The following is a 49,344-nucleotide window of genomic DNA, read 5'->3' as shown; positions in this document are numbered from 1 at the left end:
GCGCCTTCTCGTGATAGGGTTCGGGCAGGTGGCCCATCCGCAGCAGGCGCGAGCCCAGGCGTTCGGCCACCCGCTTGGAGGCATGGTTCTCAGGGTCGATCGAGTGGATCACCTCGTCCCAGCCCAGGTGGTCGACGGCCCAGTCCATGGCCGCGCCAGCCGCCCCGACCGCGGCGCCCCTGCCGCGGAAGGCCGCGTGCGCCCCCGGGGCCGCGGGAGCGGCGCCCGAAGCGGCCGCGCCGGCGGCCGGGGCTTCGCCCGCGGCGGGAGCCGGAGCCGCGCCCGCCGGCTTCGGCGCCGGGATCGGCAGGCTGGAGCCCAGGCTGTGCAGGTAGGCGATGATGGCGATCCGGTCTTCCTGCTTCTTCAGGCCGACGAAGGTCATCTTGGTGCCCGAGACGTCCTTGCCCGGGGCCTTCAGGAAGGTGTCGAGCTTGTCGTAGTCCCAGACCGGGTTCTTGTTGCCGTACTCGACCATGGCCGACGAATAGGCGAAGCCGGGATGGGTGCCGGGCTTGCGGCCGACCACGCCGAACAGGCCGGGGCCGGTGTGGTTCTCGGGGGTGAAGTTGTGGCAGGAGGCGCACTTGGCGCTGACGGCCTGACCGGCGGTGACGTTGGCCGGGGTCAGGACGCTGCCCCAGTCGGGCGCGACCTCGGCGGCGGCGCCGCCTGCGCCCGCCTCTTCGGCGACGGCGATCTCGTAGCCGGGCTTTTCAAGCTCGTGCTTGGCGAAAACGATGTCCGACGCTTCCTTGAGACCGAAAATGATCAGGCCGGTCAGCAGCACGCCGCCAGCGATCTTGTTGAACGTCAGGTCGCTCATCTAAAGCCTTACCAGCCTCTTGGGGGCCGTCTGACGACAGGCCCGAAATCCGCGCCCGGAGGTTTCCCCCGCGCGCTCCATGTTGCGCTCGCGTCTCTTACACGCTACCGCCCGAGGCGCAACCGGGCAGCAACGGTTTTGACCCGCAACGGCCTTTCATGAACCCTATCGTCGTCATTCCGGCCCGCATGGCCGCCACCCGCCTCCCTGATAAGCCGCTGGCCGACATCGGCGGCCTGCCGATGATCGTGCGCGTGCTGCGCCAGGCCCAGGCGGCGGGAATCGGGCCGGTGGCGGTGGCGGCCGGCGACGTGGCGATCGTCCATGCGGTCCGGCAGGCCGGCGGCCAGGCGGTGCTGACCGACCCGGCCCTGCTCTCGGGTTCGGACCGCATCCTGGCCGCGCTCGAGGCGCTGGACCCCGGCCGCCGCCACGACGTGGTCATCAACCTGCAGGGTGACATGCCGTTCGTGCAGCCGTCGGTGCTGGGCGCCTGCGCCGACCTGCTGAGCGCCCATCCCGGCTGCGACATCGCCACCGTCGTCGCGCCGGAAGCCTCGCCGGCCGACCGGTCCAACCCCGACGTGGTCAAGGCCGTGCTGGCCATGGAGCAGGACGGCCTGTCGGGCCGGGCGCTCTATTTCACCCGCTCCACCCTCTATGGCGACGCGCCGATCTGGCGCCACATCGGCATCTACGGCTATCGCCGCGCCGCCCTGGAAGCCTTCAACGCCGCCCCGCCCTCGCCGCTCGAGAAGCGCGAGAAGCTGGAGCAGCTGCGGGCCATGGAACTGGGCCTCAACCTGCGCGCCGCCGTGGCTGCCGAGGCCCCGATCTCGGTCGACAATCCTTCAGACCTAGACGCGGCCCGCGCCTACGCGACAGGCATGGGCGCCGGAAAACCAGCATGAGCATCCTCAAGAAGATCGCCTTCCAGGGCGAGCCCGGCGCCAACAGCCACGAAGCCTGCCGCACCTATTTCCCCGACTACGAGGCCGTGCCCTGCGCCACCTTCGAGGAGGCGTTCGAGGCCATCAAGACCGGCGCCTGCCAGCTGGGCATGATCCCGATCGAGAACTCGATCGCCGGCCGGGTGGCCGACGTCCACCATCTCTTGCCCGCTTCGGGATTGCAGATCGTCGGCGAGCGCTTCAAGCCGATCCGCTTCCAGCTGATGGCCAACAAGGGCGTGACGCTGGAGACGGTGAAGATCGCCATGTCGATGCCGATCGCGCTGAGCCAGTGCCGTCACAGCCTGAGAAAACTCGGCCTGGCCCACGAAAGCGCCGGCGACACGGCCGGCGCCGCCAAGGCCCTGGCCCTGAAGCCCGATCCGACCCGCGCCGCCGTCGCCCCCGCCCTGGCCGCCGAGATCTATGGCCTGGACATCCTGGCCCAAGGCATCGAGGACGAACGCAACAACACCACGCGCTTCCTGGTGATGACGGCCGACAAGACGCCCGAGCCGCCGCCGTTCACCCATCGCTGCGTGACCAGCTTCGTGTTCAAGGTCCGCAACCTGCCGGCCGCCCTCTACAAGGCGCTGGGCGGCTTCGCGACCAACGGCGTCAACATGACCAAGCTGGAAAGCTACATGGAGGGCGGCCACTTCACGGCGACCTTCTTCTACGCCGAGGTCGACGGCCGCCCCGAGGACCGCAGCCTGGCCCTGGCCTTCGACGAGCTGAAGTTCTTCTCCGACAAGTTCGAGATCCTGGGCGTCTATCCGGCCGATCCGTTCCGGGATCGGGTGTGACAGGTCGGACTTGACTGGGGACAGGCGCATGCGCCTGTCCCCGACCGCCCCTCATCCATCGATCTTCGCGCGGCGGCGGCCCCCTGCCGCAACGGCAAGCTTCGCTATTTGACCGATCGGCGCCTAACCTGCCCCAAATGATCCTGGGGAGGACAATCATGAACACGCTGGTCGCGCCGGTGATGGCGCTGGTGGCCTGGTCGCTGGTGATCTGGGTCTGGATGTACGTTCGGCGACTTCCGGCGATGAGCCGGGCCGGGATCAAGCCGCAGGACGCGGCCTTTCCGGGCGGCCTGGACGGCCTGGACGGCCTGCCCGCCCCCGCCCGCCAGGCGGCCGACAACTACAACCACCTGATGGAGCAGCCGACGATCTTCTATGCCGCCGCCCTGGCCATCCAGGTCGCCGGCCATGGCGACGCCCTGGCGGTCGGGCTGGCCTGGGCGTTCGTGGCCTCGCGGGTGCTGCACAGTCTGATCCAGGTCAGCGTCAACATCGTGCTGATCCGCTTCCTGCTGTTCTCGGCCGGGACGCTGGTGCTGGCGTGGATGGTGGCGCGGGAGCTGGCGAAGCTCTTCGCGGGCTGATGTCCAGCAAGACCCTCCCCCTGTGGGGGAGGCGATCGCGGAGCGATCGGTGGGGGGAGTTCTGGGATCGTCGATCGTAGATCTGGCCGCCTGCCGATCACTCCCCCCTCCGTCGGCTTCGCCGACACCTCCCCCACAGGGGGAGGATCTAAGCCTCTTCCTCCGCCCAGGCCTTGATCAGCTGGTGGGCGATGGCCAGAGGCGGGGGGGCGAAGAAGCCGTCCAGCTCGCCCTTGATCAGGGCCCGCGCCTCGTCCTTGGTGAACCACTTGACCGCTTCCAGCTCGGTCTGGTCGGGGGCGGCCGTGTCGCTGTCGACGTCGGCCATCAGCCCCATCATCAGCGACGAGGGCCAGGGCCAGGGCTGGCTGGAATGGTAGCGGACGGCCGTGGCGGTCAGGCCGGCCTCTTCCTTCAGCTCACGGGCGCAGCCTTCCTCGATGGTCTCGCCGGGCTCGATGAAACCGGCCAGGGCCGAGTACATGCCGGGCGGCCATAGCGCCTGGCGGCCCAGCAGGCAGCGGCCGCCGTGCAGGGCCAGCATGATCGCCACCGGGTCGGTGCGCGGGAAGTGCTCGGCCTGGCAGGACGCGCACTGACGCTTCCAGCCGCCGTCGCTGACCGCCGTCTCCTGGCCGCAGTTGCTGCACCACTTGTGCTTGCGGCGCCACTCGAACATCGACTTGGCGGTGGCCAGGATGCCGGCGTCGGGCGGCGGCAGGGTCGCGGCGACGCCGCGCAGCTCCTCGAATCGGCCCAGGCCCTGCAGCGGCCCCTCGGCCGGGTCGGCCCCGCCCTCCAGGTCGACGGCGAACACCGCGACGTCCTTCCACAGGCCCAGGAACAGCAGCCGCTCGGGCGTGGCGGCCAGGTCCTTGGCCATGTCGGCGCGGAGATAGGCGATCTGGGCGCCCGTCACTTTACCTTCGTCGCCGACGACGTCCTCGACCAGCGCCTTGCCGTTCCAGATGGCCACGGCCAGCGAATGCGGGTCGGCGGCCTTCTCGGCCAGCCAGGCCTCGTCGCCCCGGCGCTCGCTGGCGCGGTCGAGCGGATTGCCGGCGAAGGTGTTGGTGATGATCGAAAGGGCCATGGACGAATCTCTAGAGCATTTTCGAGCGAAGTGGATTCCGGTTCGCGTGAAGAAAATGCGCCCCGGCGAAGAAAGCATCCGCGACGAAGAGTCGTCACGGGCCGGCGCTTCATGTCTTGCATCCGTCACGATGAGTCGCGATATAGGCCTCGGAGATCGGCGACGGGCGGAGTCCTCGCCAATCTGGTCAGGGCCGAGAGGCAGCAGCCACAACGAGTTTCGCTCCGGGTCGTCTGCCGGTCTCCACCTTTCCCCGAAATCTGTCAGCTTCTGGACCCCGCGCGCGCCGCGAGCCTTTTGCTGCGCCCTTCCGCACACTACACTCACGCCATGGCCGACCACGACGACCTCACGACCGATTCCGCGCCGCCGTGGGACGAAGAGCCCGCCGAGCGCGACGAGAACACCGCCGACATCTTCGGCGGCGCGCCGCCGGCCGTCGCCGCGCCGGCCGCCACGCCCGCCGCCACGCCGATGACCAGCCAGGCCTCCGATCCGGACGCCGCCTACACCGTGCTGGCCCGCAAGTACCGGCCGCGCACCTTCGAGGACCTGATCGGCCAGGAGGCCATGGTCCGCACCCTGGCCAACGCCTTCTCGACGGGCCGCATCGCCCACGCCTTCATGCTGACCGGCGTGCGCGGGGTCGGCAAGACCACCACCGCCCGCCTGCTGGCCCGGGCCCTGAACTACGAGACCGATACCGTCCACCAGCCCTCGGTCGACCTGACCGTCGACGGCCGCCACTGCCGGGCGATCATCGAGGGCCGGCACATGGACGTGCTGGAGCTGGACGCCGCCAGCCGCACCAAGGTCGACGAGATGCGCGAACTGCTGGACGGGGTGCGCTACGCCCCGGTCGAGGCGCGCTACAAGGTCTACATCATCGACGAAGTGCACATGCTGTCGACGGCGGCGTTCAACGCCCTGCTGAAGACGCTGGAAGAGCCGCCGCCGCACGCCAAGTTCATCTTCGCCACCACCGAGATCCGCAAGGTGCCGGTGACGATCCTGTCGCGCACCCAGCGCTTCGACCTGCGTCGGGTCGAGCCCGACGTTCTGGTCAAGCACTTCGCCAGGATCGCCGCCAACGAGGGGGCCAAGGTCGAGGAGGACGGGCTGGCGCTGATCGCCCGGGCCGCCGAGGGCTCGGTGCGCGACGGCCTGTCGCTGCTGGACCAGGCCATCGTCCAGGGCGAGCGCGGCTCCACCGTCACCGCCGCGGTGGTGCGCGACATGCTGGGCCTGGCCGACCGCGGCCAGACCATCGCCCTGTTCGAGAACGTGATGAGCGGCAAGCCGGGCGAGTCGCTGAAGGGCTTCCGCGCCCTGTGGGGGTTCGGCGCCGATCCGGCGGTGGTCATGCTGGACCTGCTGGACCACTGCCATGCGTCTTCCGTGGCCAAGGCCCTGGGGCCGGACGCCCTGACCCTGCCCAAGGAGCAGGCCGCGCGCCTGACCTCGATCGGCGCCCAGACCTCGGCCGGGACCCTGTCGCGCCTGTGGCAGATGCTGCTGAAGGCCCATGACGAGGTGCGCCGCGCGCCCGACGCCATGGCCGCGGCCGAGATGGCCATCATCCGCCTGTGCTACGCCGCCGACCTGCCCGGTCCGGAAGAGGCGCTGAAGGCCCTGCGCGACGGTCAGCCCGTTGGTGGCGGTCCCGGCGGCGGGGGCGGCGGTTCGATGGGCGGAGGCGGAGGCGGCGGCGCCGTCAACGCCCAGGCCCGGGTGATGGCCGCGCCGGCCGCCCAGGCCGCGCCGACCCTGGCGTCCTTCGAAGATGTCGTGAAGCTGATCGCCGAGAAGCGCGACATCGGCCTGCGCCTGGACGTCGAGCAATATGTCCGCCCGATCAGCTTCCGGCCCGGGGCGATCACCTTCGAACCGGCTCCCGGCGCGCCCGGCAACCTGGCCGGCCGGCTGGTGCGGGCCCTGAAGGAATGGACCGGCCAGCCCTGGCTGGTGGCGGCCGAGGGCGGCGGCGGGGCCGAGAGCCTGTTCGAGCGCCAGAAGCGCGAGGAGCGCGAGGAACTGGCCTCCATCAAGGCCGACCCCTTCGTCGCCTCGGTGCTCAGCGCCTTCCCCGGGGCCGAGATCGTCGAGGTCCGCAGAATCCTGACGCCCGAGGCGCCGCCGATCGAGCCGGACGAGCTGGAAGAATAGAATTTCTCCCTTCCCCCTTGATGGGGGAAGGGCCGGGGATGGGGGTGATGGGCGTTTCAGGATGCGGCTCGGCCTCGCCGAAACCCGCCGGCGCTGTCACCCCCACCCCCGACCCCTCCCCCATCAAGAGGGAGGGGGGCGCGAAAATGGAGCAGAACCATGAAAGACCTCGGCGGCCTGATGAAGCAGGCCCAGGAGATGCAGCAGAAGCTGGCCGACGCCCAGGCGCGGCTCGCCGAACTGACCGTCGACGGCACGGCCGGCGGCGGCATGGTCACCGTCACCCTGCGGGGCAACGGCGAACTGGCCAAGGTGGTTCTAGACGAGAGTCTCGTCGAGCCGGGCGAGGGCGAGGTGATCGCCGACCTGATCGTCGCCGCCCACGCCGACGCCAAGAAGAAGCTCGACGCCAAACAGGCCCAGCTGATGCAGGAAGCCGCCGGCCCGATGGCCGGCATGATGGGCGGCCTGCCGGGCATGAAGTTCTAGGATGTCGGTCCGCGCCCTCCTGGCCGCCGCCGCCCTGCTGACGCCGGGCCTCGCCCTGGCCGACCCGCTGCCGGCCGACCTGGCCGCCGCCGCCCACGCCTATGACGCGGCCCAGGTGAACGGCGACCGCGCCGCGCTGGAGCGGCTGGTCGCCGACGACTACGTGCTGGTCAACGGCGCGGGCCAGGTCCAGGACAAGGCGCGGCTGATCGCCGACTACGTGGCTCCCGGCTTCAAGCTGGATCCGTTCACGATCGAAGCGCCGGTCGAGAAGGTCCTCGGCGACACCGCCCTGCTGGGCGGCCGGGTCAACATGACCGGCGTGGACGGCGGCCAGCGCTTCGCCCTGGTCGTGCGGTTCGTGGATACCTGGGCCAAGCGCGACGGCCAGTGGCGGGTGGTCTATTCGCAGGTCACCCGGGTCGCCAAGCCCTGATGGCCGCCTCCGCCGGACCCGAGATCGAGCGCCTGATCGCCCTGCTGTCCAAGCTGCCGGGCTTGGGCCCGCGTTCGGGCCGACGCGCGGCGCTGGCCCTGCTGAAGAAGCGCGACACCTTGCTGGCGCCGCTGACGGCGGCCCTGGTCGACGCCCAGGCCAAGGTGCGAACCTGCTCGGTCTGCGGCTCGCTGGACACCTCCGATCCCTGCGCCGTCTGCGCCGACGGTTCGCGCGACCCGCGCCTGATCTGCGTGGTCGAGGAGGTGGGGTCGCTGTGGGCCATGGAGCGCGGCCAGTCGTTCAAGGGCCGCTACCATGTGCTGGGCGGCCTGCTGTCGGCGCTCGACGGGATCGGTCCGGAGGCGCTGCGGGTCAATGAACTGCTGGACCGGGCCCGTGGCGGCGAAATCCAGGAGGTCATCCTGGCCCTACCGGCCACGGTCGACGGCCAGACCACCGCCCACTACCTGGCCGACCGCCTGGCGCCGACCGGCGTCTCGGTGACCATGCTGGCGCGCGGCGTGCCGGTGGGCGGTGACCTGGACTGGCTGGACGACGGCACCATCGCCCAGGCGCTGCGGGCACGGCGGCCGGCTTAAAGATCCTCCCCCCGTGGGGGAGGCGATCGCGCAGCGATCGGTGGGGGGAGTCTTAGGAACGATGATCCGGGATGCGGTCACCCGCCGAATACTCCCCCCTCCGTCGGCTTCGCCGACACCTCCCCCACAGGGGGAGGAGCAATGCTTCCCCGATCCCGCGACTCCGGCTAAGAACGGAGCATGAACTTTTCCGATCCGTTCCTGATCCTCGCCCTCGTCCTGCTGCTGGTGGCCGTCGCCGCCGCCGCGGTCGCCGTCTGGGCCATGGGTCGCGCCAGCCGGGCCGAGGCTCGGGCCTGGGAGCTGAACGCCAGGCTGGTCCAGGCCGACGAGCGCGCCCGGCTGTTGGAGGACCAGGCCGCCACCCAGGGCGAGCTGATCCGCGCCCAGGCCGCCCAGCAGGCGACCATGACCGCCAACACCGTGGCCGAGGCGCTGATCAAGCGCACCGAGGAGAACTTCAAGAGCCGGGAACTGCTCAGCCAGCAGCGGCTGGAAGCCCAGCTCAAGCCGGTGGCCGAGACCCTGGCCAAGTTCGAGGCCCAGGTCGTCGCCGTCGAAAAGGCCCGGGCCGAGGAGACCGGCGGGCTGAAGGCCCAGATCGCCGCCCTGATGGAGGCCTCGGTCGCCACCCAGTTCGAGGCCCGCAAGCTGTCGGCCGCCCTGCGGCGCGGGGCCGGCGTCCAGGGCCGCTGGGGCGAGCAGACTCTCCGTAACGTTCTCGAGGCCGCCGGCCTCAACACCCGCTTCGACTTCGAGGAGCAGTTCAGCGTCGATAGCGACGAGGGCCGTCGCCGCCCAGACGTCAAGGTCAAGATGCCCGGTGGCGGGGTGTTCGTGATCGACGCCAAGTGCTCGCTGAACGCCTTCCTCGAGGCCCAGGAGGCCACCGAGGATCACCTGAAGGAAAGCGCCCTGGCCCGCCACGCCGCCAGCGTCCGCGCCCACATGCAGGGGCTTTCGGCCAAAGCCTACTGGGACCAGTTCGCCGGCGAGGGATCGCCCGACTTCGTGGCCATGTTCGTGCCGGGCGACGGCTTCCTGGCCGCGGCGCTGGACCGCCTGCCCGACCTGATGACCGAGGCCATGGACCGCCGCGTGCTGCTGGTCACCCCCACCACCCTGTTCGCCCTCTGCAAGGCCGTCGCGTATGGCTGGCGGGCCGAGGACCAGGCCAAGAACGCCGCCGCCATCGTCGCCGTGGGCCGCGAGCTCTACAAGCGCATCGCCGTGATGGGGGCCCATGCGGGTTCGGTGGGCAAGGCGCTGGAGGCGGCGGTCGGCCGCTACAACCAGTTCGTCGGCTCGCTGGAAAGCCAGGTCCTGACCCAGGCCCGCCGCTTCGAGGACCTGTCGGTCGACCACGAGGGCAAGGAGATCGGCGAGCTGACCCCGGTCGAGAACGCCGTGCGGCCGCTGGTCAAGCTGGCGAGCGAGGCCGATGCCGAGCCAATAGCCCGGCTGCAGGCCAAGCCCTGACCCGGGGCGGGGACAGGCGCATGCGCCTGTCCCCAGCCGTGACCGCCGCCCGCGTCCCGCCCCGCGTCCCTCCGTCGCCTTGACCCCGGACGGCGCTGCGCTTACCTGAGCGATATCATGGCCATCCGTCGCATCCTCACCGTCGATAACCCCGCCGACCTGGCGATCCTCAAGCAGGTCTCCAAGGACGTGCCCGCCGTCACCGACGAACTGCGCGCCCTGATGGACGACATGCTGGAGACCATGTACGACGCCCCCGGCATCGGCCTGGCGGCTGTGCAGGTCGGCGAGTTGGTCAATGTCATCGTCATGGACCTGGCCCGCGAGGGCGAGGAGCCGGCCCCCCGCCACTTCGTCAACCCGAAGATCACCTGGGAGTCCGAGGAACTGTTCTCGTACGAGGAAGGCTGCCTGTCGGTGCCCGAGGTCTACGACGCCGTCGAGCGCCCCGCCAAGGTCAAGATCAGCTATCTGAACTACCAGGGCGAGGCAGTCGAGGAAGAGGCCGAGGAGCTGTTCGCGGTCTGCATCCAGCACGAGATGGACCACCTGAAGGGCGTGCTGTTCATCGACCACCTGTCGCGCCTGAAGCGCGACCGGGCGATCAGCAAGGTCAAGAAGGCGCGGCGGGCGGCTTAACCGCCGGGGACATGCACTTGTGCGTGTCCCCACACCGTGGCGCTGACGATAGGATTTCTTTCCGAACCGCTGTGAGCGCGATGGGGAGCACGATGGGGACACGCACAAGTGCATGTCCCCGGCCGCGTCGCGCTGTCCCCGGCTGAGCGTCCTACCGCGTCGCCTCGTGGACTTCCTTCTTGGCGTTCGAGCCGGCCTTCTTGGCGTCGGCGTTGAGGTCAGCGGCGGTTTCCTTGGTTTCCTGGCCGGCCTTGGCGCCGGCCTCCTGGGCCTTGTCGACCGCCTGGCCAGCGGCGACCTTGGCGTCGGCGGCGGCTTCCTCGGTGCTTTCCTTCAGGGCCGTGCCGGCTTGCTTGACGTCGGGGTCGTTCTTGATGTCGGTCGCCGCCTGCTTGATCTCGGAGCCGGCGGCCTTGGCGCCCTCCTTGATCTGGGTGGCGTGCTTGTCCGAGCAGGCGGCCAGCGACACGGCGGCCAGGCCGGCGACGGCGATGAGGGCGATGGAGCGCATGGCGTTTTCTCCTGGAAAGGGTCGCCCATAGAACGACGCTATACGGTCGAGGTTCCGACTCTGTCGGCGCCCCACCTTCCTAAGACCCCACCTTCCTAAGAACGACTGGGCCGTCTAAACGTCCGCCATGCGCCTCGCCTTCCTCGGAACCCCCGATTTCTCCGTCGCCTGCCTGGCCGAGCTCGTCGCCGCCGGCCACGAGATCGCCTGCGTCTATTCCCAGCCCCCCGCCCCGCGCGGCCGGGGCCACGACCTCAAGCCCTCCCCCGTCCAAGCCTTCGCCGACAGCCTGGGCCTGCCGGTGCGCACGCCGGCCTCGATGAAGACCGCCGAGGAGATCGAGGCCTTCCGCGCGCTGGACCTCGACGCCGCCGTGGTCGTGGCCTTCGGCCAGATCCTGGTGCGCGACGTGCTGGAGGCCCCGCGCCTGGGCTGCTTCAACCTGCACGCCAGCCTGCTGCCGCGCTGGCGCGGCGCCGCGCCGATCCAGCGGGCGATCATGGCCGGCGACGCTGTGACCGGTGTCCAGGTCATGCGGATGAGCGAGGGCCTGGACGAAGGCCCGGTGCTGATGGGCGAGCAGGTGCGGATCGACGCCCTGGAGACCGCCGGCACCCTGCACGACAAGCTGGCCGCCGTCGGCGCGCGGATGCTGCCCGTCGCCCTGGGCGCCATCGAGCGCGGTGCGGCCCGCGAGACGCCGCAAGCGGAAGAGGGCGTCACCTACGCCAGGAAGATCAAGGCCGCCGAGGCCCGCATCGACTGGACCCGTCCGGCCGCCGAGGTCGACCGCCACATCCGCGGTCTGTCGCCGTTCCCCGGCGCGTGGTTCGAGGCGTCGAGCGACAGGGGCCCGGTGCGCGTGAAGGCCTTGCTGTCGCGGGTCGAAGAGGGCGAGGGCGCACCCGGCGTCGCTCTGGACGACGCCCTACTGATCGCCTGCGGAGACGGCGCCGTGCGCCTGCTCAAGGCCCAGCGCGAGGGCAAGGGCGCCCAGGACGCCGAGGTCTTCGTACGCGGCTTCCCGCTGGCGGCCGGCGCGGTCCTGGCCTGATGCCCCGCTACCGCCTGACGATCGAATATGACGGCCGGCCCTATAACGGCTTCCAGGCCCAGGCCTCGCAGCCGTCGGTGCAGGGGGCGATCGAGGCGGCGGTCAAGGCCTTCACCGGCCAGCAGATCCGCATCGCGGCGGCGGGCCGCACCGACACCGGCGTCCACGCCACCGCCCAGGTGGTGCAGGTCGACCTCGAGCGCGACTGGCCGGCCCAGACGGTGATGAACGCCCTGAACGCCCACCTGATGCGCGAGGCGGTCAGCGTGCTGGACTGCGCCGTCGCGCCGGAGGGCTGGCACGCCCGGTTCTCGGCCAAGGAACGGCGCTACCTCTACCGCATCCTCAACCGTCCCGCCCCGCCGGCCCTGGACCAGGGCAAGGTCTGGCACATGAAGAAGGCCATGGACGCGGCGGCCATGCACGCGGCCGCCCAGGCCCTGGTGGGCCTGCACGACTTCACCACCTTCCGCGACATGGCCTGCCAGTCCAAATCGCCGGTCAAGACGCTGGACGTGGCGCGGGTGTCGCGGGTGGGCGACGAGGTCCACCTGGTGTTCGAGGCCCGCTCGTTCCTGCACCGCCAGGTGCGGTCGATGACCGGCACCCTGGCCGAGGTCGGGGTCGGTCGCTGGACCGCCCAGGATGTCCGCGACGCCCTGGAGGCCAAGGACCGCACCGCCTGCGGGCCTGTGGCGCCGGCCGACGGGCTGTACCTGACGGGCGTGGGGTACGAGGGGCAGGGTTAGGGTTCCGGCTTCCGTCGAGACCCACCTTGGTGTTGTCATCCCGGAAAGCGCGCAGCGCTTGTCCGGGATCCAGAGCGGCCGCACCGCATCAGCCCAGTCCCCTGGGTCCCGGACAGCCTCTACGAGGCTTCCGGGATGACAACGGATTTGGGTCATGGAGCGCCTGGAAGCTCAGGGACGCTTGGCGCGCTCGGCCCGGGCCGTCTGGATCTGGCCGATCACCAGGGCCAGCATGAAGGCGCCGAAGGCGGCGACCACGAAGCTCAGAAAGGGGGTCATGGGAGGCTCTCCGTTACTGGAACGGTGGAGCTTCGCGCGGTCGGTGAGGCCCGGCCTTGATCTGACTCAATGAACCCCAAAGCTGTCATCCCGGCTTCGCCGGGCTTGTCCGGGATGACAGCGTATGGATCGACGCTAATCCACCAACTCGGCCGGCACCTTACCGCCGTTCTCCGACAGCTTCTTGATCACCTGCTTGTGCAGCCAGATGTTCATCGTCGCGCTGTCGCCCTTGTCGCCGGTGTAGCCCAGCTCGTCGGCCAGCTCCTTGCGCTCGGAGAGGCTGCTCTCCATGCCGACCAGCTTCATCAGGTCGACGATCGAATGACGCCAGTCCAGCTTCTGCGGATTGCCGGCCGCCAGGTCGTCGAGGACGCCCGTGACGTCGATGACCTGCGGCGGCGGGGGCGCGGCCGGGGCGGCGGCGGCGGGCGCCGGGGTCGGAGCCGCCGCGGGCGGCGGGGCGGCCGGCGCGGCCTTGGGCTTGTGGTTGAAGATCTTGCCCATGATGTTGCTGAAGATACCCACGTCGCGCTCCTCTTGCTCCGGCGCGGGATTCCGGCCGGCTCGGACCCTAACGCCAGGTCAAGCTTCCAGGTTGCATGACGGTTTCGATACAGCGAATGATTTACGGCGCCGAGCGGTTGGTCGACTGGCCGGACCTGGCGGCGCGGCATCGCATCGTCGACCTGCGGATCTGGAGCGGCTCAACCTGCCGGCTCATTCGGACTGGCCGCGACGGCGGATCCGAGACCGCCGGAAAAAGGCGCTCCGACGGAAACCGCCGTTTTTATCGATTCTGTCAAAAGATTGAGCCGAACCCGGAAAACACTAAACCCGTCGCGGGGGATAATCGCGACGGGTCCAGCTATTTCTCGATCATTCGATCTAGGTGGGCGTTTCCTCCCCGAAACGCCGAAGGAAGGGAGCTCTCTTTGGGCCCGTTTCTTCCTTGCAAGGGTTAGAAACGGCAAATCCGAGATGGTGTCAACGGCAACGATCGTGAATCCGCCACGCCCGGGATTATTTTTGACACAAAACCGTTAGATTGGACCGGCGGGTCAAACTTATCGCCGATCTCTCAGCCTATTTTTGACGATTCGGTCAAAACTTACGGGATCAGCCTCTGGCGAAGCTTGTCCAGCACCGCCGACCGCGACTCGAACACATAGTCCGGGCGCGAGACGGTGACCGGCTCGACTCCGGCCGCGCCCAGGGCGGCGGCGGCCTCGAACAGGTCGGCCGTGGCCAGCAGGGCGCCGTTGGCCCGCCGCGCGCCCTGGCCGACGAACGGGGCCACGGCCGCCTGGCCCGCGGCGTCCTGTTCGGCCGGCCAGACCAGGGTGGCCAGCCGGGCCGCCCGGCCCTTGGCCTCGACCACGGACAACAGCCGCGCCAGCGAATCGACCTGGCCGTCCGTCCACGGCGTGATCAGCGAGGCGGTCAGCTGGGCCTGGCTCTTGAGGATCACCCCGTCGGACAGGATCTTCAAGCCGTTGGCCGCCAGGGTCGCGCCGGTGGTGGTGATGTCGACCACCAGCTCGGCCGCCCCGGCCGCCGGCGCCCCCTCGGTGGCCCCGCTGCTCTCGACGATCCGGTAGTCGGCCACGCCGTGGCGGGCGAAGAAGGCCCGGGTCTGGGTGACGTACTTGGTGGCCACGCGCAGGCGCCGGCCGGTCTTGGCCAGATGGGCGTGACCGACCTCGTCGACGTCGGCCATGGTGTCGACGTCCAGCCAGCTCTTGGGGGCGGTGACCACCAGGTCGGCGCGGCCGAAGCCCAGGGCCCGCAGCAGCATGACCCGGCTATCCATGTCCTCGCCGCGCTCGCGCAGCAGGTCCTCGCCGGTGACGCCCAGGTGCAGCTCGCCGCTGTCCAGGCCCGCGGCGATGTCGCCGGCCGACAGCAGCCGCACCGACACCCCCGGCAGGCCCGACAGCTCGGCCGAATAGCCGCGCGCCCCGCCCGACATCTCCAGCTTGAAGCCGCACTCGGCCAGCCAGGCCTCGACCTGGTCCTTCAGCCGGCCCTTGGACGGGATGGCGAAGATCATAGGGGCGCTCATTCGCCGCCTCCCGCATAGGCTCGCGCCGGGCGCACCATGCAGCCCACGGCGCCGGTCTTCGTCTCCGCCCCCAGCCGCGCGGGCAGGCCGTCATAGCGCCCGCCGGCCGCCACCGGCCGCTCCTCGTCCAGGGCGGCGCTGCGCACCTCGAACAGGAAGCCGTCATAATAGCCGAACGCCCGGCCGAAGGCGGCGGCCAGGACCATGCGGTCCTCGGGCGCGCCGCGCGCAACCAGGCCGGCCAGCCGCCGCCGCCAGCCGTCCAGGGCCGCGTCCAGCGCGCCCCGTTGCGGACCGCCCAGGGCCGAGATGGCGTCCAGGGCCGCGCCCGGCCGGTCGCTGACCGCCAGGAAGGCCCGCACCGCCTCGGCCTCGCCGGCCGACAGCTTGCCGGCCTGCACGGCCTGGGCGCGCTCGACCAGGCGATGGGCGATCTCGGCCGGACGCCGGCCGCCGACCGGCTCGATGCCGGCCAGGGACCACAGCTCCTGCAGCACCGCCGAGGCCTCGGCCTCGGGCAGGCCGGCCAGCAGGGCGGCGATGCGGCTTTTCTCTTCGCCCGGCGCCTCGCCACCGCCGCCGTCCAGTTCGATCTTCAGCTGCCGCGGCCGGGCGAAGGCCCGCTTCAGCCGCGCGCCCAGCGGCGGGGTCAGGCCCAGGCTGTCGACGAAGGCCCCGAACAGGCTGACATCGCCCAGCAGCAGGGTCAGGTCGTCGCGACCGCCCGCCGCCGAGGCCGCCCAGGCCAGGGCGGCGATCTCGGCGTCGGCGGCCACGGGATCGCCGGCCTCGAAGGCCTCGACCCCGACCTGCAGGAACTCCTCGGCCCTGTCGCTGCCGCGCGGCGCGACGCGGAACGCCTTGCCTTCATAGAGGTAGCGACCCTGCCCCGCCGCGCCGGACAGGTGCTGGCGGGCGATGGCGACGGTGAAGTCGGGGCGCAGGCAGGCCTCCTCGCCCGCGTCGCCGGAGACCACGAACAGTCGCGACCGCATGGCCTCGCCGGCCAGGTCCAGCAGCAGGCCCAGGGGCTGCAGCACCGGCGCGTCGGTCGGCGTCGCGCCGGCGGCCAGGAACGGGGCGCGGATGGCGTCGAGCGCCGCCGCCGGGATGGAACGCTCGAGCCTCATGCCCCTAACCCCCGATGATCTTGCGGACCGCCGCGACCAGCTCGCCGCGCGGGATCGTCTGCTGGCCAGGCCGCTCGGCCTTCCAGGCGGCGTTGTCGGCGACGCCAGCGGCGAGCTCCCGGCCAAGATCCAGGTCCTTGATGGTCACGGTCCCCGCCGCGATCTCGTCGCCGCCCAGCATGATGGCGGCCGGCGACAGGCGGCGGTCGGCGTATTTCATCTGCGGCCGCATGCCCGAGGTCCCCAGATAGACCTCAGCCGGAATGCCCGCCGCGCGCAGCTCGCCGGCCACGGCGAAATAGTCGCCCATGTGGGCCTGGTCGAAATTGATGATCACGACGGGCCCGCGCGCCGCCCCGCCCGGCTCGCGCCCCGCCGCCCGCAGGGCCGCCGCCAGGCGCGAGACGCCGAACGAGAAGCCCGTGGCCGGCGTCGACTGGCCGGTGAACCGCGCCACCAGGTCGTCATAGCGCCCGCCGCCGCCGATCGAGCCGAAGCTGACCTTGGCGCCCTTGTCGTCCGTGGTCGACAGCAGCAGCTCGGCCTCGAACACCGCGCCCGTATAATATTCCAGCCCCCGGACGATCGACGGCTCGAACAGCGCCTGGTCGTCGGCCACGCCCAGGCTCTTCAGGGCCGCGTCGATCCCGGCCAGCTCCTCCAGCCCTTCGTCGCCCTCGGCCGAGCCGCCGATGACGTTGGCGATCTTCGACAAGGTCTCCGAGCGCCCCCCCGAGCCCGCCTCGACGAAGTCCAGCACCGAGTCGATCGCCTTGCCGACCAGGCCCGCGCCCTTGGTGAAGGCGCCGCTCTCGTCCAGGCGCCCCTCGCCCAGCAGCAGCCGCACGCCCTCGACGCCCAGCCGGTCCAACTTGTCGACGGCCCGCAGCACACCCAGCTTCTGGCCCTGGGTCTCGACCCCGGCCGCGGTCAGCAGGCCGTTCAGCAGCTTGCGATTGTTGATCTTCAGCACCGCCGCCCCCCGCGGCAGGCCGGCCGCCTCCAGCCCGGCGACGGCCATGGCGATGATCTCGGCGTCGGCCTCCGGACGGGCCGAGCCGACGGTGTCGGCGTCGCACTGGATGAACTCGCGGAACCTTCCTGGCCCCGGCTTCTCGTTGCGCCACACCGGCCCGAAGGCGTAGCGGCGGAACGGCTTGGGCAGGGTCTCCCAGTTCTGGGCGGCGAAGCGGGCCAGGGGCGCGGTCAGGTCGTAGCGCAGCGCCATCCATTGGTCGTCGTCGTCCTGCAGCGCAAAGACCCCCTCGTTGGGACGGTCGCTGTCGGGCAGAAACTTGCCCAGGGCGTCGGCATATTCGAACGCCCCGGTGTCCAGCGCCTCGAAGCCGTAGCGCTCATAGACCGCCGACACCGCCTCCAGGATCGCCCGCTCGGCCCGCAGGTCGCGGGCCCGCTTGTCGGCGAAGCCGCGCGGATTGCGGGCCTCGGGGCGGAAGATATGTTGGCTCGGCGTTTCGGTCTGGTCGGTCATGCGCGCGTCGGGTCCTGGTCGTAGGTCTCGACGGATGGCGCTTGTACGAAGCCCCATCCGCCTTGGGCGGGGCTGCGGCTGGGGTTCGCCTAGAGCGAACGGACCCGGCCGATCCCGCGAGGCGAGGTCGGATGGTGGCAGCGGCCGTGATGATGCGGCAGGCGGGTCATTGCGCGGGGGTATAGAGGATGAGCGGTGCGGGGGGAAGGGGGCGTCCCTTCGACAAATCTCTACAGCTGGCCGACTATTCGAACTAGGCTCCAGCCTATGCCGTATCCCGTCGGTCAGAAAATTTATCATATCGTCCATGTCGACCGCTTGGCTTCGATCGTTAGGGATCATTCCCTTTGGAGCCACTCGGAAGCGATTCGCCGCCAGCTCGGCGGAACAATGATCGGAATGGACCAGATCAAACGCAACCGATTGAATTTTCCCGTAAAATGCTGGCCTGGAGATACAGTGGGCAGCTACGTTCCGTTCTACTTTTGTTCTAGATCTATAATGCTTTTTGTGATCCACTGCGCTAACCATCCCGGCCTCACCTATCGCGGAGGCCAAGGACCTATCGTGCATCTGGAGGCGGACTTGGCCGAAGTCATCACTGCGGCAAACGCCGCCGACCGACGATGGGCTGTCTCGCTCTCAAATGCAGGTACCGCGTATTCGGAATTCCGTACCGGCCCGGCCGCATTTGATGAGATTGATTGGGACTCCGTTCGTTCAACGCAATTTCGCGATCCGGATATCAAAGAACGCAAACAAGCCGAATTCCTGATCCAGCGTTCCTTCCCTTGGACACGGATTTCAAAGATCGGCGTTCAAAACCAACAAATTGCGCAGCAGGTGGCAAACATCTTGCATAACGTCGACCATCGACCAGCGGTGGAAATCAGGCCAGACTGGTACTACTGAGGGGCCAGTATGATCGAAGAAGGCCACGGCGACGTTCTGCGCATCGATGCGGAAGCGATCGTCAACACCGTAAACTGCGTAGGCATAATGGGCCGCGGCATCGCGCTGCAGTTCAAGAACGCCTACCCGGCCAATTTTGAGGCTTACGCGCAAGCGTGCTCGCTCGGTGAGGTCGAGCCCGGCCGCATGTTTGTGTTTGAAACCGGGTACCTGACCAACCCACGCTACATCATTAATTTTCCAACCAAGCGACACTGGAAGGGTAAGAGCCGCCTGTCCGACATCGAAGTCGGACTGCAGGATCTGCGTCGGATTATCGTAGATAAGGGCATTCGCTCTATTGCTGTCCCCCCACTAGGCGCCGGCCTTGGCGGCCTAGATTGGGCTGACGTAAAGCCCAAGATTGTCAGTGCCTTGCAAGGCCTCGCCGACGTAAGGGTGATCATATTCAACCCTGGGGGCGCACCTGACCCTAGGGTAATGGCCCGCACTCAAGAAATACCAAAGATGTCGGCCGGGCGCGCCGCACTTGTTGTCCTTATGCACCGTTACTTGGGAGGCCTTCTCGATCCTTTTGTGAGCCTACTTGAAGTACATAAGCTGATGTATTTCATGCAGGCAGCAGGCCAACCTTTGCAATTGAGATTTACCAAAGCTCAATTCGGACCATATGCCGAAAATCTTCGTCACGTTCTACGTCAAGTGGAGGGCCATCTGGTCACTGGTTATGCCGATGGCGGAGATCAGCCTCATAAGCAGCTTGAACTTGTGCCAGGCTCAGTAGTCGATGCAGAAGCTTTTCTGGCAAGCGATTCGGAAGCGCGAAATCGCTTCGATGAAGTCGCACTCCTGGTAAATGGCTTCGAGACGCCCTATGGCCTCGAACTTCTTGCCACGGTCCACTGGGTTGTTACCCAGGAAGGCGCAACCACCGTGAATGAAGCGCTCGATCTCATTCATCATTGGAACGATCGTAAAAAGACCTTCTCTAGAGAACAGGTCGAACTCGCATTCTCCACGCTAGATCGTCTCGGCTGGACAGAACGAACGGTGGCGCAACACTAATGGCTACTAGGTAGGCCTCTATCCTCGGCGAGAGGTGGGCACACACCCACCCCGCCGCCAACGAATTCAACGCCCTACGCCCGTCCACGCTGAGCACGGACCCAAACTTATCCTACACCTCCAAAACGCCCGCATAATCACTCTCGCCCCACCACCGGGGAGGCCGTCCAGCTGGCGACCTGGCGGGTGGCGGGGGCGGTCGAGCGGGGAGCGTCCGCTGGCCGGTGTCGGAGGGCCCATCGGGTCGGTCGGCGGAGCGTGGAGGTCCTGGATGGGGCCTCGGGCGGTCCGGACCGGGCGGCGGGAACACCCCCTCGGGGCCGAACGGCGAAACGCACCAGGCGCGGGCTGAAATCGCCCGCGCGGTCCGGACGGGGTACGTCGCCCCTCCGCCCGCCGGGGGCCTCCATCGGAGCGGGTTAAAAATCCGCGATCCGAAGGCTCTCATCCACCGGCCGCGCGGAGCGCTCCGGCCCAGGCCGAAACGGTACACTCCAAATCCTACACCGGGCATGGCCCGGACGCTCCGCCGCCTCCCCAAGCCCTCAGCGGGTTTCCGCGTGAGATCGAGACGTCGTGCTCGCCAGCCCTTGCCCCCACCTGACCGCTTCGCGGTCTGTCCGCCCCCATGGGGGGCGGAGCCCCGCGGTCTTCCTCTTTGAACGGAGAGCCTTCCATGGCCAGACATCGCCCCCAGACCCCGGCCGATCCGGCCGCCAGGATCGACATCGACGCCGCCCTGCGCGCGGCCCTCGCGGAACTGGAACGCCGCAAGGCCTACAAGCACCTGATCCACCTCGAGGGGCGGATCGCGGAATTCCCGCCCGTGCCCGACGATCCGCCCTATGTCGAGATCTTCCCAGATCTCGCCAAGTCTTAACGGCGCCTTCACCAGTGTTATCCACAGGCCGCGCCAGTCCAGCAACATGAACGCCGCGTAATCTGTCCGCGAAGTAATCCACCTTTCCGGCTTGTAACTTGAGATGACGGCCCCGGGTCGGCAGGTATCGCCTCACATCTGAGGGGATGACATCCATGACCAAGACCCTGCTGCTGGCGACCACCGCCGCCGCCCTGATCCTGACCGCCGCGGCAGCCGCGCAAGCCGCCGAGACCGCGCCGCAGGCCGCCCAGGCGCCGGTCCCGACCGGTCCGACCCGCCAGGCGCCGCTGGACGACGCGACCCAGAAGGGCGTGCTGGTCTTCACCCCCGACTTCTTCGCCGCCCAGCGGCCCAACACCGCCCTGGACATGGTCGACCGGGTGCCCGGCTTCACGGTCGACGACGGCACCGGGGCGCGCGGCTTCGAGGGGGCGGTCGGCAACATCCTGATCAACAACAACCGCCCGGCCTCGAAGAACGACGCCGGCTCGGACGTGCTGGAGCGCACCCCCGCCAGCCAGGTCGACCGCATCGAGCTGATCCGCGGCGGCGCCCCGGGCATCGACATGCAGGGCTATTCGGTGGTGGTGAACGTCGTCCTTAAGACCGCCGCCAGCCGCCAGTCGATCGTCACCTGGAACAACGTGCTGTTCGACGGCGGCCACGACGTCTGGGGCGGCAGCTACCAGTTCACCGCCAAGAGCGGCGAGCGCAGCTGGAGCGTGCTGCTCAGCGACGGGACCTCGACCAGCGACTCCAACGGCGTGGGCCGCAACATCCGCCGCGACGCGGCCGGGGCGGTGCTGCGCGACGAGGCCTTCGTCAACGACGGCTGGGGCGGCAGCGACACGGCGCGGGTCAACTATTCGGGCCCGCTGGCCGGCGGCAAGGTCGAGGCCACGGCCGAGTACGGGGTCCACGACTGGAAGGAATGGCAGAGGATCAGTTCGCCCGGCGTGCTGCGCGCCAGCGACTATGCCGAGGACACCAAGTCGGGCGAGCTGGGCGTCACCTGGATCCGGCCGCTGAAGCCGAAATGGACGCTGGAGACCCGGGTCATCCACCAGTTCGAGCGCTTCGACGACGTGGCTGCCGGCAGCGACAGCGAGGAAGGCCTGGACCAGCGCTTCACGGCCAAGGGCGACTCTTCCGAGTCGATCGTCCGCGCCCTGGTCCGCCACGAGGCCGGCGCGGCCCTGACGATCGAGGCCGGCGGCGAGCTGGCCTACAACATGCTCGACGCCCAGCAGGCCTATATGGAGAACGGGGCCCCGGTCGCCCTGCCCTCGGCGTCGGTCAAGGTGGAGGAGCTGCGCGGCGAGGCCTTCACCAAGGCCACCTGGCGGGTGAACCCGCGACTGACCCTGGAGGGCGGGCTGCGGCTGGAGACCTCGACGATCAAGCAGTCGGGCGACGCCTCGAACAAGGAGAGCTTCTTCTACGCCAAGCCGCGCTTCCAGGCGACCTGGACGCCCAAGGCCAACCACCAGGTGCGGATCCGCTTCGAGCGCGAGCTGGGCCAGCTGGACTTCGACGACTTCGTCGCCTCGTCCGACTTCGACGACGGCAACGTGCACGGCGGCAATGTCGACCTGCGGCCCGAGCAGCGCTGGATCTCGGAGATCACCTTCGAGCGGCGGTTCTGGGGCGAGGGCATCGTCTCGGTCGGCTACCGGCATGACAAGATCATCGGCGTGATCGACCGCCTGCCCCTGCCCGGCGGGCTGTCGGCGACCGGCAACATCGGCGACGGCACGCTGGACCGATTGTCGATGAACATCGTGGTCCCGACCGACAAATGGGGGATCAAGGGCGGCCGCCTGACCTTCAAGAACGACTGGAACGAGACCCACGTCACCGATCCGACCACCCACCGCGACCGTCCGATCTCGGAGGTGCGGCCGACCCAGGCCAATATCGGCTTCCAGCAGGACATCGCCGCCTGGAAGACCCAGTGGGGGATCAACTGGCTGCCGAAGCTGGGCCGCGAGACCTTCGACCCCGACCAGACCGGCGGCTGGCGCGGCGCGGCCTATTTCGAGACCTTCGTCGAGTACAAGCCGACCCCGACCCTGTCGCTGCGCGCCCAGCTGAACATGTGGGACGACTTCGTCATCCGCCGCACGGTCTATGCCGACCGCGAGACCCGGGCGGTGGCGTTCAGCGAGGAGCGCGACATCAATCCGCGGAGCTTCTGGACGCTGCGGCTGAGGAAGACGTTCTGAGTTGAAAATCCAAACTCAGCACAAATCTTTGGTTGCAAATCTACACACATTACCCAAAATTGCATCGCAACATGGGAAATCTGACATGCGTAGAATTCTCCAAGTCGTCGCCGCGGTCACGGCCATGATGGTCGCGACCGCCGCCCAGACGCCGGCGGCCAAGGCCGGTGTCGACGAATGCACCTATATCGCCCAGCAAATCTGCAAGGGCACCCAGGATCCGAACGGCAACTTCTACTATCCGGGCGGACCGGGCTGGCTGGCCTGCGTCGAGGACCAGAAGCAGTATATCCTCATTTGCCAGGGGCCGCCGCCCACACCGTGCCGGGAACCGACGCGCTGCTAGAAAGAGTCCGGCGAGCGCTCAGCGCGCTCGCCGGTTTTCCAACAACTACTTCTTCAGCCGCTCGATCAGCGCCGCCGTCGACGGATCATGCTGGCCCGCCGCGCCGCTTTCCAGCTCCGGCAGGATGCGACCGGCCATCACCTTGCCCAGCTCCACGCCCCACTGGTCGAAGCTGTTGATGCCCCAGATCACCCCCTCGACGAAGGTCTTGTGCTCGTAGAGGGCGATCAGGGCGCCGAAGGTCTGGGGCGTCAGGCGCTCCATCAGCACCAGGGTCGAGGGGCGGTTGCCGGCGAAGGTGCGCTGCGGGGCCAGGGTGGCGATTTCGGCTTCGGAGACACCCTTGGCCGTCAGCTCGGCGATGACGTCTTCGGTGGTGCGGCCGACCATGAACGCCTCGGCCTGGGCCAGGAGGTTGGACAGCAGCTTCTCGTGCATGCCGGCCGGGCCCTCGTCCGACTTGGCCACGCCGATCAGCTCCATCGGGGTGATGTCGGTGCCCTGGTGCATGCACTGGAAATAGGCATGCTGGACGTTGGTGCCCTCGTCGCCGAACACCACGGTCGCCGTGCCGCGCTTGACCGGCTGGCCGTCGGGCCCGACCGACTTGCCGTTGCTCTCCATCTCCAGCTGCTGGAGGAACGAGGCCAGGCGGCGCAGGCGGTGCGAATAGGGCACGACCGAGCGGGCGCGGCGGTCCAGGCCGTTGCGGTTGAAGATCTGGGCCAGGGCGATCAGCACCGGGGCGTTGGCCTCCAGCGAGGCGGTGGCGAAGTGCTCGTCCATGGCCGCCGCGCCGTCCAGGAAGCCCTGGAAGGCGTCCCAGCCGCAGGCCACGGCCACCGACAGGCTGACCGACGACCACAGCGAATAGCGGCCGCCCACCCAGTCCCAGAAGCCGAAGACGCGATCGTCGGCCACCCCGAAGGCGGCGGTCTTGTCCAGGGCGGTGGAGATGGCGGCCAGGTGGGCGTTGGCGCCCGCCTCGCCCAGGGCGGCGACCAGCCAGGCGCGGGCGGCGCCGGCGTTGGCCAGGGTCTCCTGGGTGGTGAAGGTCTTGGAGACCACGATGACCAGGGTCTGTTCCGGATCCATGTCGGCCGTGGTCAGGGCGAACTCGGCGCCGTCGACATTGGCCACGAAGCGCAGGTCGATCTGCGGCTTGACCGGCCGCAGGGCGTCCCACAGCAGGCGCGGACCCAGGTCGCTGCCGCCGATGCCGATGTGCAGGATGGCCTTGAACGGCTTGCCGGTGGCGCCCCTGATCTCGCCCGACCGAACGGCCTCGGCGAAAGCCTTCATCCGGGCGCGGACGGCCTCGACCTCGGCCATGACCGGCGCGCCGCCGGCCTTGACGTCGGCGCTGGCCGGAGCGCGCAGGGCGGTGTGCAGGACGGCTCGACCTTCCGACGAATTGATCGCCTCGCCGCCGAACATCCGGGCCCGGGCGCCTTCGACGTCGGCCGCGTGGGCCAGGTCCAGCGCCGCCTCGACGCCGGCCTCGTCCCAGGCCTGCTTGGACAGGTCGATGTGCAGGCCGGCGACGTCCAGCGTCAGGGTCTCCAGCCGCCGGGGCTCGGCGTCGAACATCTCGACGATACGCTTTTCGCCGGCGGCCTTGGCGGCGGCTTCCAGGCGGGTCCAGGCGGCGTCGAGATCGGCCATGCGGCGTTCCTTCATGCGAGGGGTCACGGTTTTGGTAAATCGGCGTTTACCCGCGCGGGCTTACCAAACCCCTGCCGCCGCGTCATGAAGACCAATGACGTTTTTCGCGGGGAGAGCTCCATGTCCTGTGACGCCGTCGCCTTTTCCGCCATGCTCTGGTTCGCCTCGGGCAGCCCGGGCCTCCAGGCCGTCGACCCGGCCCCCGCCGTGATCCAGCAGAGGCAGGCTCCTGCCTCGGTGGCGGGCGAACCGCTATTTGTCGACATCGTCGGCCGCGCCAAGCGGCTGAAGGCCCAGACCGAGGCCTACCGCACCGGCCTGCCCAAGGACCCGGCCGCCGTCGCCGCGGCCCTGAAGGGCTTCGACGTCTTCCAGGGCCAGATCGCCGAACTGGCCGCCCAGGACATGAAGGGTCACGTGACCCTGAAGGAGCGCGGGGCCGTCGACGACCTCAAGTGCATCCTGCGCGGCATCAGCCAGGACCTGCCCGAAAAGCTGAAGGCCGTCGGCGAGGCCAAGACCGTCAAGGATCAGGACCTGGCCCTGCGCGACATGGTCTATCTGCTGAACGACAATGTCGAAGTGATCACCGCCCCGCCGCAACCGGCGGCGTAAGGCCCTGCTCGCCCGTCGCCGCACCTTCGCCATCGAGGCTTGATAAGGCGCAGCTCGCCGTCCAGAAGGTCGCCTCCTCCCGAGCCCCGTCCGCCGATCATGCCGTCCAAGTTCAAGTCCGCCGCCGTCCTCGCCGCCAGCCTGGTCCTGGCCGCATGCGCCACCGAGACCAAGACCACGGTCTTCGTGCCGGTGGTCGCCCCCACCCCGCCCAGCTCGCTGACCCCGCAGCCGGTGATGCTGTTCAACCAGACCAAGGACGGCCGCAAGCTGTTCACCCTGGACGCCGAGTTCCCCTATTGCGACGTCGAGACCGGCAAGTTGATCGTGGTGCCGCGCTGGTACGTCACCGACTTCGCCAGCGTGCCCTGGTACGGCCAGGGTTTCGTCGATCCGCAGGGGCCGACGGCGCGGGCCGCCATCGTCCACGACTGGCTCTATACGATCGGCGAGCCGGGCAAGCGCGAGGAGGCCGACGCCATCTTCCTGCGGGCGATGCTGAAGTACGGCGTGCCGCCGTTCCAGGCCAACATCGCCTACAAGGCCGTGCGGATCGGCGGCGACAAGGGCTACGGCCTGCCCACCGACTGGCGGTTCACCGACCCCAAGCGCCAGGACGTCTTCCAGCCCGCGCCCTTCGCCAAGCCCCGGACCGGCGCGGTGCGCATCCTGCCGCGCTGCCAGGGGTTCGGGGCGTTGATCCAGTCCGGTTGGCGGGCCTATCCGATCAAGACCCCGGTGATCGAGGCCCCGCCGCCGGTGGTGGTGACGCGCACCCCGCTGGACCAGGTGCGCGAGCGGCTGCCGTTCGGCGGCAAGGGCGATAAGAAGAAGTAGGTCAGAAAGACCCCCTCAGTCGCTCCGCGACAGCTCCCCCAAAAGGGGGAGCATCTGTTCGGCATAGATCCTCCCCCTCTGGGGGAGGTGGCCCAGAGGGCCGGAGGGGGGCTTGCGGCGCTGGCCGCCCTACCCCTTGGCCGCCGTCTCCACCGCCTCGATCACCAGGCCCTCGGTCAACAACTGGGGCAGGACCACCGGTGCGCCGGACCCCTTCGGATAGACCAGGTACAGCGGCACGCCCGCCCGGCCGTGCTCGGCCAGGGCGGCGGCGATCGTGGCGTCGCGCTTGGTCCAGTCGGCGCGCAGCAGCACGGCGTCCGACGCCTTGAACGCGTCGACCAGGCGCTGCCCTTTCAGAGCGGTTCCCTCGTTGACCTTGCAGGTCACGCACCAGTCGGCGGTGAAGTCGACCATCACCACCTTGCCTTGAGCCTGCAGCGCCTTGACCTTCTCGGGGCTCCAGGGCTCGGACGCCAGGCCCGGACCGGCGGCGACCTCGGCCGAAGCGGCGGTCGCAGCGGTGGTGGCGGGCGCTGCGCGGACGCCGGCGACGACCAGGGCCACGGCGACGACCAGCGACAGGGCCGCCAGGATGAACGGCGCGGCCGCGCCCTTGCCTTCGATCCGGCGAGCCTGGGCCAGGCCGTAGAGCCAGGCGGCGAAGGCGACCAGCACGCTGGCGGCCAGCAGGGCGGCCAGGGGGATCGACCCGGTCTGCTGGCTGTAGACCCAGGCCAGCCAGGCGGCGGTGGCGTACATCGGGAAGGCCAGGCCCTTCTTCAGCACGTCCATCCACGGGCCGGGGCGCGGCAGGCGGGCCAGCAGGCCGGGGATGAAGGCCAGCAGCACGAACGGCGCGGCGAAGCCCAGGGCCAGGCCCAGGAACACCAGCAGCGAGGCCAGCGGCGGCTGGGTCAGGGCGTAGCCCAGGGCGCCGGCCATGAACGGCGCGGTGCAGGGCGCGGCCACGACCACGGCCAGGGCGCCGGTCAGGAACGAGCCGCCGAGGCCCGATCCGCCGGCTCCCGACGCCACGCCCTGCACCGAGGCTCCGACCTCGAACACGCCCGACATGTTCAGGGCCACCAGCAGCATCAGCAGGGCCAGGCCGGCCACCACCGCCGGCGACTGCAGCTGGAAGCCCCAGCCCACGGCGGCTCCGCCGGCCCGCACGGCGATCAGCAGGCCGGCCAGGACCAGGAAGGTGACGACCACCCCGGCCAGGAAGGCCAGGCCCTGGACGCGGGTTCGGCCGGCGTCATGGGCGTGGGCGGTCAGGCTGGCGGCCTTCATCGACAGGATCGGGAAGACGCAGGGCATCAGGTTGAGGATCAGCCCGCCCAGGAAGGCGAAGGTCACGGCCAGCGGCAGGCCCAGGCTGGCGCCTTCGGTCGAGCCGTGCGCCTTGGCCGGCGCGGCGGGCGGCGCGCCCAGGCCGCCGGCCGCGGCGGGGATCGCGCCCGGCGTGGCGGTGATCTCGTAGGCCGCGCCGTTCAGGGCCAGGACCCCGGCCAGTTCCGTGGGCTTGGCCTCGGCCTGGGTGAAATCGTACCCGGGGGTCAGCGACAGGGTCAGGCCCTCGGGGCCGCGCTCGATCGCCTGCTCGGGCGGGTGCTCGATGACCTTGCCGGAATAGGGATAGAAGAACGCGCCGGACGGGTCGGCGCCCTTCAGCGGCGCGCCGGTCACGGCCAGCTTCAGCACCGCGCCCTGCAGCGCGAACACCGCCTTCAGCCCGGCCGGCTTGGGGGCCTTGGCCAGGGTCTCGGCGACCCGGGTCCCCCACTTGGGATCGGCGTCGGGCGCGCCCGCCACCACGGGCAGGGTCAGGGTGACGACGGCGTCCTCGGGCACGCAGACCTGCTCGCAGACCAGGAAGGCGGCGGCCGCCTTCAAGGTGACCACTGAGCCGACCTGGGCGCTGGCCGGGACGCTGATCGGCACCGGCAGCAGCACCTCGCCGGTATAGGCGAAGTCCAGCAGCGGCCCGACCCGGCTCTTCTCCGGAGTCGGCCAGACGATGTCGCCGGCGGTCCAGCCGGCCGGCAGGGTCCAGACGATGCGGGTGGCGTCGCCGGCGTCGCCCGGATTGCGCCAATAGGTGTGCCAGCCGGGCTGGATCTTCTGGCGCAGGGCCACATAGACTGTCGAGCCTGGGGCGACGCCGGCTTCCTGCGAGACCAGCTCGACCTCGATATGCCCGGTCTGCACCGGATCGGCCTTGGCCGTTCCGCCCAGGCCCGCCACGCCGGCGCACAGGAGGATCACCAGGGTCGGCAGGACGGCGAACAATCTGCGGAGCGGCATGGACAGGTTCCGAACGCGACCAGGAGGAACAACGGCGAGGCCAAGACACATGGCTTGTCCAAGCGCTCTCGACAATGGCCAAGCCGTCGTGATCAGGTCCAGGACCCGCCTTCGCAGCAGAGTCGCCCCCATGCCCGCTTCCTTCGACGACATCGCGATCGGCCAGGTGGTCACGCTGGGAACCACGGTGGTCGACGGCAAGGCGCTGGACGCCTTCTGCGCGGCCTTCCAGCCGGGCTGGCCGACGGCCAGCGGCGCCCCCGACACCATGGTGTTCGCCATCTGGTCGAAGCTGGACGCCGAGGCCAGCGCCGCCTGGCCCCAGACCAAGCGGGTCGGGGTCGACGCCCTGCGCTGGCTGCGCAACCCGCCGGCCGGCGAGCTGCTGCGCGGCCGCATGACGGTGATGGGCAAGGACCCGGTCGGCGACGGCAAGGGCATCGTCATCGCCCAGCACGACCTGCTGGACGAGGCGGGGCGCCTGGTCTTCTCGTGCCTGACGCGCAGCATCTTCGCGCGGTGAGGCCGCAACTGAAGCTGGGGACAGGCACATGTGCCTGTCCCCGACCGCGCAAAGAAAAGGCGGCGGGCTCTTTCGAACCCGCCGCCTCTTCGACGCCGTGAAGCGTAAAGCCTAGTTCAGCGCGCCGCTGGCGACCTGTTGCTGCTGGCGCAGGGTGGCCAGGGCGATCAGGCGGTCCCAGCCGATCAGCGACACCAGGTGCGCATAGATCTGGGCCAGGGCGCCGCTGGTCTGCAGCTCCTTGATCTTCTCGGCCGGCAGGGCGTTCAGCTTCTCTTCCGAGACGCCGAAATACTCGGCCACGGTCTGCGGTTCGCCCGGCTGGCCGTTCTGGTCCATCGGGGTGAAGATCGCCTTCTTCAGTTCGAACAGGTCGTTGTCCTTCAGCAGCTGCACGAACGAGTCGGTGCGGCGGCGCTCGACTTCGAAGTCGTCGCAGAACTTGATGCAGTTCTGGGTGTATTCGGTCGGCTCGCCCTTGTCGTCGAACAGCGGGGTCTGGCCGCCCTCGGCCAGCAGGTCCGAGCCGCGGTCGATGCAGACGATCAGCCGGTCCTGGCTGTCGTCATTGGCCAGGACGAACGGATAGCGGCGGATATAGGCGGGGATGTAGGCGCCCGCCTCGAAGGCGCCGTCGGCCTGGATGAACAGGTTCTCGCCGGTGTTGAGGCCCATGACGGCCAGCGGCACGCGGTCCTCGCCGGCGAAGATCACCGGATAGCTCAGGGCGGCCGGGGCGAATTCGGTGACGGCCAGCGGCACGGCGGTACCGCTCAGGGCGAAGCTGTACGGCTTGTCCTTGTGGACCAGGGCGAGCTTGGCGTGCTGCTCGCGGTTCAGCGGCTCCGGCGAGGAGTAGAAGAGGACGTTGCCGGAGATGCCGCCGGCGGGTTGGGTCGTTTCCATGAACAGCTCGACAAAAGGCTAATGAACGGACGCCTATTGCGCTCAGGCGGCCTTGAAAGGTCTGGCGCTTCTAGCCGATCCCGAGGGGCCTCGCAATCGACCCCTCCGCCGTGCGGTTCAGTGACGCTTCGGTTTCGCCCGTGGCGGGAGAACGGGCGCGAGAGGGCGCCGTTGGCGACCCTTCCACCGGCTGACGCTTGCCCAGGCGCCGCATCACCGCCTGCGAGGCGATCGCCGCGATCGCGTCGCGGTCGGCGTCGACCGGCGCGCGCAGGACCAGCCGGTCGGTGTGGATCACGCCGGCCGGCCGCTGGCCAGGGCGGCGTAGAGGTCCGGCCGCCGGTCGCGGAAGAAGCCCCAGGCCGCGCGGTGGGTCTGCAGGAAATCCAGGTCGAAGGTCGCCGCGACGACGCCCTCGTCGGCCCGGCCCAACTCGCTGACCAGGTCGCCGCGATGGTCGGCGACGAAGGACGAGCCGTAGAAGGTCTGGCCGCCGTTCGGATAGCCGTCCCAGGGCTCGAAGCCGATGCGGTTGGCGCCGACCACCGGGATCACGTTGCTGACCGCATGGCCCTGCATGGCCCGCCGCCACGGCAGGGCGGTGTCCAGGCTGGGGTCGTGCGGCTCGCTGCCGATGGCGGTGGGGTAGAACAGGCACTCGGCGCCCATCAGCGCCATGGCGCGGGCGGCCTCCGGATACCACTGGTCCCAGCAGATGCCCACGCCCAGGCGGCCGAAGCGGGTGTCCCAGACCTTGAAGCCCGTGTCGCCCGGCCGGAAGTAGTACTTTTCCATGTAGCCGGGGCCGTCGGGGATGTGGCTCTTGCGATAGAGGCCCAGCAGCGACCCGTCGGCGTCGGCCATCACCAGGCTGTTGAAATAGTGCGGGCCTTCCTTCTCGAAGATCGAGATCGGGATGACCACGCCCAGCTCGCCGGCCAGGGGGGCGATGGCCTTGACCACGGGATGCTCGCGCCAGGGATGGGCCTGCGCGAACCACCGCTCCTCCTGGGCCACGCAGAAATAGGGGCCCTGGAACAGCTCGGACGGCAGGATCACCTGGGCGCCGTTGGCGGCCGCCTCGCGGATGAAGTGCTCGATCTTCTTGATATTGGCCTGCAGGTCCGTCCCATAAGAGGTCTGGATCGCGGCGACGCTGAGGGTGCGGGTCATTCGCCGGGCTCCTGCTGGCTGATGCAGTGGAACGAGCCGCCGCCCGTCAGGATGGCGGTCGAGGGCAGGCCGATCACCTCGCGCTCGGGGAACAGGCCGCTGATCACCTCGACGGCGAAGGCCCCCGACTCCTCGGCGTAGATCGGCACGATCACCGCCTCGTTGGCGATCAGGAAGTTCATGTGCGAGGCCGGGATGATCTCGCCGTCCTCGTCCAGGATCCGGCCCGGCGAGGGGATGCGCACCACCTGCAGGGGCGAGCCGCGGCTGTCGGTCATCGAGGCCAGGGCGCGGGCGGTCTCGGCATAGACCTCGGCGTTGGGGTCGTCGGTCCCGAAGGCCATCGGGCAGGCCACCACGCCGGGCGCGACGAAGCGGGCCAGGTTGTCGACATGGCCGTCGGTATGGTCGTTCAGCAGGCCGTCGCCCAGCCACAGCACCTTCCTGGCGCCCAGCGCCGCGGCCAGGGCGGCGGCGGCCTTGGCCTCGTCCCAGTCGCCGTTGCGGTTGGCGTTCAACAGGCACTGGCGGGTGGTCAGGATCGTGCCCTGACCGTCATGGTCCAGCGCGCCCCCCTCCAGGATGAAGGCGTTGCGGGTGAGGGGCGCGCCGCTGGCGGCGGCGATCTGCTCGGCGACGATGTCGTCGCCCTCCAGCTGGTACTTGCCGCCCCAGCCGTTGAACTTGAAGCCAGCCGCCACCGCGCCGCCGGCCGTCTCGGTGAAGATCGGCCCGGTGTCGCGCAGCCAGATGTCGCCGAACTGGCCGCGGACGATCTCGACCGCGGTGTCGCCCAGGCGGGCGCGGGCGGCGGCCTCGGCCTCGTCGCCGACCACCATCAGCCGCACGCGCTCGCCGCCGGGCCCGGCCAGGGCGCGGGCCAGGGCGGCCACCTCGTCCTGGGCCTGGTCGAGATCTTCCCGCCAGAGCTCGGCGTGGCTGGGGAAACCCACCCACATGGCGCGGTGCGGAGCCCACTCGGCGGGGACGGTCGGGGTCATGGAGGAAACCTGGATCGAAACGGGAGGCGCAAATGGGCCGGGACGGCCCCGGGGTCAAGCCGCCCTTCTAGAGCATTTTCAAGCGAAGTGGATTCCGGTTCGCGTGAAGGAAATGCGTCAAAGCAAAAAGCAAACGGGTGCGACAAAAGAAAAAGGGCGGCCCGTTTCCGGACCGCCCCCGTTCTCGGATCCCGTCGAGACGGGGCCCTGGTCTGTCTTAGAAATTGATCCGCAACGAGACCTGGGCCGTGCGCGGAGCGCCGATGTAGCCATAGGGCTGGTTGGTGATGTTGTATTGGTTGGCGGCCTTCAACACGGGGTTGGCGGTCACCTGGGTGCCCAGGCTGCCGTAGTACTCCTTGTCGAAGATGTTCCAGATGTTCACCTGGATGAAGGCGCCCTTGAGCACCGAGTCCAGGGTGTAGCGAGCGTCCAGGTCGAACACGGTGTAGCCGTCGACGGCCAGGTCGTTCAGGTCGGTGGCGTAGCGCTTGCCGGTGTACTTGCCTTGGACGGCGATCTGGAACGGACCGTCCTCGTAGTTGATCCGACCGCCGAACATCACCTTCGGGGTTTCGACCAGTTGCTTGCCGTTGATCGGGGCGAAGATGCCCGGTTGGACCTGCAGCGGGTCCTGGTACTTGGCGTCGGTGTAGGTCGCCGAGGCGGCCAGCGACAGTTCGTCGGTCAGGCGACCGCCGACTTGCCCTTCCAGGCCCTTGATGTCCACGGCGCCGACGTTGCGCTCGCGATACGAGTCGGTGTCCGGATCGTAGGTGGAGACGACGCGGTTCTTGAACTCGGTCTTGTAGGCGCTGACCGTGGCGTAGTAGCCCGGCATGTTGAAGCGGTAGCCCACTTCGCCCGTCTTGGTGGCTTCGGGAGCGGCGCTCAGCGAGCCGATCGAGCCGTTGGCCAGGCGCTTGACGGTGTAGTAGCTGTCCGTCTTCAGGGCCGAGATCTGTTCCGAGTAGCTGGCGTAGAGCGCGTTGTGCTCGTTCACGTCATAGGACACGCCGACGTTCGGCAGGGTCTTCTTGACCTTAACGCTGTAGGCGAACGGCGAAATGTACTGGGTCGACGATCCGGCGAACTGGACATTGCCGTTGGCCAGGGTGGTGCTCGGAGCCTGCGTGGTGCAGAGCACGGTGCTGGTGCCGTTCGAGGTGTAGCAGAACTGGTTGAGTTCGCGGGTGAATTCCTTGTGCTGTACGCCGATGGTGACGTTCAGCTTGTCGTCCAGGAACTTGCCGCGATACTCGAGCGCGACCTGGTTCAGCTCGGCGACCGAGAAGCGGTCGCGGAAGCGCAGCAGGGCGCCGTCGGCGCCGACGATACGATCGCCGCCCCAGGTTTCCTTGCCGCCGAACCAGTTCCGCATGAGGCCGGTGTCCTGGTCGACGTAGCCGGCTTCCGAGGTCTGACGGTGACGGCCGCGGTCGAAGGTGTAGGCCAGGCGCAGGGTGTTGGTGTCGTTCAGCTTCCAGATCAGCGAACTGTTGACGCCGTAACGACGGGTGTTGGTGTTCGAGGGCGACATGTAACGGACCGAGTCCATGCAGTCGCCGTCGCCGTTCAGGTCGACGCCGCGGTTGGTGGCCGAGATCGCGCCCACCTTGCAGCTGGCGAAGCTGGTGGCCTTGCCGACCAGCTTGGCGTCGTATTCGTTGATCGCCACCTGCTGGGTGCCGCCGTTGGCCATCGTGTACTGGAACGACGGGTCGAACGTGAAGATCAGGTTGTCGGTCAGGCTGAAGCGCGACTTCATCCGCAGGTTGCCCGTGTTCGACGGGTTGATGCGGCCGCCCCACCAGTTCGAACCGTTCGCGTCGGTGTCACGCGTACCAGCGACCTTGGTCGGCTTGATCCAGTCGTAGATGCCGGTCGTGGCCGTGGTGTTGTTGCGGTAGTCCCAGTCCCAGCCGTACTGGGCGGTTTCCGGGATGATCGAGCCGTCCGAGGTGCCGAGCTGAGCGTAGTTGTAGTTGAAGTTGCGGTTGATGTTCCAGTTGGCCGACAGGCTGACATAGTCGCCCTTCGAACCGATGTCCTGCCAGATGCGGGCGTTCAGCTGGGTCTTCTCGAGGTCGCCCTCGCCCTTGAACTTGTCGTACTTCTGGTACGAGCCCGAGACCCAGGCCTTGGTGCCCCAGGGGCCGAAGGCGCCGCTGTTGATCAAACCGAAGATGCGGCCGTAGTTGAAGCTGCCGTACGAGGCGACCACCGCGCCGCCGAAGTCCTCGGTGGGCTTCAGGGTGGTGTAGTTGATGACGCCGCCGGTGGCCGAGATGGTCGGGGTGTCGATATCGGTCTGGCCGGTGGTGACGCTGGCCTTCTCGATCAGTTCCGGGTCCAGCTGCTGGTTCGAATACAGCGCGTAGTTGCCGGTGTCGTTCGTCGGGATGCCGTCGAAGGTCAGCGAGATACGGGCGCCGTCGAAGCCGCGCAGACGGATGTTGCCGCCGCTGGTGCCGTAGGGGTCGTTGTTGGTGAACGACAGACCCGGGACCATGTTCAGCGATTGCAGGATGGTCTGGCCGGGCGCCTGGTGGCTGATGAATTCCTGGTCGATGGTCGAACGCGACTTCGGCGCGGTCTCGGCGACCACGGCGCCGGCGATCGACTTCGCGCCGGTCGCGGTCACGACGACCTGATCCACCTCGGTCGTGCCCGACGACTGGGCCATGGCGGCGGTGGCGCTGAGCAGGCAGCCGACCAGAGCGGTCGACGCCAGACAGGCGAGCTTTTTCGTCATCATCTTGATCTAGTCCCCTCGTTCAAGCCGCGACGGGGTGCATGAATCCCGCCTGGCCATATCATTGAGAGGCTCTTTAGCGACCTATTTAGAAGGTTTGGTGACGGAAAGGCCACGATCGCGGATAAACCCGCTCCAGGGGCCCGCTTGCGGAAGATTTAGTCAGCGTCCTCTTACTTATGCGGGAGAAAACAGCGTGGCCCTTGATGAAACGGCGCGGCGGGCTCAGGCGCGAATCTGGCGGCTGACGCTGATCTTGGTCGGGGTTCTGACGGTTCTGCGGGTCGTAGCCCTGTTCGTCACCCCGCTGGAGCTGTACCCGGACGAAGCCCAGTACTGGCTGTGGTCGCGCCACCTGGATTTCGGCTATTTCTCCAAGCCGCCGGTCATCGCCTGGTTGATCTGGGCGACCACGCGGATCGGCGGCGACGCCGAGGCCTGGCTGCGCATCGGCTCGCCGCTGATCAACGCCGGCACGGCCCTGGTGATCGCGCGCATCGCCACGCGGCTCTACGGCGCCGAGCGGGGCGGACGCTGGGTCGGGGCGGCGGCGGCGGCGATCTTCATCCTGATGCCGGGCATCCAGCTGTCGTCGGTGCTGATCACCACCGACACCCCGCTGCTGTTCTTCCTGGCCTTGATGATCTGGGCCTGCGTCGCCCTGCCCGACGCCTCGCCACGGGCGCGGACTTGGCTGGCGGCCGGCATGGGCGCGGCCCTGGGCCTGGCGTTCCTGTCCAAGTACGCGGCGATCTACGCCCTGGCCAGCCTTGGCGCGCACCTTTTCCTGTCGCGCGAGGCCCGGCGGGCCTGGACGCCGGCCATGGCGCTCGCCTTCTTCGTCACCCTGTTCGCGGTCTTCGCTCCGAACATGATCTGGAACTATCAGCACCACTTCTCGACCCTGGAGCACACGGCCGCCAACGCCAACTGGAAGGCCGGCAAGCTGTTCAATCCGGGCGAGCTGGTCCAGTTCGTCGGCTCGCAGTTCGGGGTGTTCGGCCCGGTGCCGTTCGGCGTGCTGGGCGGCGGGGCCCTGCTGCTGGCGGTCCGCAAGCGGCTGGCGCCGGCCGACGTCATGCTGCTGTGCTTCGCCCTGCCGCCCCTGGTCACGGTGGCGGCCCAGGCCTTCGTGTCGCGGGCCAACGCCAACTGGGCCGGCGCGGCCTATGTCGCCGGCTCGGTGCTGGTCGCCGCCTGGCTGCTGCGCTGGGAGGCCCGCCGCTGGCTGGTCGGCGGACTGGCCCTGCAGGCGGTTCTGGCGGCGGTGTTCCTGGCCTGGGTGATCGACCCGCGCACGGCCGAGGCCATGGGCATGGCCAACGCCTTCAAGCGGGCCCGCGGCTGGGACCAGACGGTGCAGGCGATCATCGAGCGCTCGCGCGAGGAGCAGGCCCTGCACGGCGGCCTGACCGCCGTCGCCGTCGACGACCGCTTCCTCTACAACGTCGCCGCCTATTACGGCCGCGGCTATTTCGGCACGCCGGCGGCCCCGCCGCTGCGGATGTGGGTGCACGAGATCGCGGCCCGCAACCAGGCCGAGGCCGAGGCCCCCCTGGACGCCGCCCTGGGCCGCCGGGCGCTGATCGCCAGCCTGGAGGGCACCTACCGCGCCAAGATCAAGCAGGACTTCGCCAAGACCTCGGACCTGCAGATCGTCCGTGTGCGGCTGGACAAGAAGCGCTCGCGGCGGACGGACCTGTTCATCGCCGAGGGGTTCGCGCCGGTGCCGCGGGATCCGAAGACGGGGCTGCCGCCGGATCCCGAGCCGACGCCCTAAACTAGCCCCTCCCCCTGTGGGGGAGGCGGCCGTAGGCCGGTGGGGGGAGTCTTCGGATCGTCAGCCCCAGGGCTGGGCCACCGGCCGACTCCCCCCCACCGTCGGCTTCGCCGACACCTCCCCCACAGGGGGAGGACCTTAGATGGCCACCTCGAACGCCGCCTCGGTCTTGGCCTTGACCTCGTCCACGGTCACGCCCGGGGCCAGTTCGATCAGCCGCACCGGAGTCTTGCCGCGGTTGATCTCGAATACGCCCAACTCGGTGATCAGCAGGTCGACCACCCCGGCCCCGGTCAGGGGCAGGCTGCAGCGGTGCAGCAGCTTGGGGGCGCCGGACTTCTCGCAGTGGTCCATGACCACCACCACCCGCTTGACGCCGGCCACCAGGTCCATGGCCCCGCCCATGCCCTTGACCATCTTGCCGGGCACCATCCAGTTGGCCAGGTCGCCGTTCTGCGCCACCTGCATGCCGCCCAGGATCGACAGGGCGATGTGGCCGCCGCGGATCATGGCGAAGCTGTCGGCCGACGAGAAGTACGAGCTCGACTCCAGCTCGGTGATCGTCTGCTTGCCGGCGTTGATCAGGTCGGCGTCTTCCTCGCCCTCATAGGGGAAGGGGCCCATGCCCAGCATGCCGTTCTCGCTCTGTAGGGTCACGGACATGCCCTGCGGGATGTAGTTGGCCACCAGGGTCGGGATGCCGATGCCGAGGTTCACGTAGAAGCCGTCCCGCAGCTCCTTGGCCGCCCGTTCGGCCATCTGGTCACGCGTCCAGGCCATTACACGGTCTCCCCAGTCTTTTCTTCACGAGGACGGGTGGTGACGCGCTCGATCCGCTTCTCGAACTTCGCGCCCAGGATCAGGCGGTCGACATAGATGCCGGGCGTGTGGATGGCGTCCTTGTCGAGCGCGCCGATCGCCACGATCTCCTCGACCTCGACGAGCGTGGCCTTGCCGGCCGTGGCCATCATCGGATTGAAGTTGCGGGCGGTCTTGCGGTAGACGAGGTTGCCCTCGGCGTCGGCCTTCCAGGCCTTGACGATGGCCAGGTCGGCGGTCAGGCCGCGTTCCATCACGTACATCTCGCCGTCGAACTCGCGGGTCTCCTTGCCCTCGGCCACCAGGGTGCCGTAGCCGGTGCGCGTGAAGAAGGCGGGGATGCCCGCCCCGCCGGCGCGGATGCGCTCGGCCAGGGTGCCCTGCGGATTGAACTCCAGTTCCAGTTCGCCGCTGAGGTAGAGCTGTTCGAACAGCTTGTTCTCGCCCACATAGGACGAGACCATCTTCTTGATCTGGCGGTTTTCCAGCAGGATCCCCAGGCCGAAGCCGTCGACGCCGCAATTGTTGGAGATGACCGTGAGGTCCTTGGTCCCCGCCTCGCGGATCGCCGCGATCAGGTTCTCGGGAATGCCGCACAGGCCGAAGCCCCCAGCCATGATGGTCATGCCATCGAATAAAAGACCCGCCAGCGCTTCGCCGGCTGTGGACTTGACCTTGTCGACCATGGTTCCTCCCGGAGCGACGTTCGCCGACTGCTCTGAGCCGCCGGCCGGAGAAATTCAACCCTTGATGAATAAAATTTCGATGCGTGGAGTAGCGGCGTGACGGATCGGGCTAACCCTACGGAAGCTAGCACCGGCCTCGTGACGCCCGCCACCTCGGGCGTGCTGCTGACCCTGGCCCACCCGGCGCTTGAACGCTCTCGCGCCAACCGCGCCCTGGCCAAGGCGGCCAAGGGGCTGGAGGGCGTCACCTTCCACGATCTCTACGAGACCTATCCGGACTTCGCGATCGACATCGAGGCCGAGCAGGAGAAGCTTCTGGCCCACGACGTGGTCGCGGTGCAGTTCCCGCTCTACTGGTACTCGACCCCGGCCCTGCTGAAGGAGTGGTTCGACCTGGTTTGGCTGCACGGCTTCGCCTACGGGATCGAGGGCAACGCCCTGGCCGGCAAGCGCCTGTTCGCCGCCTGCACCACCGGCGGGGCGGCCAAGGCCTATCACGCCCACGGCTACAACCGCTTCTCGATGGACGAATTCCTGCGGCCGCTGGAGCAGACCGCCTATCTGTGCGGCATGGTCTGGGAGACGCCTTTCGTGGTGCACGGCGCGGCGACCAAGGACGACGAGGAGCTGAAGGCCGAGGCTCAGCGCTACCGGGCGCGCATCGCCTCGCTGCTGGCCGCGCCGGCCGACGCGGAGCTGGGCGCGTAGATGATGACGACCATTGCCGACCCCAACCATCGCCGTCCGCCGCTTCGGGCGGGGCATGACGACCGTAGAGTAGAGACCGACTGATGCCCTTCCTCCTGCAAGCCCTGGTCTATCTCGGCGCCGCCGTCATCTCGGTGCCGATCGCCAAGCGCCTGGGCCTGGGCTCGGTGCTGGGCTACCTGATCGCCGGGGTGGTGATCGGCCCGTTCGCCCTGTCGCTGGTCGGCGAACAGACCGACGTGATGAAATTCGCCGAGTTCGGCGTGGTCATCCTGTTGTTCCTGATCGGGCTGGAGGTCCAGCCCTCGACCCTGTGGGACATGCGCAAGGCGATCTTCGGCTTCGGCGGCGCCCAGGTGGTCGGCACCTCTCTGGCCATCGCCGGCGTGTCGATGCTGCTGGGCCTGCCCTGGCAGACGGCCCTGGCCGTGGGGATGGTGCTGGCCATGTCGTCGACGGCCATCGTGCTGCAGACCCTGGACGAGAAGGGCCTGAGGCAAGGGCCGGTCGGCCGCGCCGCCTTCGGCATCCTGCTGCTGCAGGACCTGGCCGTGATCCCGATGTTCGCCCTGCTGCCGACCCTGGCGACCATCGCCCCGCCGGTCCACGCCGCCGCGGCCGAGGGCCATGGCGGCGCCAGCCTGGTCGCCCACCTGCCGCCCTGGGCCCAGGGCCTGTCGGTGCTGGTGGCCGTGGGCGCGGTGGTCGGCGGCGGCCGCTACATGGTGCGGCCGATCTTCCGCTTCATCGCAGAGGCCCGCCTGCGCGAGATCTTCACCGCCGCGGCCCTGCTGATCGTGGTCGGCGTGGCGACCATCATGCAGACCGTCGGCCTGTCTCCCGCCCTCGGCGCCTTCCTGGCCGGGGTGGTGCTGGCCGAGAGCGAGTTCCGCCGCGAGCTGGAGACCGACATCGAGCCGTTCCGCGGCCTGCTGCTGGGCCTGTTCTTCATCACCGTCGGAGCCGGCATCGACCTGAGGCTCGTGGCCGGCCAGCCCCTGACCCTGATCGGCCTGGTTCTGGGGCTGATGGTCCTGAAGTTCGCGGTGATGTTCGGCCTGGCGCGACTGTTCGGGGCCCCGGCGCGGGGCGCGGCGGCCGTCGCTACCGCCCTGGCCCAGGGCGGGGAATTCGCCTTCGTGCTGCTGAGCTTCACGGTCGGGGCCGGTGTGATCGGCGCGACCCTGGCGGCCCTGCTGACCGCCGCCGTCGCCGTCTCGATGGCCCTGACCCCGGTGGCGATGATCCTCTACGAGCGGATCGCCGCGATGATGGACGCCGCCATCCCCAAGCAGGTCCCCGACACCGGCGACTTCGAGGACGGCGAGCCGGACATCATCATCGCCGGCTTCGGCCGCTTCGGCCAGATCACCGGCCGTCTGCTGACCGCCAATGGCTTCCGCTCGACCGTGCTGGACAGCGACATCGAGCAGATCGACCTGCTGCGCCGCTTCGGCCGCCGGGTGCACTATGGCGACGCCACGCGGATGGACCTCCTACGGGCCGCCGGCATCGAGCGGGCCCGGATGCTGATCGTCGCCCTGGACGACCGCGAAAAGACCGTCGAGCTGGTCGAGACGGCCCGCAAGGCCTTCCCCGACCTGGTGATCCTGGCCCGGGCCTGGGACCGCCGCCACGCCTACGACCTGCTGGCCAACGGCGCCGACGCGGTCGAGCGCGAGACCTTCGAGGCCGCCCTGGCCCTGGGGACCACCGCCCTGCAGAAGCTGGGCTACCGCGCCCACCGCGCCCACCGCGCCGCCGGCATCTTCCGTCGCCACGACCGCAAGTCGTTCGAGGACCTGCGTCCCGTCTGGGGCCAGGAGGAGGCCTATATCCTGGCCTCGCGCGACGCGGCCCGGACCATGGACAAGCTGCTCAACGCCGACCTGGCGCGCCTGCGCCCCGGCGACGCCGTCGGCTCGTGGGACACCGCCAGTCTCGACGAGGAGCTGAAGGAACGGGCCGAACGCGAGGGCGCGCGCCGGGAGGGGGCGAACTAGGTCTGCTTGGCCCGCCGCGCCCTCCACGCGTCCGCGCTCTGCCCCCAAAGCTCCAGCGCCTTCTCGTGATAGGGTTCGGGCAGGTGGCCCATCCGCAGCAGGCGCGAGCCCAGGCGTTCGGCCACCCGCTTGGAGGCATGGTTCTCAGGGTCGATCGAGTGGATCACCTCGTCCCAGCCCAGGTGGTCGACGGCCCAGTCCATGGCCGCGCCAGCCGCCTCGACCGCGTAGCCCCTGCCGTGGAAGGCCGGATGCAGCCCCCAGGCCAGTTCGCCGCCGGGCCAAGCCTCGGGCCGCCAGGGGCCGACCCGACCGACCCAGCGACCGCTGGCCTTCTCGACCACCGAGAACATGCCAAAGCCCTGCAAGGCCCAGGATCCGGCGACGGCGGCCATCATTCGCCAGGCGGGACTGCGGGCCATCCGGCCGCCGATGAACCGCGCCGCCTCGGGATCGCCCATCAGCTGCGCCCAGCCATCGAGATCGGCCGCGACCGGCGGGCGCAGGATCAGGCGCTCGGTCTCCAGGGTCGGTCCCAGAACGACGGTCATGACGTTTCCCCCTAGGCCACGCAGGCGGCCAGGCCGCCACGGCGCACCGCGCCCGAAGCCTGGCCGATCCGGCTGGAGCGTTTCTTGACGTAGCGGCCCGGATTGACCGCCTTCCACTTCAGCGGGCTGGGCAGGATCGCCGCCAGCCGCGCCGCCTGCAGCGGGGTCAACTTGTCGGCCCCGACCTTGAAATAGGTCCGCGAGGCGGCTTCGGCGCCATAGATGCCGGGACCGTATTCGATGGAGTTCAGATAGACCTCCATGATCCGCTTCTTGCCCCACAGCGTCTCGATCAGCACCGTGAAATAGGCCTCCAGCCCCTTGCGTACATAGGAGCGCCCCGGCCACAGGAAGACGTTCTTGGCCGTCTGCTGGCTGATGGTCGAGCCGCCGCGAATCTTCTTGCCCTTCCCGTTGTTCTCGTAGGCCTTTTGCAAGGCGTCGAGATCGAAGCCGTGGTGGTCGCAGAACCGGGCGTCCTCGGCGGCGATCAGGGCGCGCGGCAGGGCGGGCGAGACCTCGTCGATCGGCCGCCAGCGATGGTTCCAGCCCTTGCCCTCGGCCAGGCGGATGACCATCAGCGGCGTCGCGGGCGGCGGCACGAAGCGGTAGACGATCACCGTCAGCACCGGCCCGGCGACCAGCACGATGAACAGCGCCACCAGGATGTTCCGCACCAGCACCTTCACCGATCGCCCCCTCGTCTTTCGCCACGCTTGCGTTGACCCTGCGGCCGGATGCTAGCCAAGCCTGTGTCGCGGGGATAGCCGCCCAGCCGTTAGCGAGGCCTTGATGACCCAGTTCCAGACCGTTTCCGAGGCCGTCGAGCGCCGGATGTCGGTTCGCGCCTTCAAGCCCGACCCCGTGCCCGGCGCCGTGGTGCGCGCCCTGCTGGAGGCGGCCGCCCGCGCCCCGTCCGGCGGCAACCTCCAGCCCTGGGTGGTGCATGCCCTCTCCGGCGAACCCCTGAAAGACTTCAAGACCCTGGTCGCCTCGCGGCTGATGGACCGCGACGAGCCGGAATACCACGTCTATCCGCCCAACCTCTGGGAGCCGCTGCGCACCCGCCGCTACCAGGTCGGCGAGGACCTCTATGCCTCGCTCGGCATCCCGCGCGAGGACAAGCTGGGCCGCCTCCAGCAATTCGCCCGCAACGCCGAGTTCTTCGGCGCCCCGGTCGCCCTGTTCTTTTCGGTGCATCGCGACTGCGGCCCGCCGCAGTGGTCGGACATCGGCATGTACATGCAGACCCTGATGCTGCTGGCCGTCGAGCGGGGCCTGGACACCTGCGCCCAGGAGTTCTGGTCGGCCTATGGCAGGCTGACGGGCGCCTTCCTGGACCTGCCCGCCGACCACATGCTGTTCTGCGGCATGGCCCTGGGCTATCGCGACGAGACGGCGGCGGTGAACAGCTGGCGCTCGCGGCGCGAGCCGTTCGACGAGTGGGGGGTGATGCGGGGGTTCGACTGATCCTCATCCTGCGCCGGGCAAAAGCAGCTGTCATCCCGGACGAGCGCGCAGCGCGAAGATCCGGGACCGACGCGTGAACTCAGCGTCTGTGGCGGTCCCGGATCGGCGCTCGGCTTCGCCAAGCTTGTCCGGGATGACAAGCTCTTTGAGCAGTAAGTCAGGCGATCGCCCTCCCCATCGGTGGAGGAACTTAGGGCCATAACCTCCCAGGTCATTGCCGCCGTAACCCCGTCCGCCGATAGCGGACGCCATGAACGAACTCAGCGTCACCCTGCTGCTGCAAACCCCGACGGTCGGCGTCCGCGACGTGGCCTGCAACGGCGCCTGCCGGCACAGGAGCGCCAGCGAATGCGCCGGGGCGACCCATCTGGTCTTCCCCTATCGCGGCGCCTATGTGCGCCATGTTGGGCGTCAGGAGAGCGTGGCCGAGGCCAATCAGCTCGTGTTCTTCAACCAAGGCCAGGAATACGCCATCAGCCATCCGATCGGCGGCGGCGACGCCTGCCTGTCGGTGTCGCTCGACGAGGCGCTGCTGACCGAACTGTCGCCCGCCGAACAGCTGGAGGACGGCGATCTGGCGGTGTTCCGGCGACCGACGCGAGGCGTCGATCCGGCGGTCCAGGCCCTAGCCGCCCGGCTGCGGCGCGGCCTGGCGCGCGGCGCTCTCGAGCCGCTGCAGGCCGAGACCCTGACCCTGGACCTGGTCCGCCGCGCCCTGGGCGAGCGCGCCTCCCCCGCCCTGGCGGCCAGCTACGGCCGCCGCAAGCTGGCGGACCGGGCCAAGCTGGTCCTGGCCTCCGATCCGGCCCGCCGCTGGACCCTGGTCGAGGTGGCCGCCGAAGTCGGCGTCTCGCCGGTCTACCTGACCCAGGTCTTCGCCCAGGCGGAAGGCCAGCCCCTCTATCGCTACCAATTGCGGCTGCGGCTGGCCCGCGCTCTGGACCGGCTGGGCGATTGCGAGGATCTGACCGACCTGGCCCTGGACCTCGGCTTCTCCAGCCACAGCCATTTCAGCGCGGCGTTTCGCCAACACTACGGCCAGAGCCCGGGCGACTTCCGATGCGCCGTCGCGCCGCCGCGCCGCTATGCCTGATCGACGAACCCGCCGGCCGGAGCCGGATGGGGCAGCGACCAACCGAAATAGACCTCGACCTCCGCGACCTGATCACCCCGCAGGGTGAAAATCTCCGTGTTGCGGAACCGCTTCCCGCCCGCCACGCGTCCCTCGTAGGTCACCGCGACCTGGTCGTCGCCGGTCACCAGGCGGACGAAATCGAAGCCCTCGATCCCCCCGCTGTTGGGCCAGCACCGCTCGAAATAGGTCGCGCGATCGAGGCGATTGTCGAGCGGACTGGTGAAATGAAAGTCCGACGCGATCAATCGCTCGATGGCCGCCCGATCCTTGGCGGCATAGGCCGCGAACACCGCGCGGACGATCGCGTCGCCGTCTCTACCTGTCATGAGTCCGTCTCCTGTCGGCGTGAGCCCCGATGATTGTCGAACGCGCGGCTGGTCGTTCGGGGTAACGCGCCTCAGCGTGTTCGAACGGGAAAGCCGAAGCTGAGGCTGGAAAATACGGTCTCGAAGTCGACGCCTTCGTCGGTCAGCGGCTTGGTCCACACCACGTCCATCATCCAGGCCCCGCTGCTGGGCATGGCGAAGCCCGCGCGGCCCTCGTCGTCAGTGCGATGCTGCTCCAGGGGGGCGGCGTCGTCGGCCAGGTCGGTGAGCTTGACCAACGCGCCCGCCAGGGGCTGGCCCTCGTAGAGCACCCGGACCGGCAGGGTCGTGGAACGCGGCAGGACGTAGGGGCTGACCTCCGGCACGATTTCCAGGGCCAGGCCCACGGGTCGGGTGACCGCCTCCTGAGCGCCGCCGTCGCCGACCTGGATCAACGCCTTGGTCTGCCGGCTGTAGCGTTCGGAGGCGTCAATGGCTTGCAGACCCTTCGCGGCGCGGGTCTCCAGAGCCGGGGTCAATCCTTCTTCCTCCGCATAGGCGTTGAACCTGGCGGCTGACTGGTGGCTCTGGGCGTTGGCGTCGCTGCGCAGCGTCACGACATAGGCGCCGGGTTGCGCGAAGCTCAGCGCGCCATCGGCGTCCGGCGCGCCCAGGGTCAGGGCCGGGCGCAGGTCCTGAGGCTCGCCGTCCAACGCTGTGGCGTCGAACCGCAGCACGCGGCGCGGCGGCAACTGCGAGCGCTGGCGCTCGGTCCCCGTGCCGACCTGCAGGGTCATTGGCGTGGACGTTCCGGCCGGCAGCCAGAAGCGCTCGGGCTGGATCCAGAACTCGTGCGCCGCGGCCCCTTGCGGCCCGCAGGCCAGGACCAGGGCGCCGGCGGCCGGCAGGAGGCAGCGAAGGCCAGCGGTGAAACGGGTCATGGTCAGGGCTCCTTGCGCGCGACGTAGGCCGGGCCGTCGGGCGCGGCCAGGAACGGGAACTCGGTGTCGGAATGGACGTGGTCGTCATGGTCGACGCCGTCGTCGACGCCCGTCAGGCGGCCCGTCGCGAGCAGCGAGCGGTAAACGTCGACGGCGTCGTAGTTCGGCGTGCGGCCGCCGCAGTCGCCGGCCAGGTCGCGGCGGCCGGCCAGGGCGGCCAGTTCCACCGCGAACAGAGTCGTGCACCGCTTGCCGGCGCCGTCGATCCATAGTCGATCGTCGGCCAGCAGGATCGCCAGGTTCAGGTAGCGCGACGCCCCGGCCGCGTGGTCGGCGATCATTGCGTTGCCGCACTCGCCGTCGAAGGCGTCGTAGAGGCCCAGGGTCTTCTCGATCTCGGGGATGAAGGCGTCCGAGGTCGCGGGGGTGGCGTGGTTGTAGGCCTCTTTCAGGGCGTCGCTGACGGCTTCGGGCTCCAGCGTGGCCAGCAGCGCGTTGCCGGTCAGCGGTCGGCCCATTCGGTCGATGCGGCCCTTGGGTCCGACCGTCTCGCCCCACACCGCCAGCATCCTGCCGCCGCGCGACACCGCCGGCAGGTCGATCGACACGACCAGCGAAGCCGGGGTCCAGCCCGACAGCAGGTTCTGGGCCGGCCCGCCGCGCGTGTGTCGCCAGCGGTTCAGGATCCCGGCCGAGGTCGACTTGTCGAAGGCCGGGCAACCGGCCTCGTCCAGAGGCGCGCCAGCCTTCAGGGCGGCGGCGGCGAAGTCGTAGGCCTCGCGCGTGCCCTTGACGTTGTTGAAGAACGGATCATCGCGCAGGCCGGCGAAGACGCGATAGCGGTAATGGCGCGAGACCAGCCCCTCCGGATGGCTCGCATCGCCCTGGACCTCGTCGTCGCCCGCCTCGCAGCGGATCTCCGCGCCGCTGAATCGGCACGAGATCGTGGTCGTCGCGGTCGTCTTGCCGAACCGCTCGCCGCTGTCGACGTGGAAGACATAGGCCAGGTCCTTGGAGAACCCGTGGCCGACGATCGCCATCACCAGGTTCAGCTTGCGCTTATCCGGCGAAGTCCAGGCGAAGATGTCGCCGATGTCGGCCCGGGGATCGGCTATGACGCTGGGGGTGTCCAGATGGTCGGACGCCCGCGCCGGACCGGCGGCGGCCAGCAGCAACGCCGCCGTGCTCGCAAGTCCGGCCGCCAGGGCGCGGCGAGTGTTGATGGTCCAAGGCATGGCGTGGCTCCAGAAGATTGGAGCCGCAGAAGGCCTCGGAAGCGCGGTTGGCCGCTGTCGAAATCTTTAGCGATCTGCGAGCACGCCCTGATCACCCGCTCAGTAAAAGCTTTCCCCCGCCACCAGCCGATCCTGCTTCGCCCCGTCGCACAGGGCGTAGGTGAAGCCCTTCTGGATCGCCCAGGCGCCGACCTGGCCCTGCTTGTTGACAGCCAGGAAGCCCACCTGGATGTCCTTGGCCTGCGGCTTCTTCTTCAGAATCCGGGCGACGGCCTCCTTGCAGGCGTCCTGGGGCGAGCGGCCCTGGCGCATCAGCTCGACGACCAGGAAGCTGCCGACGTTGCGGATCACCTCCTCGCCGACGCCGGTCGAGGTGGCCGCGCCGACATCGTTGTCGACATAGAGCCCCGCCCCGACGATGGGTGAATCGCCGACCCGGCCGCGCAGCTTCCAGGCCATGCCGCTGGTGGTGCAGGCGCCCGACAGGTTGCCCTTGGCGTCCAGGGCCAGCATGCCGATCGTGTCGTGGTTGCCCACCCCGCCCGGCGTGCCGAGTTGGCCCGAGGTCTTGCCGTAGTCGCCGACCTCGCTGTTGGCCTTGGGGGCGTACTTGGCGTCCTTCTTCCAAGCTTCCCAGGCGGCGCGGGATTCGGGGGTCAGCAGCTCCTCGCGCGGGAAGCCCTGTTCCTGGGCGAACTGCAGGGCGCCGGCCCCGACCAGCAGGACGTGCGGGGTCTTTTCCATCACCGCCCGGGCCACCGAGATCGGGTGGGCGATGTGCTCCAGGGCCGCCACGGCGCCGCAATTGCCCTGCTCGTCCATGATGCTGGCGTCCAGCGAGACGTGACCGTCGCGGTCGGGATAGCCGGCGCGGCCGACGCTGTGGTTCTTCAGGTCCTGCTCCGGGATGCGGGCTCCGGCCTCGACGGCGTCCAGCGCGCGACCGCCCTGGCTCAGGATCGCCCAGGCCGCCTGGTTGGCCGGCACGCCGAAGTCCCAGGTGGAGATCACGCAGGGCCGGGTCAGTTGGATCCCCGTCCCGCCCCCGGCCGGTTCGGCGGCGGCCGCGGCGCGGACGCCGACCAGGGCCGGTCCGGCCAGGGAGGCGCCGATTAGGCCTCTGCGATTCAGCATGGGTGTGCTCCAAGACGTGCGTTTTGCGAATCCTAGAGCGTGGCGGCCGAAAACGGATACGGGTTTCGACGTTGGCCGCGCGACTATCTCAAGCCTGAGCATCGGAGAGGCGAAGATGTCCGACCGCGTGATCCTGGAAGTCTGTGTCGATACGCCCGCCGGGCTGGCGGCGGCGATCGAGGGCGGGGCGGACCGGATCGAGCTGTGCTCGGCCCTGGCCCTGCAGGGCCTGACCCCGGCCCCCGGGCTGATGGCCCTGGCGGCGGAAGCCAGCATCCCGATCTATCCGATGATCCGGCCGCGCAACGGCGACTTCGTCTATGACGCCGGCGACCTGGACGCCATCTTCCGCGACATCGACGCCGTGCGCGAGGCAGGCCTGGCCGGGGTGGTGGTTGGCGCAAACCGGTCCACCGGAGAGCTGGATGTCGACGCCCTGTCGATGCTGGTCGCCCATGCCGAGGGCCTGGGCGTGACCCTGCACCGGGCTTTCGACCTGACGCCCGATCCCATGGCGGCGCTGGAGACCGCCATCGACCTGGGCTTCGAGCGGATCCTGACCTCCGGCTGCGCCCTGAACGCCATGGCCGGGGCCGAGACGATCGCGGCGCTGGTCGAGCGGGCCGCCGGCCGCATCGCCATCCTGGCCGGCGGCGGGGTCAATCCCTCGAACGTGGCGCAACTGGTGGCGCGGACCGGCGTGCGCGAGGTGCACGGCTCGTGCAGCGGGCCGATGGCGTATGGCCAGGGCCAAGGCCACGAGGACCGGGCCTACAAGCTGGGCTTCGTGCAGGATGGGCTGCGGGATACGGACCGGGCCGTGGTCGAGGCCGTGGTGAAGGTGCTGGCGGAGCTGTAACCCCCTCCGGCCCTCCGGGCCACCTCCCCCAGAGGGGGAGGATCTACGCCGAGCAGATGCTCCCCCTCTGGGGGAGCTGTCGCAGAGCGACTGAGGGGGTCTTTTCTAGAACCGCGTGTCCATCGCCGGGATCGCGATGACGCCGGCCTCGCCGTCCTCGTCGCCCCAGGCCAGCCGGCTGCCGTCCGCCGAGACCGACAGGGCGCTGATCGCCGCGCCCTTCTCGGCCTTGAGGGTCTCGATGCGGCCCGAGCGCATATGGGCGCCCCAGATCTTGCCGTTGTCCTGGCCGGCGATCGCCACCGGCAGGGCCTCGACGCCGGCCACCCGCACGACCATCGAATCGCGCGAGAAGCCGATCTCGGCGGCTTCCTTGCCCATCGGGCCGTTGGCGCCGGCGAACGGCCAGACCACCGCGCCGTTGGCGCCGGCGGTGACCATCAGGTTGCCCTTGTCGAAGAAGGCCAGGCTCTTGATCTTGGCCGGATAGCCGCCCATCCGCATGTCCTTGGCGTCCGATAGCCGCCAGCCATGCAGCTGGTTCTCCTGCATCGACGAGACCAGGAACTTGCCGTCGGGGCTGAACACGGCGGCGATGTGGCTGCCGGCCCACTTCATCACCTGCGGCTTCTGGCCCTCGATCTTGGCCCACCACAGCGAGACGCCGCCATAGCCGGCCGTGGCCAGCCGGCGGCCCTTCGGGTCGAAAGCCAGGCCCGAGACGGTCCGCTCGTGCGGGAAGACGCGCAGGAACGTCGGATCGGCCGAGTCGCGGACCTGGGCCTCCTTGCCGGCGGTGAAGGCGATCAAGCCCGAGGCGGCGCTGGCGGCGACGTGCTCGATCCAACGGCCCTTGACCTCGGCCACCAGGGTGGCGGCCACCTCGTCGCCCTCGACCCGACTCCAGACCACCTTGCCGTCGTCGCCGCCGGTGACGATCCCGCGGCCCGACGGATGGACGGCGGCGGCCAGGACGGCGCCGGCATGGGCTTCCACGGTGACGAAACCGCCTTCGTTTTCGAATCGCACCGTGCCGTCGCCGAGGGCGAAGGCGGCGCGGCCGGCGCGGTCGAACAGGGCGGCGGTGACATAGGCGTCGAAGGAATAGATCATCCGCGCGCCATACCGCGCCCCGATGCGGGCGCCTAG

Annotated in this window: 48 protein-coding genes, 1 other RNA gene and 1 pseudogene; 26 read left to right on the top strand and 24 right to left on the bottom strand. The window is 69.2% G+C overall.

Annotated features, from left to right (window positions below):
- Both ACSQ2G_RS10240 and ACSQ2G_RS10235 read right to left on the bottom strand, forming a co-directional pair.
- Positions 1 to 148 (bottom strand): GNAT family N-acetyltransferase (locus ACSQ2G_RS10240; RefSeq protein WP_436030566.1); only part of this gene is annotated, 148 nt, incomplete at its 3' end.
- Between the two features lie 3 nt (positions 149 to 151).
- Positions 152 to 826, bottom strand: a pseudogene (locus ACSQ2G_RS10235) (c-type cytochrome); the annotation flags it as partial.
- A gap of 158 nt (positions 827 to 984) precedes the next feature.
- Between ACSQ2G_RS10235 and ACSQ2G_RS10230 the strand changes: the two are divergent.
- The 3 genes from ACSQ2G_RS10230 (at position 985) to ACSQ2G_RS10220 (ending at position 3,169) form a co-directional block, all read left to right on the top strand.
- Positions 985 to 1,737: a 3-deoxy-manno-octulosonate cytidylyltransferase gene (locus tag ACSQ2G_RS10230; protein WP_436030510.1), complete on the top strand. Its 753-nt coding sequence runs from the start codon at positions 985 to 987 to the stop codon at positions 1,735 to 1,737.
- A complete protein-coding gene (locus tag ACSQ2G_RS10225) occupies positions 1,734 to 2,582 on the top strand; it encodes a prephenate dehydratase (protein WP_436030509.1) in 849 nt (282 codons plus the stop codon). Before ACSQ2G_RS10230 ends, ACSQ2G_RS10225 begins: the two co-directional genes overlap by 4 nt.
- Before the next feature lie 158 nt (positions 2,583 to 2,740).
- Positions 2,741 to 3,169 (top strand): MAPEG family protein, encoded by a 429-nt coding sequence (locus tag ACSQ2G_RS10220; RefSeq protein WP_436030507.1) that lies wholly within the window; start codon positions 2,741 to 2,743, stop codon positions 3,167 to 3,169.
- Between the two features lie 148 nt (positions 3,170 to 3,317).
- Here the strand turns inward: ACSQ2G_RS10220 and nudC are convergent, their stop codons facing one another.
- On the bottom strand, positions 3,318 to 4,262 hold the full coding sequence (gene nudC, locus ACSQ2G_RS10215; RefSeq protein ID WP_436030505.1) for an NAD(+) diphosphatase: 945 nt from the start codon (positions 4,260 to 4,262) through the stop codon (positions 3,318 to 3,320).
- A gap of 153 nt (positions 4,263 to 4,415) precedes the next feature.
- Between nudC and ffs the strand changes: the two genes are divergently transcribed.
- From ffs to def, 7 genes are all read left to right on the top strand, one after another.
- An RNA gene (ffs, locus tag ACSQ2G_RS10210) (signal recognition particle sRNA small type) lies at positions 4,416 to 4,508 on the top strand.
- An 84-nt stretch (positions 4,509 to 4,592) separates the two neighbouring features.
- A complete protein-coding gene (locus ACSQ2G_RS10205; RefSeq protein WP_436030504.1) occupies positions 4,593 to 6,428 on the top strand; it encodes a DNA polymerase III subunit gamma/tau in 1,836 nt (611 codons plus the stop codon).
- A 159-nt stretch (positions 6,429 to 6,587) separates the two neighbouring features.
- On the top strand, positions 6,588 to 6,917 hold the full coding sequence (locus tag ACSQ2G_RS10200; protein ID WP_436030502.1) for a YbaB/EbfC family nucleoid-associated protein: 330 nt from the start codon (positions 6,588 to 6,590) through the stop codon (positions 6,915 to 6,917).
- A gap of 1 nt (position 6,918) precedes the next feature.
- Entirely contained in the window at positions 6,919 to 7,353 is a 435-nt protein-coding gene (locus tag ACSQ2G_RS10195) for a nuclear transport factor 2 family protein (RefSeq protein WP_436030501.1), read from the top strand.
- Positions 7,353 to 7,955 (top strand): recombination mediator RecR, encoded by a 603-nt coding sequence (gene recR / locus ACSQ2G_RS10190; protein WP_436030500.1) that lies wholly within the window; start codon positions 7,353 to 7,355, stop codon positions 7,953 to 7,955. The genes ACSQ2G_RS10195 and recR overlap by 1 nt, the downstream gene beginning before the upstream one ends.
- Positions 7,956 to 8,135: 180 nt before the next feature.
- Positions 8,136 to 9,434, top strand: a complete 1,299-nt coding sequence (locus ACSQ2G_RS10185; RefSeq protein ID WP_436030498.1) for a DNA recombination protein RmuC — start codon at positions 8,136 to 8,138, stop codon at positions 9,432 to 9,434.
- Positions 9,435 to 9,551: 117 nt separating this feature from the next.
- Positions 9,552 to 10,073 (top strand): peptide deformylase, encoded by a 522-nt coding sequence (def, locus tag ACSQ2G_RS10180; protein WP_436030496.1) that lies wholly within the window; start codon positions 9,552 to 9,554, stop codon positions 10,071 to 10,073.
- Positions 10,074 to 10,224: 151 nt separating this feature from the next.
- Here def and ACSQ2G_RS10175 read toward each other — a convergent pair whose 3' ends face one another.
- Positions 10,225 to 10,584, bottom strand: coding sequence for a cell surface protein (locus tag ACSQ2G_RS10175; RefSeq protein ID WP_436030495.1), 360 nt, complete (start codon positions 10,582 to 10,584; stop codon positions 10,225 to 10,227).
- A gap of 127 nt (positions 10,585 to 10,711) precedes the next feature.
- Here ACSQ2G_RS10175 and fmt point away from each other — a divergent pair, with 127 nt between their 5' ends.
- Together fmt and truA are read left to right on the top strand one after the other, a co-directional pair.
- Positions 10,712 to 11,638: a methionyl-tRNA formyltransferase gene (gene fmt, locus ACSQ2G_RS10170; protein ID WP_436030493.1), complete on the top strand. Its 927-nt coding sequence runs from the start codon at positions 10,712 to 10,714 to the stop codon at positions 11,636 to 11,638.
- Positions 11,638 to 12,387 carry a tRNA pseudouridine(38-40) synthase TruA gene (gene truA, locus ACSQ2G_RS10165; protein WP_436030491.1) on the top strand — a complete coding sequence of 250 codons (750 nt, stop codon included), beginning with the start codon at positions 11,638 to 11,640 and terminating at the stop codon, positions 12,385 to 12,387. The genes fmt and truA overlap by 1 nt, the downstream gene beginning before the upstream one ends.
- Positions 12,388 to 12,801: 414 nt before the next feature.
- Here truA and ACSQ2G_RS10160 read toward each other — a convergent pair whose 3' ends face one another.
- The 4 genes from ACSQ2G_RS10160 to hisS all read right to left on the bottom strand — a co-directional run bounded on the left by ACSQ2G_RS10160 (position 12,802) and on the right by hisS (position 17,353).
- Complete coding sequence (locus tag ACSQ2G_RS10160) at positions 12,802 to 13,194, bottom strand: DUF3597 domain-containing protein (protein WP_436030489.1); 393 nt, start codon at positions 13,192 to 13,194, stop codon at positions 12,802 to 12,804.
- A gap of 583 nt (positions 13,195 to 13,777) precedes the next feature.
- Positions 13,778 to 14,731, bottom strand: coding sequence for an ATP phosphoribosyltransferase (hisG, locus tag ACSQ2G_RS10155; protein ID WP_436030487.1), 954 nt, complete (start codon positions 14,729 to 14,731; stop codon positions 13,778 to 13,780).
- The gene (locus ACSQ2G_RS10150) at positions 14,728 to 15,861 is read right to left on the bottom strand and encodes an ATP phosphoribosyltransferase regulatory subunit (RefSeq protein WP_436030485.1); all 1,134 of its coding nucleotides are present in this window, start codon (positions 15,859 to 15,861) and stop codon (positions 14,728 to 14,730) included. The genes hisG and ACSQ2G_RS10150 overlap by 4 nt, the downstream gene beginning before the upstream one ends.
- Before the next feature lie 4 nt (positions 15,862 to 15,865).
- Positions 15,866 to 17,353, bottom strand: a complete 1,488-nt coding sequence (hisS, locus tag ACSQ2G_RS10145; RefSeq protein ID WP_436030483.1) for a histidine--tRNA ligase — start codon at positions 17,351 to 17,353, stop codon at positions 15,866 to 15,868.
- A gap of 267 nt (positions 17,354 to 17,620) precedes the next feature.
- Here hisS and darT point away from each other — a divergent pair, with 267 nt between their 5' ends.
- From darT to ACSQ2G_RS10120, 5 genes are all read left to right on the top strand, one after another.
- Positions 17,621 to 18,265, top strand: a complete 645-nt coding sequence (gene darT, locus ACSQ2G_RS10140; RefSeq protein ID WP_436030481.1) for a type II toxin-antitoxin system toxin DNA ADP-ribosyl transferase DarT — start codon at positions 17,621 to 17,623, stop codon at positions 18,263 to 18,265.
- A 9-nt stretch (positions 18,266 to 18,274) separates the two neighbouring features.
- Positions 18,275 to 19,330 (top strand): type II toxin-antitoxin system antitoxin DNA ADP-ribosyl glycohydrolase DarG, encoded by a 1,056-nt coding sequence (gene darG / locus ACSQ2G_RS10135; RefSeq protein ID WP_436030479.1) that lies wholly within the window; start codon positions 18,275 to 18,277, stop codon positions 19,328 to 19,330.
- A gap of 676 nt (positions 19,331 to 20,006) precedes the next feature.
- The gene (locus tag ACSQ2G_RS10130) at positions 20,007 to 20,210 is read left to right on the top strand and encodes a hypothetical protein (RefSeq protein WP_436030478.1); all 204 of its coding nucleotides are present in this window, start codon (positions 20,007 to 20,009) and stop codon (positions 20,208 to 20,210) included.
- Between the two features lie 155 nt (positions 20,211 to 20,365).
- Positions 20,366 to 22,438 (top strand): TonB-dependent receptor plug domain-containing protein, encoded by a 2,073-nt coding sequence (locus ACSQ2G_RS10125; protein ID WP_436030476.1) that lies wholly within the window; start codon positions 20,366 to 20,368, stop codon positions 22,436 to 22,438.
- A gap of 85 nt (positions 22,439 to 22,523) precedes the next feature.
- Positions 22,524 to 22,784 (top strand): hypothetical protein, encoded by a 261-nt coding sequence (locus ACSQ2G_RS10120; RefSeq protein WP_436030474.1) that lies wholly within the window; start codon positions 22,524 to 22,526, stop codon positions 22,782 to 22,784.
- A gap of 45 nt (positions 22,785 to 22,829) precedes the next feature.
- Here ACSQ2G_RS10120 and pgi read toward each other — a convergent pair whose 3' ends face one another.
- Positions 22,830 to 24,449, bottom strand: a complete 1,620-nt coding sequence (gene pgi, locus ACSQ2G_RS10115) for a glucose-6-phosphate isomerase (protein ID WP_436030472.1) — start codon at positions 24,447 to 24,449, stop codon at positions 22,830 to 22,832.
- Positions 24,450 to 24,569: 120 nt separating this feature from the next.
- Here pgi and ACSQ2G_RS10110 point away from each other — a divergent pair, with 120 nt between their 5' ends.
- Together ACSQ2G_RS10110 and ACSQ2G_RS10105 are read left to right on the top strand one after the other, a co-directional pair.
- Positions 24,570 to 25,064 (top strand): hypothetical protein, encoded by a 495-nt coding sequence (locus ACSQ2G_RS10110; protein ID WP_436030470.1) that lies wholly within the window; start codon positions 24,570 to 24,572, stop codon positions 25,062 to 25,064.
- A 99-nt stretch (positions 25,065 to 25,163) separates the two neighbouring features.
- Positions 25,164 to 25,901, top strand: coding sequence for a DUF1353 domain-containing protein (locus tag ACSQ2G_RS10105; protein WP_436030468.1), 738 nt, complete (start codon positions 25,164 to 25,166; stop codon positions 25,899 to 25,901).
- Positions 25,902 to 26,030: 129 nt separating this feature from the next.
- On the opposite strand, the gene ACSQ2G_RS10100 is transcribed toward ACSQ2G_RS10105, so the two are convergent.
- Positions 26,031 to 28,211 (bottom strand): protein-disulfide reductase DsbD family protein, encoded by a 2,181-nt coding sequence (locus ACSQ2G_RS10100; RefSeq protein WP_436030466.1) that lies wholly within the window; start codon positions 28,209 to 28,211, stop codon positions 26,031 to 26,033.
- A 130-nt stretch (positions 28,212 to 28,341) separates the two neighbouring features.
- Between ACSQ2G_RS10100 and ACSQ2G_RS10095 the strand changes: the two genes are divergently transcribed.
- On the top strand, positions 28,342 to 28,734 hold the full coding sequence (locus ACSQ2G_RS10095; protein ID WP_436030464.1) for an acyl dehydratase: 393 nt from the start codon (positions 28,342 to 28,344) through the stop codon (positions 28,732 to 28,734).
- Between the two features lie 111 nt (positions 28,735 to 28,845).
- Here the strand turns inward: ACSQ2G_RS10095 and ACSQ2G_RS10090 are convergent, their stop codons facing one another.
- From ACSQ2G_RS10090 to ACSQ2G_RS10070, 5 genes are all read right to left on the bottom strand, one after another.
- Positions 28,846 to 29,640: a SapC family protein gene (locus tag ACSQ2G_RS10090; protein ID WP_436030462.1), complete on the bottom strand. Its 795-nt coding sequence runs from the start codon at positions 29,638 to 29,640 to the stop codon at positions 28,846 to 28,848.
- 70 nt (positions 29,641 to 29,710) lie between these two features.
- A complete protein-coding gene (locus tag ACSQ2G_RS10085; protein WP_436030460.1) occupies positions 29,711 to 29,938 on the bottom strand; it encodes a hypothetical protein in 228 nt (75 codons plus the stop codon).
- On the bottom strand, positions 29,935 to 30,813 hold the full coding sequence (gene aguB / locus ACSQ2G_RS10080) for an N-carbamoylputrescine amidase (protein WP_436030458.1): 879 nt from the start codon (positions 30,811 to 30,813) through the stop codon (positions 29,935 to 29,937). The genes ACSQ2G_RS10085 and aguB overlap by 4 nt, the downstream gene beginning before the upstream one ends.
- Positions 30,810 to 31,814, bottom strand: coding sequence for an agmatine deiminase family protein (locus ACSQ2G_RS10075; RefSeq protein WP_436030457.1), 1,005 nt, complete (start codon positions 31,812 to 31,814; stop codon positions 30,810 to 30,812). Before ACSQ2G_RS10075 ends, aguB begins: the two co-directional genes overlap by 4 nt.
- A gap of 217 nt (positions 31,815 to 32,031) precedes the next feature.
- Positions 32,032 to 34,569 (bottom strand): TonB-dependent receptor domain-containing protein, encoded by a 2,538-nt coding sequence (locus ACSQ2G_RS10070; protein ID WP_436030455.1) that lies wholly within the window; start codon positions 34,567 to 34,569, stop codon positions 32,032 to 32,034.
- A gap of 196 nt (positions 34,570 to 34,765) precedes the next feature.
- Between ACSQ2G_RS10070 and ACSQ2G_RS10065 the strand changes: the two genes are divergently transcribed.
- The gene (locus tag ACSQ2G_RS10065; RefSeq protein ID WP_436030453.1) at positions 34,766 to 36,349 is read left to right on the top strand and encodes an ArnT family glycosyltransferase; all 1,584 of its coding nucleotides are present in this window, start codon (positions 34,766 to 34,768) and stop codon (positions 36,347 to 36,349) included.
- A gap of 138 nt (positions 36,350 to 36,487) precedes the next feature.
- Here ACSQ2G_RS10065 and ACSQ2G_RS10060 read toward each other — a convergent pair whose 3' ends face one another.
- Positions 36,488 to 37,129: a 3-oxoacid CoA-transferase subunit B gene (locus ACSQ2G_RS10060; RefSeq protein ID WP_436030451.1), complete on the bottom strand. Its 642-nt coding sequence runs from the start codon at positions 37,127 to 37,129 to the stop codon at positions 36,488 to 36,490.
- The gene (locus ACSQ2G_RS10055) at positions 37,129 to 37,854 is read right to left on the bottom strand and encodes a CoA transferase subunit A (RefSeq protein ID WP_436030449.1); all 726 of its coding nucleotides are present in this window, start codon (positions 37,852 to 37,854) and stop codon (positions 37,129 to 37,131) included. The genes ACSQ2G_RS10060 and ACSQ2G_RS10055 overlap by 1 nt, the downstream gene beginning before the upstream one ends.
- A gap of 96 nt (positions 37,855 to 37,950) precedes the next feature.
- On the opposite strand from ACSQ2G_RS10055, the gene ACSQ2G_RS10050 reads away from it, so the two are divergent.
- Positions 37,951 to 38,562 (top strand): NAD(P)H-dependent oxidoreductase, encoded by a 612-nt coding sequence (locus ACSQ2G_RS10050; protein WP_436030448.1) that lies wholly within the window; start codon positions 37,951 to 37,953, stop codon positions 38,560 to 38,562.
- Positions 38,563 to 38,645: 83 nt separating this feature from the next.
- Positions 38,646 to 40,565 (top strand): monovalent cation:proton antiporter-2 (CPA2) family protein, encoded by a 1,920-nt coding sequence (locus ACSQ2G_RS10045; RefSeq protein ID WP_436030446.1) that lies wholly within the window; start codon positions 38,646 to 38,648, stop codon positions 40,563 to 40,565.
- Here ACSQ2G_RS10045 and ACSQ2G_RS10040 read toward each other — a convergent pair.
- Together ACSQ2G_RS10040 and mtgA are read right to left on the bottom strand one after the other, a co-directional pair.
- A complete protein-coding gene (locus tag ACSQ2G_RS10040) occupies positions 40,562 to 41,116 on the bottom strand; it encodes a GNAT family N-acetyltransferase (RefSeq protein WP_436030444.1) in 555 nt (184 codons plus the stop codon). The genes ACSQ2G_RS10045 and ACSQ2G_RS10040 overlap by 4 nt on opposite strands.
- An 11-nt stretch (positions 41,117 to 41,127) precedes the next feature.
- Entirely contained in the window at positions 41,128 to 41,805 is a 678-nt protein-coding gene (gene mtgA, locus ACSQ2G_RS10035) for a monofunctional biosynthetic peptidoglycan transglycosylase (RefSeq protein ID WP_436030442.1), read from the bottom strand.
- 103 nt (positions 41,806 to 41,908) lie between these two features.
- On the opposite strand from mtgA, the gene ACSQ2G_RS10030 reads away from it, so the two are divergent.
- Together ACSQ2G_RS10030 and ACSQ2G_RS10025 are read left to right on the top strand one after the other, a co-directional pair.
- Positions 41,909 to 42,586, top strand: a complete 678-nt coding sequence (locus ACSQ2G_RS10030) for a nitroreductase (RefSeq protein WP_436030440.1) — start codon at positions 41,909 to 41,911, stop codon at positions 42,584 to 42,586.
- 250 nt (positions 42,587 to 42,836) lie between these two features.
- Positions 42,837 to 43,679, top strand: coding sequence for a helix-turn-helix transcriptional regulator (locus ACSQ2G_RS10025; RefSeq protein WP_436030437.1), 843 nt, complete (start codon positions 42,837 to 42,839; stop codon positions 43,677 to 43,679).
- Here ACSQ2G_RS10025 and ACSQ2G_RS10020 read toward each other — a convergent pair.
- From ACSQ2G_RS10020 to ACSQ2G_RS10005, 4 genes are all read right to left on the bottom strand, one after another.
- Positions 43,670 to 44,047, bottom strand: a complete 378-nt coding sequence (locus tag ACSQ2G_RS10020) for a nuclear transport factor 2 family protein (RefSeq protein ID WP_436030435.1) — start codon at positions 44,045 to 44,047, stop codon at positions 43,670 to 43,672. The two genes, ACSQ2G_RS10025 and ACSQ2G_RS10020, sit on opposite strands and share 10 nt — an antisense overlap.
- Positions 44,048 to 44,118: 71 nt before the next feature.
- Positions 44,119 to 44,967 (bottom strand): DUF4198 domain-containing protein, encoded by an 849-nt coding sequence (locus ACSQ2G_RS10015; RefSeq protein WP_436030433.1) that lies wholly within the window; start codon positions 44,965 to 44,967, stop codon positions 44,119 to 44,121.
- Positions 44,968 to 44,969: 2 nt separating this feature from the next.
- Positions 44,970 to 46,202 carry a DUF4331 family protein gene (locus ACSQ2G_RS10010; protein WP_436030431.1) on the bottom strand — a complete coding sequence of 411 codons (1,233 nt, stop codon included), beginning with the start codon at positions 46,200 to 46,202 and terminating at the stop codon, positions 44,970 to 44,972.
- Between the two features lie 99 nt (positions 46,203 to 46,301).
- On the bottom strand, positions 46,302 to 47,336 hold the full coding sequence (locus tag ACSQ2G_RS10005) for a N(4)-(beta-N-acetylglucosaminyl)-L-asparaginase (RefSeq protein WP_436030429.1): 1,035 nt from the start codon (positions 47,334 to 47,336) through the stop codon (positions 46,302 to 46,304).
- 115 nt (positions 47,337 to 47,451) lie between these two features.
- Between ACSQ2G_RS10005 and ACSQ2G_RS10000 the strand changes: the two genes are divergently transcribed.
- Positions 47,452 to 48,195 (top strand): copper homeostasis protein CutC, encoded by a 744-nt coding sequence (locus tag ACSQ2G_RS10000; RefSeq protein WP_436030427.1) that lies wholly within the window; start codon positions 47,452 to 47,454, stop codon positions 48,193 to 48,195.
- A 105-nt stretch (positions 48,196 to 48,300) separates the two neighbouring features.
- Here the strand turns inward: ACSQ2G_RS10000 and ACSQ2G_RS09995 are convergent, their stop codons facing one another.
- Entirely contained in the window at positions 48,301 to 49,308 is a 1,008-nt protein-coding gene (locus ACSQ2G_RS09995; protein WP_436030425.1) for a WD40 repeat domain-containing protein, read from the bottom strand.
- Between the last annotated feature and the right edge of the window lie 36 nt (positions 49,309 to 49,344).

Source organism: Caulobacter sp. LjRoot300 (assembly GCF_964253875.1).
Classification (GTDB): Bacteria; Pseudomonadota; Alphaproteobacteria; order Caulobacterales; family Caulobacteraceae; genus Caulobacter.
This window is presented reverse-complemented; position numbering and strand designations above follow the sequence as displayed.

Excerpts from the sequence above, each read along its gene's own strand:
- ACSQ2G_RS10230 (WP_436030510.1), top strand. The coding sequence starts at position 985 with ATGAACCCTATCGTCGTCATTCCGGCCCGCATGGCCGCCACCCGCCTC.
- ACSQ2G_RS10225 (WP_436030509.1), top strand. The coding sequence starts at position 1,734 with ATGAGCATCCTCAAGAAGATCGCCTTCCAGGGCGAGCCCGGCGCCAAC.
- ACSQ2G_RS10220 (WP_436030507.1), top strand. The coding sequence starts at position 2,741 with ATGAACACGCTGGTCGCGCCGGTGATGGCGCTGGTGGCCTGGTCGCTG.
- nudC (WP_436030505.1), bottom strand. The coding sequence starts at position 4,262 with ATGGCCCTTTCGATCATCACCAACACCTTCGCCGGCAATCCGCTCGAC.
- ACSQ2G_RS10205 (WP_436030504.1), top strand. The coding sequence starts at position 4,593 with ATGGCCGACCACGACGACCTCACGACCGATTCCGCGCCGCCGTGGGAC.
- ACSQ2G_RS10200 (WP_436030502.1), top strand. The coding sequence starts at position 6,588 with ATGAAAGACCTCGGCGGCCTGATGAAGCAGGCCCAGGAGATGCAGCAG.
- ACSQ2G_RS10195 (WP_436030501.1), top strand. The coding sequence starts at position 6,919 with ATGTCGGTCCGCGCCCTCCTGGCCGCCGCCGCCCTGCTGACGCCGGGC.
- recR (WP_436030500.1), top strand. The coding sequence starts at position 7,353 with ATGGCCGCCTCCGCCGGACCCGAGATCGAGCGCCTGATCGCCCTGCTG.
- ACSQ2G_RS10185 (WP_436030498.1), top strand. The coding sequence starts at position 8,136 with ATGAACTTTTCCGATCCGTTCCTGATCCTCGCCCTCGTCCTGCTGCTG.
- def (WP_436030496.1), top strand. The coding sequence starts at position 9,552 with ATGGCCATCCGTCGCATCCTCACCGTCGATAACCCCGCCGACCTGGCG.
- ACSQ2G_RS10175 (WP_436030495.1), bottom strand. The coding sequence starts at position 10,584 with ATGCGCTCCATCGCCCTCATCGCCGTCGCCGGCCTGGCCGCCGTGTCG.
- fmt (WP_436030493.1), top strand. The coding sequence starts at position 10,712 with ATGCGCCTCGCCTTCCTCGGAACCCCCGATTTCTCCGTCGCCTGCCTG.
- truA (WP_436030491.1), top strand. The coding sequence starts at position 11,638 with ATGCCCCGCTACCGCCTGACGATCGAATATGACGGCCGGCCCTATAAC.
- hisG (WP_436030487.1), bottom strand. The coding sequence starts at position 14,731 with ATGAGCGCCCCTATGATCTTCGCCATCCCGTCCAAGGGCCGGCTGAAG.
- ACSQ2G_RS10150 (WP_436030485.1), bottom strand. The coding sequence starts at position 15,861 with ATGAGGCTCGAGCGTTCCATCCCGGCGGCGGCGCTCGACGCCATCCGC.
- hisS (WP_436030483.1), bottom strand. The coding sequence starts at position 17,353 with ATGACCGACCAGACCGAAACGCCGAGCCAACATATCTTCCGCCCCGAG.
- darT (WP_436030481.1), top strand. The coding sequence starts at position 17,621 with ATGCCGTATCCCGTCGGTCAGAAAATTTATCATATCGTCCATGTCGAC.
- darG (WP_436030479.1), top strand. The coding sequence starts at position 18,275 with ATGATCGAAGAAGGCCACGGCGACGTTCTGCGCATCGATGCGGAAGCG.
- ACSQ2G_RS10130 (WP_436030478.1), top strand. The coding sequence starts at position 20,007 with ATGGCCAGACATCGCCCCCAGACCCCGGCCGATCCGGCCGCCAGGATC.
- ACSQ2G_RS10125 (WP_436030476.1), top strand. The coding sequence starts at position 20,366 with ATGACCAAGACCCTGCTGCTGGCGACCACCGCCGCCGCCCTGATCCTG.
- ACSQ2G_RS10120 (WP_436030474.1), top strand. The coding sequence starts at position 22,524 with ATGCGTAGAATTCTCCAAGTCGTCGCCGCGGTCACGGCCATGATGGTC.
- pgi (WP_436030472.1), bottom strand. The coding sequence starts at position 24,449 with ATGGCCGATCTCGACGCCGCCTGGACCCGCCTGGAAGCCGCCGCCAAG.
- ACSQ2G_RS10110 (WP_436030470.1), top strand. The coding sequence starts at position 24,570 with ATGTCCTGTGACGCCGTCGCCTTTTCCGCCATGCTCTGGTTCGCCTCG.
- ACSQ2G_RS10105 (WP_436030468.1), top strand. The coding sequence starts at position 25,164 with ATGCCGTCCAAGTTCAAGTCCGCCGCCGTCCTCGCCGCCAGCCTGGTC.
- ACSQ2G_RS10100 (WP_436030466.1), bottom strand. The coding sequence starts at position 28,211 with ATGCCGCTCCGCAGATTGTTCGCCGTCCTGCCGACCCTGGTGATCCTC.
- ACSQ2G_RS10095 (WP_436030464.1), top strand. The coding sequence starts at position 28,342 with ATGCCCGCTTCCTTCGACGACATCGCGATCGGCCAGGTGGTCACGCTG.
- ACSQ2G_RS10090 (WP_436030462.1), bottom strand. The coding sequence starts at position 29,640 with ATGGAAACGACCCAACCCGCCGGCGGCATCTCCGGCAACGTCCTCTTC.
- aguB (WP_436030458.1), bottom strand. The coding sequence starts at position 30,813 with ATGACCCGCACCCTCAGCGTCGCCGCGATCCAGACCTCTTATGGGACG.
- ACSQ2G_RS10075 (WP_436030457.1), bottom strand. The coding sequence starts at position 31,814 with ATGACCCCGACCGTCCCCGCCGAGTGGGCTCCGCACCGCGCCATGTGG.
- ACSQ2G_RS10070 (WP_436030455.1), bottom strand. The coding sequence starts at position 34,569 with ATGACGAAAAAGCTCGCCTGTCTGGCGTCGACCGCTCTGGTCGGCTGC.
- ACSQ2G_RS10060 (WP_436030451.1), bottom strand. The coding sequence starts at position 37,129 with ATGGCCTGGACGCGTGACCAGATGGCCGAACGGGCGGCCAAGGAGCTG.
- ACSQ2G_RS10055 (WP_436030449.1), bottom strand. The coding sequence starts at position 37,854 with ATGGTCGACAAGGTCAAGTCCACAGCCGGCGAAGCGCTGGCGGGTCTT.
- ACSQ2G_RS10045 (WP_436030446.1), top strand. The coding sequence starts at position 38,646 with ATGCCCTTCCTCCTGCAAGCCCTGGTCTATCTCGGCGCCGCCGTCATC.
- ACSQ2G_RS10040 (WP_436030444.1), bottom strand. The coding sequence starts at position 41,116 with ATGACCGTCGTTCTGGGACCGACCCTGGAGACCGAGCGCCTGATCCTG.
- ACSQ2G_RS10030 (WP_436030440.1), top strand. The coding sequence starts at position 41,909 with ATGACCCAGTTCCAGACCGTTTCCGAGGCCGTCGAGCGCCGGATGTCG.
- ACSQ2G_RS10025 (WP_436030437.1), top strand. The coding sequence starts at position 42,837 with ATGAACGAACTCAGCGTCACCCTGCTGCTGCAAACCCCGACGGTCGGC.
- ACSQ2G_RS10020 (WP_436030435.1), bottom strand. The coding sequence starts at position 44,047 with ATGACAGGTAGAGACGGCGACGCGATCGTCCGCGCGGTGTTCGCGGCC.
- ACSQ2G_RS10015 (WP_436030433.1), bottom strand. The coding sequence starts at position 44,967 with ATGACCCGTTTCACCGCTGGCCTTCGCTGCCTCCTGCCGGCCGCCGGC.
- ACSQ2G_RS10010 (WP_436030431.1), bottom strand. The coding sequence starts at position 46,202 with ATGCCTTGGACCATCAACACTCGCCGCGCCCTGGCGGCCGGACTTGCG.
- ACSQ2G_RS10005 (WP_436030429.1), bottom strand. The coding sequence starts at position 47,336 with ATGCTGAATCGCAGAGGCCTAATCGGCGCCTCCCTGGCCGGACCGGCC.
- ACSQ2G_RS10000 (WP_436030427.1), top strand. The coding sequence starts at position 47,452 with ATGTCCGACCGCGTGATCCTGGAAGTCTGTGTCGATACGCCCGCCGGG.
- ACSQ2G_RS09995 (WP_436030425.1), bottom strand. The coding sequence starts at position 49,308 with ATGATCTATTCCTTCGACGCCTATGTCACCGCCGCCCTGTTCGACCGC.